Below are 46,061 nucleotides of genomic sequence, written 5' to 3'. Positions count from 1 at the left end.
CCGGACGGCCCGACGCCCGGCCCCGGAGCGGGCGGGGACGCAGGCTGCCGGTTCGCGGCCCGCTGCCCGTACCGGGTCGACGCCTGCACCCGGCAGCGCCCGCCGCTGGTGCCGACGGCCACCGGCGTGCTGAGCGCCTGCCTGCGGCACGCCGACCTGGGGTCGGCGGCGCGCACCGCACCGGCGACCCCGGCGGGCGCCTCCCCGCCACCCTGACCGCATCCCGCACCGTCCGCACCCGCAACCCCTCGACACCGGCATCCGCCGGGAAAGGATGGCCATGTTCGCGCATCGTCCGCGCCGGAGCGTCCACCAGGTACGGCTCCTGGTCGCCGCCGCGCTGCTCACGGTCGGCTCGCTGACCGCCTGTTCCGGCACCGCCGAGGAGGGGGGCGGCGGCGACGACGCCGTCCTGACCATGGCGGTGGCGGCCCCGCCGACGCTCGACCCGTACAAGGCCAACATCGACCTGAACAACATTCCGACGGTGGCGCTGGCGTACGCCCCGCTGATCCGGATGAACGCCGACCGGACGTTCACCGGCGAGCTGGCCGAGTCGTTCGGCTACGTCGACCGGCAAAACAAGGTCTTCCAGCTCAAGCTGCGGCCGGGGCTGACCTTCGCCGACGGCACCCCGCTGGACGCCCCGGCGGTCGTCAAGTCGCTGGAGTACATGCGGACGGTCAGCCCGAAGGCGAAGACCTGGGCGGCCACCATCGCCAGCATCACCGCGCCCGACGCGGCCACGGTGGTGGTCACCAACAGCAGCCCGAACCCGGTGATGCGGCAGCTGTTCAGCCAGGCGATCCTCTCCGGTTCGGTGGTCTCCCCCGCCGGGCTGACCGACCCGGGCCAGCTCGCCCAGCGGACCTTCGGCGCCGGCCCCTACCAGCTCGACCCGGCCGGCACCGTGGCCGGCGACCACTACACCTACCTGCCCAACCCCCGGTACTGGAACAAGGACGGGCAGCACTGGAAGAAGGTCGTGGTCCGGGTGCTGCCGGACGCGAACGCCACCGTGCAGGCCATCCAGGCGGGCCAGATCGACTACGCCGCGCTCAACGCCGACGCCGGGCCGGCGGTCGCCGCCGCCGGGCTCAAGCACATCACGGCCAGCGTGGCGGTGCTCGGCATGGTGCTCGCCGACCGCGACGGCACGGTCGCCGCGCCGCTGCGCGACGTGCGGGTACGCCAGGCGTTGAACCACGCCATCGACCGGGCCACCATCGCCAAGACGATCTTCGGCGAGTTCGCCCACCCGACCAGCCAGATCGCCGCCCCCGGCTTCGACGGCTACCAGGCGGCCCTGGACGACCGCTACCCGTACGACCCGGACCGGGCGAAGGCGCTGCTCACCGAGGCCGGTTACCCGAACGGCTTCACCGTCAAGGCCGAGGCGCACACCCCGGGCATCGCCGCCGTGGCGCAGGTGGTGGCCGGGCAGTGGAAGAAGATCGGGGTGACCGTGGAGCTGACCACCGACACCCAGGTGCCGCAGTGGCTGGAGCACGTGATGTCCCGCAAGTTCCCGGTCACCGCGTTCGGCTACGGCAACCTGCCGACGTACCTGTCCTCACTGGACTTCATGCGGCCGGTCGCCAACCCGTTCAACCCGTACGCCACGGACGACGCGCAGCTGCGGCAGGCGCTGGACCGGGCGATCGCCGAGCCGGACCCGGCCACCCAGGCGGGGCTGTTCCAGCAGGCGGTGGCCCGGCTGACCGACCTGGCCTGGTTCGCCCCGGTGGTCCGGATGGACGGCATCGCGGTGACCGGCTCCCGGGTCGCCCCGCTGGAGGCGGCGGCCGACAACGGCCTGCCGAGCGTGGTGACGGTCCGCCCCGCCACCTGACGGGCGGGACGGCCAGACGGCACGCACGGAGGTGTCTACCTCCCCCGCCTCTGCCACGATCTATTGGTAATAGGCAGTACCGCTATTGGTAACAGTCAGTACCGGTATCCGTCGCCGCGCAGTCCGGCGGCGCCCATAGCCGTCGGAGCCGCAGATGCGCGTGCTGATCACCAGCGCACCGATGCACGGTCATCTCTTCCCGCTCGTGCCGCTCGCCTGGGCGCTGCGGGCGGCGGGGCACGAGGTGCTGGTCGCCTGCACCGAGCACTTCGTGCCGACGGTGACCCAGGCGGGTCTGCCGGCGGTCTCCAGCGGGCCGGGGATGGACATCCGTGACCTGATGCGGCCGGACGCGCCGCACGGCATCGAGGACGACCCCTACGGACACGGCGAGGTCTTCGCGACAATGGCGTCGCGGAACCTCGCCGGCACCCTGGCCACCGTCCGCTCCTGGCGACCGGACCTGGTGCTCGCCGAGCGTTCCGAGTACGCCGGCCCGGTGGCCGCCCGCGCCGAGGGCGTCCCGTACGTCGAGCTGCACTGGGGGGTCGCGGAACTCGTCGAGTACCGGGCCGCCGCCGAGACGGTGCTCCGGGGTGACCTGCACCGGCTCGGGTTGACCCGGCTGCCCCGGGCCGACCTGGTGCTCGATCCGTGGCCGCCCAGCCTGCGGCTGCCGCACGCGCGGGCGCACCTCGGGCTGCGGCCGGTGCCGTACAACGGCGCCGCCCGGGTGCCGGAGTGGCTGCTCGACCCGTCGTCGCGGCCCCGGATCGGGCTGACCATGGGCACCGTCCTGCCGCAGCTGACCGGCGGCGGGATGGGTGGCCTGCTCGGCGGGCTGGTCGAGGAGTTGGCCGTCCTCGACGCCGAACTGGTCCTCGCCATCGACGACGAGGCCGCCCGGGAGCTGCCGCCGCTGCCGTCGGCGGTCCGCCACGCCGGCCGGATTCCGTTGTCGGAGCTGGTGGCGACCTGCCGGTTGCTGATCCACCACGGCGGGCAGGGTTCCGCCCTGACCGCGCTGGCGGCGGGCTGCCCGCAGATCGTGCTGCCGAAGTTCGACGACGCGTTGGAGAACGCGGAGGCGATCGCCGCCGCGGGCGTGGGGGTGGCCGTCCGGCTGGACGCGGCCACCCCGCGCGGGGTGGCCGACGCGGCCGGCCTGGTCCTGGGCCGGCCCCGGTTCGCGGTCGCGGCCGCGGCGGTGGCCCGGGAGGTCGCGGCGCAGCCGTCCCCGGCCGAGACCGTCGCGGCGCTGGAGCGGCTGGTCCGGCGGGACACCGCCGACGCCACCCCGGTCGGCGGGTCGTCCGCCCGGTGGCGTCGGTGAGCACCGCCCGCCACCACGGGTCCCCGGCGGTCACCGGGCCGGACCACGCCCGGTCCGGTCCCGCCACCGGTACGCACACCTGTCGCGATCATGAGGAGGAATCGGGGCATGAGTGACCGTAGAGCGCTGCTGCTCGACGAGGTCCGCAAGTTCCACCAGGACGTGCAGCCCAACCAGCCGTTCATCCCGGGGGTGACCGAGATCTGGCCCTCCGGGGCGCTGCTCGACGCCGAGGACCGGGTGGCGCTGGTGGAGGCGGCGCTGGACATGCGGATCGCGGCCGGCCCGCTGGCCCGCAAGTTCGAGTCGGAGTTCGCCCGCAAGCTGCACCGTCGCAAGGCCCACCTGACCAACTCCGGCTCGTCGGCGAACCTGCTGGCGGTCAGCGCGCTCACCTCGGACCTGCTGGAGGACCGGCAGCTGCGCCCCGGCGACGAGGTGGTCACGGTGGCCGCCGGGTTCCCCACCACGGTCAACCCGATCCTGCAGAACGGGTTGGTGCCGGTCTTCGTCGACATCGACCTGGGCACCTACAACACCTCGGTGGAGCGGGTCGCCGCGGCGATCGGCCCGAAGACCCGGGCCATCATCCTGGCCCACACGCTGGGCAACCCGTACCCGGCGCGGGAGATGGCCGAGCTGGCCGACGCGCACGACCTGTTCTTCGTGGAGGACAACTGCGACGCGGTGGGCTCCACGTACGACGGTGAGCTGACCGGCACGTTCGGCGACCTGTCCACGGTCAGCTTCTATCCCGCCCACCACCTGACCATGGGCGAGGGGGGCTGCGTGCTCACCTCGAACCTGGCGCTGGCCCGGATCGTGGAGTCGCTGCGCGACTGGGGCCGGGACTGCTGGTGCCCGCCGGGCGAGTCGAACACCTGCCTGAAGCGGTTCAAGTACCAGCTCGGCACGCTCCCCCAGGGCTACGACCACAAGTACATCTACTCGCACGTCGGCTACAACCTGAAGGCCACCGACCTGCAGGCCGCGCTGGGGCTGACCCAGCTGGCCAAGCTGGACGAGTTCACCGCGCTGCGTCGGCGCAACTGGCGTCGGCTGCGTGAGCGGCTCGACGGGGTGCCGCACCTGCTGCTGCCCGAGGCCACCCCGAACAGCGAGCCGAGCTGGTTCGGGTTCGTCATCACCGTCGACCCGGGCGCGCCGTTCAGCCGGTCCGAGCTGGTGGCGTTCCTGGAGGACCGGCGGATCGGCACCCGGCAGCTGTTCGCCGGCAACCTGACCCGGCACCCGGCGTACCTGAACCAGCGTTACCGGGTGGTCGGCGATCTCACCAACAGTGACATCGTCACCGAGCAGACGCTCTGGGTCGGCGTCTATCCGGCGCTCACCGATGAGATGATCGACTATGTCGGAGCGTCGATCTTGGAGTTCGTCGCCGACCGGGGGTGAGGGGCGGAGAAAACACCCGACGACGAGAAGACGAATTCCATTTCGTCGGCCCCGCCGGCCGTCCGACCCGATGCCACCAGCCCACCGGAGAAAACGACGCGACACCCGACCGCCGCGCCGACCTACCCGCACTGAGCTGCGGTTCTGTAATGTGTCGAAGCGGCGATGCTGGTTTCGACCTACTGGTGGGACAATCATCTCCGACCTTGGAGGTGCGGTGAAGTATCTGATCCTGATCAGCCACAACGAACAGGCTCGTGACGCGTGGCAGGGCATGTCCGACACCGAACGGCAGATGGGTGTCAAGGCCCACGCCGCCCTCGTCGACGAGTTGACCGCGACCGGTGAACTCGTCGTCTCCGAGGCGTTGGCCGACCCGTCCACCGCCCGACGGGTCCGGGTGGAGCGTGGCCGGACGACCGCCACCGACGGCCCCTTCCCCGAGGTGAAGGAGTACCTCGCCGGCTTCTACCTGGTGGAGTGCGCGAGCATCGAGCAGGCGGTGGCGCACGCGGCCCGGATTCCCGAGGCGCAACTCGGCCTGGTCGAGGTGCGCCCGGTCCTCGACGCCGCCCAGGCGGACGCGTGACCGTTACCACGGAGGTCGAGGACCTGCTGCGCGAGCACGCGCCGCAGGTGCTCTCCACCCTGGTACGCCTGCACGGCGGCTTCGACACCTGCGAGGACGCCGTCCAGGAGGCGCTGCTCGCGGCGGCCGTGCAGTGGCCCGAGGAGGGGCTGCCGGCCAACCCCCGGGGCTGGCTGACCACGGTGGCGTCCCGCCGCTGGACGGAACTGTGGCGCAACGACGCCGCCCGCCGTCGCCGGGAACGGGCGGTGGCGGCGCTGACCGGCCCGGAGCCCGGCCCGGTCTCCGCGGTCGACGACACGCTGACCCTGCTGATGCTCTGCTGTCATCCGGCGCTGACCCGGGCCTCCCAGGTGGCGCTCACCCTGCGGGCGGTCGGCGGGCTGAGCACCGCCGAGATCGCCCGGGCCTTCCTGGTGCCGGAGTCCACCGTCGCGCAGCGGATCAGCCGGGCCAAGCAACGCATCCGGGCCAGTGGCATCGAGTTCCGGATGCCCGCCCCCGAGGAACGCCCGGCGCGGGTGGCCGCCGTGATGGAGGTCCTCTACCTGATCTTCAACGAGGGGTACACGGCCAGTTCGGGGCCGGCGCTGAACCGGATCGAGCTGACCGCCGAGGCGATCCGGCTGACCCGGCAGCTGCACGAGCACCTGCCCGACGACCCGGAGGTCACCGGGCTGCTGGCGCTGATGCTGCTCACCGACGCCCGCCGGCCGGCCCGCACGGCGCCTGACGGGGCGCTGATCCCGCTGGCCGAGCAGGACCGGTCCCGGTGGGACGGGCGGGCGATCGCCGAGGGCGTCGCACTGATCACCCGTACCCTGGCCAGCGCACCGGTCGGTCCGTACCAGGTGCAGGCGGCGATCGCCGCGGTGCACGACGAGGCGACCCGGGCCGAGGACACCGACTGGCCGCAGATCCTCGGCCTCTACAACCTGCTGCGTCGCATCGCGCCCGGCCCGATGGTCGCGCTCAACCGGATCGTGGCGGTGGCCATGGTGGACGGCCCGCAGGCCGCGCTCGCCGAGCTGACCGCCGCCGAGGCCGACCCGGTGCTCGCCGGCAACCACCGGGTGCACGTGGTCCGGGCACACCTGCTCGACCTGCTCGGCGACCGGGACGAGGCCCGGCGGTACTACCTGCTGGCCGCCCGGTCCACCCTCAGCGTCCCGGAGCAACGTTTTCTGCGGCTGCGCGCCACCCAGCGGTCCTGACCCGGCGACAAATGGCCGGGCGCAATGCCTGCCGGCGCGCCGAAATCGACGTGGGACAACGACGAATCAGCCGGAAAGGCCGAAAGGCCGATGCCGGCAACCAAAAGATGAAACAATTTTGCCGCAAGTGCGGATGACCATGATTGTCTATGCTTTATAGCCTCCAGGTAGCGGTCGACGGCAACTCCCTCAGTGCCGTCCGGCCGGTCGGGCCGGAACGCGCACCACGGTGTCCGGAACGGCCGGCGCCGCCCATTCCCGACGCCCGACGAACGCGCGGAATCGGGACGGACCCGAGACCGCGGGTAGTGGAGAGCAGAGCATGGCCATCCCCTCGACCCCTGTCCCCGGCGCCGCCACGAGCGCCACCGAACGCCTGCACGCCCTCGACGCGGTACGCGCCGGAGCCCTGCTCCTCGGCGTCGTGCTGCACACGACGCTGTCCTTCCTGGAGCCCCGCACCTGGGTCGTGGGGGACGTGTCGACGAGCCCGGTGATGAACGGCACCTACTTCGTCATCCACGTGTTCCGGATGACGCTGTTCTTCCTGATCGCCGGCTTCTTCGCCCGGCTGGTGCTGCACCGGCGCGGCACCGGCGGCTTCGTCCGCAACCGGGCGGTCCGCATCCTCGCCCCGCTGGTGATCTTCTGGCCGCTGGTGATGGCCTCCACGGTGGTGGCGATCATCATCGCGGCGAACCTGGCCGGCGAGGAGGTCCCGGGGGCCACCCCGATGACCCCGAGCACGTTCCCGCTGACCCACCTGTGGTTCCTCTACTGGCTGCTGGTGCTCTACGTGCTGGCGCTGGCCGTCCGGGCGGTGGTCAACCTGCTCGACGCCGACGGCACCCGGCGCAGCCGGCTCGTCGACCCGATCGTGCGGACCGTCGTCGCCCGGGACCTCACCCCGCTGGTCGTCGGCGCCCCGCTGTGCGTGGCCTTCCTGCTCAAGCAGGACTGGCTGCTCTGGTACGGCGTGCCGCCGGCCGAGAACGGGCTGATCCCCAACCCGGTGGCGTTGGTCGCCTACGGGTGCGCGTTCGGTTTCGGTTGGCTGCTCCAGCGCCAGGTGGACGTGATCCGGGTGTGGGAGCGGCGCTACCCGCGCAACCTGGTGGCGGCGGTCGTGCTGACCGGCGTCGCGCTGGCGATGGTGGGGCTCACCCCGGACACCGAACCCGAGGCGCTGGGCTGGCACAAGGTCGTCTACGCGGTGGTCTACACGCTCGCCGTCTGGGCCTGGACGATGGGCCTGATCGGCGCGGCGATGCGCTACCTGTCCCGGCCGAACCCGTCGATCCGGTACGTGGCCGACGCGTCGTACTGGGTCTATGTCGTCCACCTCCCGCTGGTGATGGCGTTGCAGGCGGCGGTGTCGCAGGTGGCGCTGCCGTGGTTCGTGAAGTTCCCGGCCATCCTGTTGGTCACCTACCCGGTCACCCTGCTCAGCTACCGCTACCTGGTCCGGTACACGTTCATCGGCGCCCTGCTCAACGGCCGGCGACGCCGCCGGGACGAGAAGCCGGCCACCGAGGCGGCCGTGCCGCAGGCCGCCGCCCGCTGACCTGCGCCCCCGCTCGCCGGGCCGCGTGACGTGGTGGTCGCGCGGGCCGAGTCAGCCCCGCCGGAAGGGGGATCCGGCGGGGCTGACGCCTGCCGGGGGGACGGCAGGCTTCTCCGGCCCGGACCGGGGGGACGGTCCAGGTGGCGCGGCGGGGCCGGGTGCGGCCGGCCCCGGGGTGCCGGCCGGCCCGGTGGGAGGGCCGGCCGGCACGTCCCGCACGGACCCGGGGGGGTGGGTCAGGTCGGGACGGGAACGACGTCCGGGCTGCGGCAACGGCCCGGACGCCGACCGGTCAGCGTCCGGGCGGAGCGCTGGACCGGTCGTCGGTGGAGGTGCCGGCGGTGCTCGGGTCACCCGACGGGGTGTCCGCGGTGGCCGACGGGGCGTCGGCCGGCGTCTGGGCGGCCGGCTCCGCCCAGTCGCCCTGGAGACCGATCTTGTCCAGCAGCAGGAGCACGATGACGGCGACGACCACGAGCAGCACCGCCGACACCCGGTACGACAGCACGTAGCCCTCGGTGGCGGCGACCCTCGCGTTCACCCCCTCGGCGAGCCGGTCCCCGCCGAGCCGCAGGGCCAACGCCACCAGCACCGACAGGCCGAGCGCGCCACCGACCTGCTGCATCACGTTCTGCATGGCGGAGGCGAGCCCGGTGTCCTGGGTGCCCACCTTGTAGAGCGCGGTGTTGGCGGTGCCGGGCATCGCCAGGCCGAAGAACAGGCCCAGCACCAGCATGCCGGGCAGGATGCCGCTGGCGTAGTGGGTGTCCACGGAGATCCCGCTGAGCAGCAGCAGACCGGCGGTCACGCCGAGCAGACCCACGATGATCACCGGCTTGACGCCGAACTTCGGGATCATGCCGGTGGACAGCCCGACGCCGAAGGCGATGCCCAGGCCGACCGGGATGAAGGAGAGGCCGCCCTTGAGCGGCGAGTAGCCGAGCACCTGCTGCTCGAAGAGGGTGGTCAGGAAGGTGAAGCCGAAGAAGGCGCAGGAGAGGGTCAGGCCGACCAGGTAGCCCACCGCGCGGGTGCGGTTGGTGAAGAAGCGCAGCGGGATCAGCGGCGCGGCGGCCCGCGACTCGATCAGCAGCATCAGCCCGATCAGCAGCAGCCCACCGAAGAGCGGCAGCAGCACCTGCGTCGACAGCCAGGACCGCTCGGCGGCCTGGAGCAGGCCGTAGACGATGGCCACCAGACCGGCGGTGGCGGTCAGCACACCGGCGAAGTTGAACTTCTGCCCGGTGCGCTCCATCCGGGTCTCGCCGACCAGCCGGCCCACCAGGGCCAGCGCGATCACCGCGACCGGGACGTTGACGTAGAAGATCCAGCGCCAGCTGGCGTCGGCGACGATGAGCCCGCCGACGACCGGGCCGAGGGTGCCGGCCAGGCCGGACAGGCCACCCCAGATGCCGACCGCCTTGACCCGGTCGGCCGGGGCCGAGAAGAGCAGGAAGACGATGCCCAGCGCGGCCGGGGCGGCCAGCGCCTCGCCGACGCCCTGGAGGAAGCGGCTGTAGATGAGCATCTCGGGGTTCATCGCGGCGCCGGAGATGACCGAGGCGATGGCGAAGATGACCACGCCGGTGACGAAGATCCGCCGCCGGCCGAACAGGTCGGCGAGCCGGCCGCCGAACAGCAGCAGCCCGCCGGCCATCAGGACGTAGCCGTTGACGACCCAGGCCAGCCCGGTGCGGGACATGTCGAGCTCACCCTGGATGCGCGGCAGCGCGACGCTGACCACGGTCATGTCGATGACGAACATGAACTGGACGAAGCCGAGCAGCGCCAGCGCCTTCCACCGACGGGGATCCGGCCGGTCCGCGGACGCGTCCAGCGCCTCGTCCGAACTCGGTGTGGTACCGGTGCTCATGGTGCCCTCCTCGACATCGACGCACGTCGCATGTGCTTCTGCCTGGATGTCGAAGCTGGCTCGTTGGTTTCGACATACGGGTAAGCAAATAGTTCGAGCCTTCAGGAGGCACCCATGAAGTACCTGATCATGATCAGCCACAACCAGCAGACCCGGGACGCCTGGCAGAACATGTCCGACAGCGAGCGGGAGACGGGCTTCAAGGCGCACATGTCGCTGGTGGAGGATCTGGCCGAGTCGGGCGAGCTGATCGTCTCCGAGGCGCTCGCCGACCAGGGGCAGGCCAAGAAGGTCCTGGTCAGCGACGGCAAGGTCAGCACCACCGACGGCCCGTTCCCCGAGGTCAAGGAGTACGTCGCCGGGATCTACCTGATCGAGTGCGACACCATCGAGCAGGCGGTCGGGCACGCCGCCCGGATCCCCGAGGCCAACTTCGGCCTGGTCGAGGTCCGTCCGGTGCTCGGTGCCGGTGGCCCCGACATGTGACGACCCGCACACGCGGCGGACCCGCGGCACCGACCGGTGCCGCGGGTCCACTTCGTCCGGGCCGTCCACCGCGGCGGACGGGCCAACTCAGATGTACGGCGAGTTGGGCTCCAGCCCGCAGAGCACCCGGCCATAGAGTTCGAGGTTCGTCGACGGGACCATCAGCGCGTGCAGGTTGACCGCGTACATGTCCCGTACCACCCGCTGCATCGGGGCCTGACGCAGGATCGACGAGCCACCGCTGGCCATCCCGAGCAGGTCCACGGCGGCCCGGCCGAGCTGGCAGATCGCCCCGATGTCGGCCCGGGTCCGGGCCCGCTCCTCCAGCGTCCACGGCTCACCGCTGACGCCCTTGGCGTCGACCAGGCCGGTGATCCGCTGGGCGTGGAACTCGGCCTCGTCGATCTTCATGGTCGCCTCGGCGAGCTGGACGTGGGTGACCGGGGCCTCCCGCTGCGTCGCGTAGTCGGTGTAGGTGATCTTCCGGTCGAGCCGCTCCAGGAAGAACTCCCGCGCCGCCCGGGCCAGCCCGATCACCGTGCCGGCCGAGGAGGCGTTCGCCACCCCGAGCAGCGGGTTGCGGTACATCGGCAGGTCCCGGTTGAGCGCCGAGGCGCTCTGCCCCTGGAGCACGGCGGGCATCGGCACGATCCGCTCCTGCGGCACGAACACGTCCCGGGCCACCGTGGTGATGCTGCCCGACCCCTGTAGGCCGGCGGTGTACCAGTCGTCGACGATCTCCAGGTCGGACAGCGGCACCAGGGCCATCACCGGCCACTGGCTCACCCCGTCCGGGGCCGGGGCCATCGCGATGACCTCCTGCCAGTGGCTGTGCAGGGCACCGCTGATGAAACTCCAGCTGCCGTTGAGCACCATGCCACCGCCGGGCTTCGGGGTGCCGCTGGCCGACGGGCTCAACGTCCCGCAGATCCGCACGTCGGGGGTGGAGTAGACCTCGTCCTGCACCTCGTCGGGGAACATCCCGACCATCCAGCCGGGGATCGCCCACACCGACGCCGTCCAGGCCACCGAGCCGTCGCCCCGGCCCAGCTCCACCATCACCTCGTGCAGGGTGCGGGTGTCCGACTCGTACCCGCCGTAGCGGCGCGGCACCCGCATCCGGAACAGGCCGGCGTCGGCCAGCGCCTCGACCGTCTCGTCGTGCAGCCGCCGGTTCTCCTCCTGCCAGCCCGCGTGCTTGCGCAGCAGCGGCACCAGCTCACTGGCGCGGCGTACCAGTTCGTCCCTCGGGGGGGCCTCGGTCGCGCTGGTCATCTCACTCCTCCTGTGCGGTCACGGGTACGGTCGACGGACGGGACGCCGTCCACCGGGACGAACAAGGGGCGGGCGGTCACCGGGCGACCGCCTCGGCCTGCCGGGGCAGCGGCGCGACCCCGGCGATCAGGTCCGCCGCCTTCTCCGCGATGGCGATGACGGCGGCGTTCGGGTTGCCCCGGACCAGGGTGGGCATGACGCTGGCGTCGACCACCCGCAGCCCGTCCAGCCCGTTGACCCGCAACTCCTCGTCGACCACGGCGCCCATCGCGCAGGTGCCCGCCGGGTGGAAGATCGAGTGCGCGTACTGCCGGACGTAGTGCCGCAGGTCCTCGTCGGACTCCGAGGCCGGCGGGGCGAACTGCCCCTCGGTGTACGGGGCGAGCGCCTTCTGCTGTGCGATCCGGATGCCGATCCGGGTGGCCGCGACCGCGTCGTCGAGGTCACGCTCGTCCTGGAAGTAGTTGTGCACGATCTTCGGCTTGGCCGTCGGGTCGGCCGAGGCGAGCAGCACGTACCCCCGGCTGCGCGGGGCGATCATCGACGGGCCGTACGAGATCGAGTGGTGGGTGGGGGTGCCCAGCCCGCTGTCGGCGAACATCACCGGCGCGGCCAGGAACTCCGCGTCCGGGGCGGTCAGGTCGTCGCGGGTCCGCACGAAGCCGCCGGCCTCCGGCCCGTTGGCCGTCATCGGGCCGCGCCCCTCGGTCAGGAAGCGCTCCAGGTGCTCGGGCTGGTTGGCGGCGAGCAGGCTGATCGGCTGCGAGTGGGTGTAGACCAGCGGGATCAGGGCGTGGTCCTGGAGGTTCTGCCCCACCTGCGGCTGGTCCAGCAGCACCGGCACGCCGAGCGCGCCGAGCAGCGGGGCCGGGCCGACCCCGGAGAGCATCAGCAGCTGCGGCGAGTTGTACGCCCCGGCGGCGAGGATGACCTCCCGGGACGCGGTGACGGTCAGCGTGTCGTCCAGCCGGGTGCCGGTCACGCCGACCGCCCGGCCGTTCTCGATCAGCACCCGGTGCACGTGGACGTTGGTCTCCACGGTCAGGTTGGGCCGGTCGAGGGCGGGGTGCAGGAACGCGGTCGCGGTGCTCTCCCGGCGGCCGTCGCGCTGGGTGAGCTGGAAGAAGCCGAAGCCCTCCTGGGCGGCGCCGTTGAAGTCGTCGTTGACCCCGTAGCCGGCCTCGGTGGCCGCCTGGACGAACGCCGACGACATCGGGTTGTTGGCCCGTCCCTCGGAGACCGCCAGCGGCCCGCCGACCCCGTGGTACGTCGACGCGCCGCGCTCGTTGTCCTCGGAGCGCTTGAAGTACGGCAGCAGGTCGTCGAAGTCCCAGCCGGGCTGCCCCCAGCCGTCGAAGTCGCCGCGCGCGCCCCGGATGTAGACCATCGTGTTGATCGAGCTGGTGCCGCCCAGCACCCGGCCCCGGGGCAGGTAGACCCGCCGCCGGCCCAGCGCCGGCTCCTCGTGGGTGTCGTAGTCCCAGTCCAGGTGGGTGCGGAACAGGGTGCCGAAGGCCACCGGGACGTGGATGTTGTCGGCGGTGTCCCGGGGACCCGCCTCGATCAGGCACACCGTGACGTCGGGGTCCTCGGTGAGCCGGGCGGCCAGGACACACCCCGCTGATCCCGCGCCGACGATGACGTAGTCGTACACCACTGCACCCTCCAAGGTCAGGTTTCCGGTTGTCGGTCGCGGGTCACCGCGCCACCGGCGGGGACCGGGCGGTCCCCGCCGGGCGTGCCCCGAGGCCGTGGTGACCGTGATCGGCATCCCGTCGTCACCACGACCCCGGCAGTCGGGCGGTCGTCGTCGACCGCGCTTGCGTCAGCCCCTGATCGGGCTGCTCTGGTGCGAGACCAACCGGAGCTGGCCGTCGGGTTGGCGCAGCATCACCCAGGTGGCCCGGATGAAGTTCTCCGGCGCGATGTCGTCCTGGCCGGCCATGATGATGCCGCCCTCGGTCACCACCAGGGCGACGTCGTCGGTGAGGAAGGTGACCTCGACCGGCCAACCCTTCACCCGGGCGCCCCGCAGCGGCCCGGCGAAGCCCCGGGACATGTACGCCCGGATCTCCTCCCGGCTGGTGAGCTGCTCGTCGCGCATCAGCAGGCTGCCGTTGTCGGTGAACACGTCGGCGAACATGTCGGCGTCGTTGGCCGCCCAGGCCGCCTGGATGCGCATGGCCACCGTCAGCGCCGCCCGCTCGTCGGCGTCGGTGTACCCCCGGTAGTAGGACGGGTCCTCGGGGACACCCGCGGCGGCCAGCAGCGCCGAGGCGTCTCCCCAGGGTGCCATGGTCGTGGTCATCGGTCCCTCTTCTCCTCTCGTCGTCCAGGGCCGGGCCGACCCGTTCGTCGTCCCGGCCCTGGCCGGCCCGCTGGTCGCCCCCGGCTCGGGCCGGGGCCGTGTCAGCCGGTGATCGGGCTGCTCTGGTAGGAGGCGATCCGCCAGTCGCCGTCCCGCTTGACGACGACCCACATGATGCGGACGTTGTCGCCCGGGGCGAGGGCGGCGGCGTCGGCGTAGACGACCCCGCCGACGCTGACCGCCAACGCCATCGACTCCGAGACGACCTGGATCTCGCTGAACTCCAGGGTCAGCCGGGAGCCCTTGTACGGGCCGGCGAACAGCTCGCCGAGGTACGTCCGGATCTCGTCACGGCTCATCAGCTGGTTGTCGCCGACCAGCATGCTGCCGTTGTCGATGAAGAGGGAGGCGAAGCCCTCGGCGTCGTTGGCGTCCCACGCCGCCCGGCAGCGCAGCGGCGCGGTCAGCACCGCCCCTTCCACCCCGTTGGGGAAGTCGCCGTAGTACGAGGCCCACTGCTTGGCGCCGGCCACGAGCGACGCGCCCTCGGTGCTCATGCTGTCTCCTCCTGTCCGAGTGGGTGCCCGGTCACCAGCGCAGCGTCGCGCCGGCGCCGCGCGGGCTGTTCTGGTAGCCGGCGAGCTGCCACTTGCCGTCCCGCTTGACGACGACCCAGGTGGAGCGCACGGCCAACTCCTCCGCGATCTCCGTCTGGCCGGCGGCGAGGATGCCGCCGTGGGTACGGATCAGGGCGGCGTCGTCGGCGATGATCCGGACGTCGACCGGGCGGCCGGTGACCCCGGTGCCCTTGAACGGCCCGGCGTACGCGGCGGCCATGAACGCCCGGATCTCGTCGCGGCCCTTCTTGAACACGTCACCGGGCAGGATCATGACGCCGTCCTCGGTGAACGAATTCGCCACCCCGGCGGCGTCGTTGCGGGACCAGGCCTCCACCAGCCGCAACGGAACGGTGAGGACCTCCTTTTCCTGAGCGCTGGTGAACGACCCGTAATACGCGTCGAGCGCCTTTTCTCCGTCAATGGCCGGAGCCACCTGGGTACCAGTGGACATCGTGGTCGCTTCCTCTCCTGTGACTACTGCGGACAGTGGACACATTCACCCCCGAACGGTCCGTCCGTCCCCCCTATCCTCCGGCGGTGCGAGAGCGCTGACATCTCCCCGATTGCGATGTCGACGACCGTTTCCGAGAATCGGTTTTCCGGGGCCGGGACAGCGAAATGCCGTACCCCGGCCGGTGGTGCACCGGCCGGGGTACGGCGGGATCGCCGCAGGCGGGGGTCAGCCCACCCGCAGCGTGGCCGGGTCGTCGGCCGGGTCGTCGTCGGTCGGCTCCGCGGGGCGGAGACTGTCGACGATGTGGTCGGCCAGGGCGGCGATGGTCGGCTTGTTCCACAGGATGTTCGGCGGCAGCTCCAGGCCGTACCGGCCCTGTAGGCGCACCCGCAGCGCCACCGTCATCACCGAGTCGACCCCCAGCTCGACCAGCGGTCGGCGCAGCTCCAGGTCCTCGGCGGCCAGGCTCAGCTCGGCGGCGGCCTGCTCCCGCACGTCGGCGGTGACCAGCTCCCGCAGTTCCTGCTCCGGGGTGTCGGCCCAGTCGACGCTGAACGTCTGGCCGGTGCCGACCTCGGTGGTCGAGCGGGTGGCGGTCAGCTCCCGCAGCATCGGCAGCCGGGGGGCGTTGGTGGTCGGTGCCAGCACCCGCAGGATCGCGTGGTACGGGCTGTGGAACCGGTCGGCGAAGGCCCAGGCCCGGAACGCCTCGGTCACCGAGATCGCGTCCAGGCCCCGCGAGTTGGCCTCCAGCATGGTCGACGAGATCGACTCGGACATGCCCACCCCGCGCCAGGACGTCCAGCCGAGGCTGGTCGTCTCGGTGTGGCCGTCGGCGTGCCGGTGCGCAGCGAGGGTGTCCAGGAACGAGTTGGCCGCCGCGTAGGTGGTCTGCCCGGTCAGCCGGGTGAACTGCCCGCAGGACGAGAACATCACGAAGAAGTCCAGCGTGCCCGGGGGGAAGAGGCGGTGCAGCACCATCGCCCCGTTCACCTTGGGCCCGAGGACGTCGTGCAGCCCCTCACGGTCCACCTTGTCCACCATCGCGTCGCGGACCACCCCGGCGGCGTGCACGATGCCGCGTACCGCCGGCATGCCGTGCGAGGCCGGGTCGAGCGCCGCCGCGACCTCCACCGGGTCGGTGATGTCCAACGCCAGGGTCCGGACGGTCACCCCGAGCGCCTCCAGTTCGAGCACCCCGTCGATCTGCCGGCGGGTCCGCACGTCGTGGTCGTCGTCCCACCGTGCGCGCGGCGGCAGACCCCGGCGGCCGGCCAGCAGGATGCGCCGGGCCCCCCGGTCGGCCAGCCACCGGGCCACCATCAGCCCGAGCGCGCCGAGGCCACCGGTGATCAGGTACGTGTCGGTCGGCCGGCACTGCAACGCGGTGCCGTCGGCGGGCCGCTCGACCTGACCGAGCCGCTGCACCGCCACCGCACCGCCACCGTCGACGGAGACGATGTCCTCGTCGCCGGTGAGCCGGCGCAGGACCGTCGCCACCGTGGCGGCGGGGACGTCGGCGTCGTCGGCGAGGTCGACGACCCCGCCCCACAGGTCCGGGTGTTCCCCGGCGAAGATCCGGGCGATGCCCCACAGCGGGGCGTGGGCCAGCGACCGCTCCCCCACCGCCTGCCGGACACCCCTGGTCAGGCACCACAGCCGGGGCTGCGGCGCCGCCGGGTCGCCCCCGGCCGCCTGCGCCTCGATCAACGCCTGGGCGCTGCGGATCAACGTCCAGCCGCACCGCTCGGCGGCCTGCTCGGCCGACTCGTCGGCGTCGCCGACGCCCGGCGCGACCAGGACCGCGTCGCGCGGGGTGAGACCGACCGTGGCCAGCTCGTCCGGGCCGTCCACCCGCACCGTGCGCAGCCCGGTGCCGGCCAGCGCCCCGGCCAGGTCACCGGCGGCGGCGTCGTCACCGACGACGACCACCCGGAACAGGTCGGTGGCGACGCCGTCGACGTCGAGGTCCAGCGGCCGCCAGACCACCTCGTGCACCAGCTCGCGGGGGGCGGCCACCGCGCTGTCGGTGTCCGAGATGGCGGAGAACCGCAGGCCACGTACCTGGCAGACGACCTCGCCGTGCTCGTTGGCCACCTGCACGTCCACGGTGTCCTGCGGCGACCGCGGGGAGCGTACCGAGTGGACGGTGATGTGCGCCGGTGGTTCCCCCTTGAAGACCACCGACTCGATGTGCGAGGACATCCACTGGTGCCGGGCGTACTCCGGGGTGACCAGCACCGCGCTGATGGTCAGCGCGCCGTCGATGACGTGCGCCCAGCTGGTGGCGGTCTGCGCCGGCGGCGGCACGATGACGATGTCGGCGAGCTGCTCCTCGTCGTTGCGGCGCAGCTCCACCACGTCCCAGGGGAACGCGTAGCCGCCGACGCCCATCCGGCGGAACATCTCGTCGACCCGCTGCCAGGACCACTCCTGCGGGCACCGGGCCCGCACCTCGTCGGCGTCCACCCGGCCGTCGACCAGTTCGGTGCTCCAGTCGATGGTCGCCGTCGAGTGGGTGATCCACTCGTACTCCTCGTCGTCGACGACGGGGGCGCCGTCCTGCGGGGCGACCCGGGTGGCCAGCCGGGCGGTGTTCTCCGACAGCACGATCTGCACCACCCGGGGCGGTGCGACGGCCAGCGGCGTCCGCAGCACGATGTCGGCCAGCGCGGGCAGCCGGCCGTCCTCCCCGGCGGCCAGGGCGAAGCTGTTGATCAGTACGGCGGCCGGGGTGATCTCGACGTCGACCACCTCGTGGTCGAGCGGGTAGGGCCGCGAGGACATGTCCAGGTAGGTCTGCCACACCTGCCGGGGCGGCGCGCCGGAGACCGTCATCCGGCCGCCGAGCAGGCTGTGCCGCTCCGGGTCGTGACCCCCGCCGGGGCCGGACTCCGCCCGGGCCTCCGGGAAGATCCAGTACGGCCGGTGCTGCCAGGCCACCGACGGCATCGGCAGCAGCGCCCCGGTCGGGTGCAGCCGCCCCCAGTCCACCGCCGCGCCCGCGCAGTACAGCCGGGCCAGGCCGCCCAGCAGGGCGCGGACCTCGTCGGTGTCGCGGCGCAGGCTGTGCACCACGGTGGCGTCCTCGACGCCGAGGTGGGCGAGGGTCTCCCCGATGGAGTGGGTGACCACCGGGTGGGTGGAGACCTCCAGGAAGACCCGGTACCCGTCGGCGACCGCCGCCGTCACCGCGTCGGTGAACCGCACCGGCTCGCGCAGGTTCGCCACCCAGTACGCCCCGTCACGCGGGGCGGTCGACCGGGGGTCGGTCAGCGCGGTGCTGTAGAGGGTGGTCCGGGGCGTCTGCGGCCGCAGCGCGCCGGCCGCCGCGGCGACCTCGGCCACCGCCGCGTCGACGTGCGGGCTGTGGAAGGCGATGTCGCTGTCGACCCGCCACACCGCCACCCCCTCCTCCCGCCACCGGGTCACGATCTGCTCGACGGCCTCCCGGTCGCCGGAGAGCACCGTGGACGTCGGGCTGGCCGAGATGGCGGCGACCACACCGACCTGGCCGGCGAGCCGCTGCCGGGCCTCGTCGAAGCCGAGCCCGACCATAGCCATCCCGCCCTGGCCCTGGAGGCGTTCCAGGGCGCGCGCCCGCCGGCAGGCGAACCGGGCGGCGGCCAACACGTCCAGGCTGCCGGCGACGGCGGCGGCGGCGATCTCCCCCACCGAGTGCCCGATCACCGCGGCCGGGGTGAGCCCCCGGGCCCGCCAGGTCTGCGCCAGGGCGACCTGGGTGGCGAAGGTCAACGCCTGCACCTCCACCCCGCTCCACGGGCCACCGGCGGTGAGCGCCTCGCGCGGCGTCCAGCCGAGTTCCTCGCGGAACACCTCGGCCAGCGCGTCGACGGCGGCGGCGAAGACCGGCTCGTCGCGCAGCAACTGCCGGCCCATGCCCGCCCACTGCGCGCCGTGCCCGGAGAAGACCCAGACCACCGGGGCCGGGTCGGCCACCGTCCGGCCCCGGGCGGCCTGTGGGGTGGTACGGCCGTCGGCCACCTCCCGCAGCCGCTCGACGAGTTCCTCGGGCGAGGCGGCCAGCACGGCGGCCCGCTGCGGCAGGTGCGAGCGGCGGTGCGCCAGGGTGTGCCCCACCGACGGCAGGGACGCCCCCGGGTGCTCCGTCAGCCAGTCGGCCGTACGCGCGGCCAGCGCCGCCACCCCGGCCTCGGACATCGCCGAGAGCGGGTACACCGACGGCCGGGTGCCGGCGGTGGTCTCGGCCGACACCGTGCCGGCCGTCGCGTCGGCGGCCGTGGCCCCGGCCACGGCGGTCGGGGTGGGCGGCGCCTCCTGGAGGATGACGTGCGAGATGGAACCGCCGACGCCGTAGCTGGACACGCCGGCCCGACGCGGACCGTCACCGGCCGGCCAGGGCGACCGCTCACCGATCAGGCGCAGCCCGGAGCCGGCCCAGTCGAAGTCCGGGTTCGGCTCGCGGTGCAGGCTCGGCGGGATCTCCGCGTGCCGCAGCGCCAGCACCGCCTTGATCACACCGGCGATGCCCGAACCGGCCTCGACGTGCCCGATGTTGGGCTTCACCGAGCCGACCAGGCAGGGCGCGTCGGGGGCCCGGCCGGCGCCGAAGACGGCGGCCAGCGCCTTGGCCTCCTCCCGGTCGCCGACCGGGGTGCCGGTGCCGTGCGCCTCGACGTAGTGCACCGTCTCCGGGTCGATGCCGGCCCGCTCGTAGGCCACCCGGAGCATGTGCTCCTGGGCCGAGCCGTTGGGCGCCATCATGCCGTCGGAACGGCCGTCCTGGAACACCCCGCTGCCGGGGATCAGCGCGAGCACCTCGTCGCCGTCACGGCGGGCGTCGGCCAGCCGCTTGAGCACCACCACGCCGGCGCCCTCACCCCGGCCGTAGCCGTCGGCGTCGGCGGCGAACGCCTTGCTGCGGCCGTCCGGGGCGGTCGCCCCGGCCGCGTCCAGGGCGACGAACAGCGTCGGGCTGGCCATGATGTTGACCCCACCGACGACGGCCAGCGGGATCTCCCCCTCGCGCAGGCTCTGGCAGGCCAGGTGCAGCGCGGTGAGCGAACCGGCGCAGGCGGTGTCCACCGCCATGCTGGGCCCGCGCAGGTCCAGGAAGTACGAGATGCGGTTGGCGATGCCGTAGTAGGTGGTGCCGTTGACCGCCCAGGCGCCGGTCCGCGGAATGTCCTCCAACAGTCGACGGCCGTAGTCGTTGGAATTGGCGGCCACGAAGACACCGGCGTCCGAACCGCGCAGCGACAACGGCGGCACGCCCGCGTTGCCGAGCGCCTCCCAGGCCAACTCCAACACGATCCGCTGTTGCGGGTCGAGGAAGTCCGCCTCCCGGGGAGAGATGCCGAAGAAGTCCGCGTCGAATCCCTCGATGTCGTCGAGGAATGAGCCCAGCCGGGTCGTCTTCCGCAGGATCGCGGTGGCCTGGGGGCTGGTCGAGGCGTACGGTTCCCACCGCTTGTCGGGCATGGCGCTCACGGCATGTCTACCACCGATGAGAAATGCCCAGAACTTCTCCAACGAGTCAAGGTCAGGGGCGAACCGGCAGCTCATACCGACAATGGCCACGGCGTCAGAAAATTCCCCATCCTGGCTCACGTCCAGGCTCCTCTCCACATCGCCGACCGCATCCGGAACACAGCCGGATGCGGTGGTCGCTGTCCTTCGGAAATGTCGCGGTGACGGTCAGGTCCGGACGCTGACCTCAACTGCGAAACATCCTGTTCCTTGGCCGATCGGAGGGGCACCTTCCTGAGTGCGATCGTCCCCGGCGGTGGACGGCCGGCAGGACCGGCGGTGACCTCCGCTAATGCCGGGGCGGGCAATAGCGCAATGCGGGAGAAGGAACTCGGCGGCACGCCTCCGTACGGTTTCCCCGCGAGTTCGACACACGATTTCGCGTCGCGCCGCCCGGGCTCCGACGCCGGTGCGCCGTGTCGACCGATCGGATCGGGAGGGCCCGACATGTCCGCAGAAGCGACCCGACCTACCCTCGACGGGACCGTGCCGTGGCCGCCGGAGCTGGTGGCGCGGTACACCGACCGGGGCTACTGGACCCACCGGCCGCTCGGGGCGTACCTGTACGCCGCCGCCGACGCCGACCCCGCCAGGACGTGCCTGGTCGACGGCCCGGTACGCCTCACCTTCGCCGAGCTGACCGCCCGCGCCGACGGCGCCGCCGAGCGCCTGCGGGAGCTGGGGATACGTCCCGACGACCGGGTGGTGGTGCAGCTGCCCAACTGCTGGGAGTTCGTCGTGCTGACGGTGGCCTGCTTCCGGCTGGGCGCGGTCCCGGTGATGGCGCTGCCGGCGCACCGGCGGCAGGAGATCGCCGCGATCGTGGCGTTGACCGGGGCACGGGCGCTGGTCGTACCGGACGTGTTGAAGGACTTCGACCACCAGGCGCTGGCCCACGAGGTGGCCGCCGACGCGCCGACCCTGCGGCACGTGCTGGTCGCCGGGGCGGACGTCCGCGCGGACAGTGTCGACCTGCGGCGGCTGTGCCGGCCGGCGGACGTCCCGGCGGCGGCCCGCTCGGCGCTCGACGCCGCCGCGCCCGCCGGTTCGGCGGTAGCCCTGTTCCTGCTCTCCGGCGGCACCACCGGGGTGCCGAAGCTGATCGCCCGGACCCACGACGACTACGGCTACATGATGCGCCGCGCCGCCGAACTGTCCGAGGTGGACGCGTCGACGGTCTACCTGGCGGTGCTGCCGCTGGCGCACGGCTACCCGATGGCCGGGCCGGGCATCCTGGGCACGCTGCTGGCCGGCGGTCGGGTGGTGATCCTGCCGTCGCCCGCGCCGGAGCGGGCGTTCGAGGCGGTGCAGCGGGAACGGGCCACCTTCACCTCGCTGGTGCCCGCCGCGGTGCAACGCTGGCTGGAGTACCGGGAGAAGGACCCGGACCGGGACCTCAGCTCGCTGCGCCGGGTCCAGGTCGCCGGCTCCCGGCTGGCCGACCAGGTGGCCCAGCGGGTGACGCCGGTGCTCGGCTGCGAGCTGCAGCAGGTGTACGGCATGGCGGAGGGGCTGCTCTGCCTCACCCGCCCGGACGACCCGCAGGACGTGGTGTGCCACAGCCAGGGCCGGCCGATCTGCCCCGACGACGAGCTGCGGCTGGTCGACGAGGACGGGCGGCCGGTGCCGCCGGGCGAGCCGGGGGTGCTGCTGACCCGGGGGCCGTACACGCCGCGCGGCTACTACCGGTCGCCGGAGCTGACCGCGCGGGCGTTCACCGACGGCTGGTACAACACCGGGGACATCGTCCGGCTCCGGCCCGACGGGAACCTGGTCATCGAGGGTCGGGACAAGGATCTGATCAACCGGGGCGGCGAGAAGATCTCCGCCGAGGAGGTGGAGAACTTCGCCTACCAGCTCGACGCGGTGAGCCTGGCCGCCGCGGTCGCCATGCCGGACGCCGAGCTGGGCGAGCGGGTCTGCCTCTACGTGGTGCCGCAGCCCGGCCGGACGGTGGCCCTGCAGGACGTGCGGGCGGTGATGCAGCAGGCCGGGGTCGCCGCGTTCAAGCTGCCGGAGCTGCTGGTGACCGTCGACGAGCTGCCGTTCACGGCGGTCGGCAAGGTGAACAAGAAGCAGCTCCGCGCGGACGTCGGCCGCCGGCTCGCCGGCTGACCCACCGGGCGGGCCGGTGGGGCGGCCCGGCCACCCGCCGGCCGTCGACGGGGGCGGGACGGGGGTGACACGAGGGCGGGGGCGCACCGGGTGCGCCCCCGCCCTCGTGTCCGGTCAGGGTTTCGGGATGTCGAACAGGGTGGGGATGCGCATGGCCAGCCCCCGGTCGCCCTTGGCCTTCATCCGGCCCAGCACGAACATGGTGACCGGGTTGGCGTTGCTGCTGACCAGTTTCAGGAAGTCGATGTCGCTGAGGGTGAGGGTGAGCCGGGGCGACCGGTCCGGCCGCTCCGACAACACGCACTCGCCCCCGGCGATGACCATCTCGTAGGTGTCCACCGTGCCCTCGCGCCGGTCGCCGACGCTCCAGTGCAGGACGGCCTCGGTGTCGCCGGCCCGGTCGGCGCGGAACAGGGTCGGCATCCGGACGAAGATGCCGTCGAGGATGGTGCGGCGGTGCGGGCCGCCCATCACCCGGCGCAGCTCGTCGACCGGGGTGGCGGTGACCAGTCGGGCGAAGTCTCGGGGTTCCATCAGGGCGGGGTCGGCGTCGGCGAACATGGGTGTCCCTTTCGTCGTGCGGGCAGGGAGGGGCCGGGCGGGGGTGGCGGCCGGGCGGCGGGGCGCGGCGCGACCGTGACGGCGGGCCGGCGACACCGGCGTGTCGGGCATCCGACCGGTGGGCGGCCGGCGCGTCGGACGGGCCGCCTGTCCGTCGAGTATGGAGAGGTCAGCGGGGGCTGCCTACTTCGACGATGCCCGGTCGCCGCCGGCGAAAGGGCATGTATGGAGATGTCCCGGGACGGCCGGGGCCGAGATCATGGTGGGGAGGAGGTCGACGGGGGGCGCAGCACCGTGCCCGCGTGACGGTCGGCCTCCGGCCGCCGCCCGCCGGGCCGGGACACCGAGCTGAGGAGACCGGATGAGAGTGCTCTTCGTGCCGCACGCCAACAAGGCGCACCTGCACATCATGACGCCGTTGGCGTGGGCGCTGCGCACGGCCGGACACGACGTCCGCGTCGCCAGCCAGCCCGAGATCGCCGACGCCATCATCGCGGCCGGGTTCGTGCCGGTCGAGGTGGGTCGGACGCGCACGGAGATGCCGGCCTTCTACCCGGGGGTACGCCCCGGCGAGGCGCCGCCGGTGGTGATGGCCCCCGGTGAACGCCAGGAGATGCCGTTGCAGCAGGACTTCCCGCGCGACAACCCGTTGGAGAAGCTGTCCCGCGCCTCCTGGGGCTTCGCGCTGTTCTCCACCGACGAGATGATCGCCGACCTGGTCGCGCTGATCGCCTCCTGGCGGCCCGACCTGGTGGTCTGGGACTCCATGGTGTACGCCGCGCCGGCCGCCGCCACCGTCTGCGGGGTGCCGCACGCCCGGATGATGATGGGCCCGGACGGGATCACCCAGCTGCGCCGCGCCGCCCGGGACCAGGGCGACCCGCTGCGCGACTGGCTGGACCGGGTGCTGGGCGGCTACGGCACCCGGTTCGACGAGGACGTGGCCGTCGGGCACTTCACCATCGACCCGATGCCGCCGTGGCAGTACCAGCCCGACGGGCTGCACCTGGTGCCGGTGCGGCACATCGCGGTGAACCCGCCGGCCCGGATTCCGGACTGGTTGCGCGAGGAGCAGCAGCGGCCCCGGATCTGCCTCACCCTCGGCGAGTCGCACCGCAACGGGCGCGGCACCGAGGCCCCCGCCGCCGACCTGCTGGACGCGGTGAGCGGGCTCGACGCCGAGGTGATCGCGACCTTCAACGCCAAGCAGCTCGCCACCATCCCGAAGCTGCCGGACAACGTCCGGGTGGTCGACTTCGTGCCGCTGGCGATGCTGCTGCCGAGCTGCGCGGCGATCGTGCACCACGGCGGGGCGGGCACCTTCGCCACCGCCATCGAGCAGGCCGTACCGCAGCTGATCATTCCGGGGACGCACTGGGGCTTCCAGTGGTGGGGGCCGCTGGCGCACGCCAACGGCCTGCAACAGCAGGGCGCCGGCCGGTTCGTCGCCGACGCCGACCACCTCACCTCCGAGGCGCTCGCCGAGGATCTGGGCCGGGTGCTCAAGGACCCGTCGTTCAAGGCGAACGCCGAGCGGCTGCGGACCCAGGTGGCCGGCCTGCCCACCCCGAACGACCTGGTCCCGGCGCTGCACCGGCTGGTCGACCAGTACCGGGACGTGGCCGCCGCACGGGCCGGGCGGCCGACATGACCGGGTCGCTGCGGTTGACCACCGACGCCGGCACCTTCGACGCGTTGAGCGCCGGCCCCACCGATGGCCGGGGCGTGCTGCTGCTGCACGGTTTCCCGCAGGGGGCCGTCGAGTGGGAGCACCAGCTCGCGGCGCTGGGCGCGGCCGGCTACCACGCCGTCGCGCCCGACCAGCGCGGCTACTCCCCCGGGGTACGGCCCGACGACGTCGACGAGTACCGGATGGACGCGCTGGTCGGCGACGTCGTCACGGTCGCCGGACAGCTCGGCTGGTCGCGGTTCGACCTGGTCGGGCACGACTGGGGGGCGGCGATCGGCTGGGCGGTGGCCGACCGGCGTCCGGAGCTGCTGCGGACCTTCACCGCCGTGTCGGTGCCGCACCCCCGGCCGTTCGCCGACGCGCTGGCCACCGACGCCGACCAGCAGCGCCGCTCGGCGTACCTGGCGATGTTCCGGCAGCCGGGGCAGGCCGAGGGGATGCTGCTGGCCGACGACGCCGCGTTCCTGCGCCGGATGCTGGGCGCGGCGGGGCCGGCGAAGCTGGCCACGTACCTGGACCGGTTGACCGCGCCCGGCGCGTTGACCGCCGCGTTGAACTGGTACCGGGCGACCCGGCCGGAGGACGTCGAGGCGGGGCCGGTCGAGGTGCCGACGCTGTACGTCTGGGGCAGCGACGACATCGGTGTCGGCCCGGTCGCGGCGCACGGGACGGGCGCCTGGGTGAAGGCCCCGTACGAGTTCCTCACCTTCGACGGGGTGTCGCACTGGGTGCCCGAGGAGGTGCCGGACCGGCTCTCCGCGGCACTGCTCGCCCATCTCGCCCGGCACCCGGGATGAGCCGGCCCGCGCCGCCCTGGCGCGTCCCGGGTCGACGCCGGGTTCCGTGTCGGCTCCGGGGGCCGGGCCGCCGCCCGGGGCCACCGACCCACACACCGAGAGGATCAAGATGACCGTTAACAGCACATTCGCCGCCAACGCGGCGTCCACCGGGGAGACACCCGACTTCCCGATGCCCCGTACCTGTCCGTTCGCCCCCGCCCCCGAGTACGTCGGGTTGCGCGCCGAGGCGCCGGTCAGCCGGGTCCGGGTACCGGACGGGCAGCTCGCCTGGCTGGTCACCCGCTACGCCGACGTCCGGCGGCTGCTCACCGATCCCCGGGTGAGCGCCGACCGGTTCCACCCGAACCTGCCGCTGACCGAGCCGGTGACCCCGCAGACCCGCCGCAACATCGCCGCCGTGGGCCGCTCGCTGATCGGGCTCGACCAGCCGGAGCACGGCCCGCAGCGGCGGATGCTGATCGGCGACTTCACGCTGCGCCGGGCGCAGGAGATGCGCCCGCACATCCAGCGCACCGTCGACGAGTGCATCGACACGATCCTGGCCGGGCCGAAACCGGTGGACCTGGTCGCCGCGTTGGCGCTGCCGGTCCCCGCCTCGATGATCACCAAGCTGCTCGGCATGCCGTACGAGGACCGCGACCTGATCGTCCGCAGCGCCGACGCCCAGTTGCGCCGGACGGTCTCCGCAGAGCAGCGGCAGCAGACCAGCAGCGAGCTGCGGGCCTACGTGGACCGGCTGGTCACCGCGAAGGAGGCGGAACCGACCGACGACCTGCTCGGCCGGCTGGTGGTGCAGAACCGGGAGACCCCGCTGTTCGACCACGACATGCTCGTCGGGTTGGCGATGCTGCTGCTGGTGGCCGGCTTCGAGACCACCGCCAGCATGATCTCCCTCGGGGTGGCCGGGCTGTTGGAGAACCCCGACCAGCTCGCCGTGGTCACCGGTGACCCGACGGCGATGGGCCTGGCGGTGGAGGAGCTGCTGCGCTACTTCACGGTCGTGGACGCGCTGCCCCGGGTGGCCACCGCCGACATCGAGGTCGGCGGGGTGACGGTCCGGGCCGGCGACGGGCTGCTGCTGTCGTTCGCCTCCGCCAACTGGGACACCGACGTCTTCACCGACGCCGAGGTGTTGGACGTCCGCCGGGGCGCGCGGCACCACATGGCCTTCGGCTACGGCATCCACCAGTGCATCGGGCAGAACCTGGCGCGCGCCGAGCTGGAGATCGTGTTCCGTACCCTGTTCGCCCGCATCCCCGGGCTGCGGCTGGCCGAGGAGCTGGACGGCCTGCCGTTCCGCAAGGAGTCCAACATCTACGGCCTGGACCGGCTGCCGGTGACCTGGTGAGGGAGGTTGCGGTGAGTGTGGGCGACCCGGTGGGCGCGGAGGAACCGACGACGACGCTGGTGGTGAGCCGGGGCCTGTGCATCGGCGCCGGGCAGTGCGTGCTGTCCACCCCGGAGCTGTTCGACCAGAGCGAGGACGGCCGGGTGCTGCTGCGCCGGCAACCGGACGACGCCGAGCAGGCGCGGGTCGCGGTCGACCTCTGCCCGTCGGGTGCGCTGCGGCTGACCACCGGGCGGCGGTCCCGCGACGGCGGCGACCCGGGCGCGCCGGCGAAGGGGTGGGGCTGATGGCGACCGGCACCGGTACCCGGATCGCCGTGGTGACCGGCGGGGGGCGGGGCATCGGGCAGGCGATCTGTCAGGGGCTGGCCCGCCGGGGCATGGACGTGGTGGCGGTGGACCTGGTCGACCCGATCGAGACGGTGGCGCTGGTGGAGGGCGAGGGGCGCAAGGCCCTCGGTGTCACCGGGGACGTCTCGGACCCCGACGACGTCGCCCGGATCGGCGCGGAGATCACCGCCGGGATGGGCGGCTGCCACGTGCTGGTCAACAACGCCGGCATCTACCCGGCCAAGAACATCTTCAAGCTGGAGTACGAGGCGTGGCGGCGGGTGCTGGCGGTCAACCTCGACTCGCAGTTCCTGATGACCAAGGCGGTGCTGCACCACATGTGCGAGGCGCGGTGGGGGCGGATCGTCAACCTCACCTCCAACTCGGTCGGGCTGGCCCTGCCCGGGTTCACCCACTACATGGCCAGCAAGATGGGGGTGATCGGGTTCACCCGGGCGCTCGCCAGCGACGTCGCCTCGTACGGCATCACGGTCAACGCGGTCGGGCCGACCCTGTCGCGTACCCCCGGGCTGGCGGAGAGTCCGATGGCCGGCGCGGCGCAGGAGCACGTGGCGGCGATGCAGGCCATCAAGCGGCCCGGCGAGGCGCAGGACGTGGTCGGCACGGTGGCCTTCCTGGCCAGCGACGACGCCGCGTTCGTCACCGGGCAGACGATCATGGCGGACGGCGGTCTGGTCCGGTTGTGACCCGTCCCCGACCATCCGGGGGGTCTGGTCGCTTCCGCGACGTCGATCCGATTCGAGCGGTGCCCGCGGGCGCGGGCGTGCGGGGGTCGCTGATTCCCGCACGCCGGCCCGGTGCGGCGTGATCCCCTGGTGAGGGCGGGTGCCGGGCGTCACCCTCCCGGCAAAGCTATTGTCATTAGCTTTTCGGCTAGCTAAGCTAGCTTCATGACCGACGCCCGGAGCAGCACCCACCCACCGACCCGCTACCTGCACCGCCCCCAGGGCCGCGTCGCCTACGACCTGCAGGGCGACGGCCCGCTGGTGGTGCTCGTCCCCGGCATGGCGGAGCTGCGCTCGTCCTACCGGTTCCTCGCCCCCGCCCTGGTCGCCGCCGGTTACACGGTGGCCACCACCGACCTGCGCGGCCACGGCGACAGCGACACCACCTTCACCTCCTACGGCGACCCCGAAACCGCCTCCGACATCAGCGCCCTGATCGACGAACTCGGCCGACCGGCCGTCATCGTGGGCAACTCGCTGGCCGCCGGCGCCGGCGTCATCGTCGCCGCCGAGCACCCCGGGAAGGTCCGCGGACTCGTCCTCGTCGGGCCCTTCGTCCGCAACCCCCGGCAGCCCCCCGGCATGCGGAGCCTCTTCCGCCTGCTGACGTCCCCGCTCTGGGTGGCCGCCGTCTGGAAGGCCTACCTGCCCACCCTCTACGCCGGCACCAAACCGGCCGACTTCGCCGAGTACCGGGCGGCCGTCGTCGCCAAGCTCCGCCAGCCCGGCTACGGCACGGCGTTCTCCCGCACCGCACGGCAGACCGACCACCGGCCCGCCGAGGCACGACTGGCCGACGTGGACACCCCGGTGCTGGTCGTCATGGGGGAACGCGACCCCGACTTCACGGACCCGGCGGCCGAGGCGGCCTGGATCGGCGAGACCCTGCGCGGCGAGGTGGTCATGGTGCCCGACGCCGGCCACTACCCGCAGTCCCAGCAGCCCGAACGGACCACCGGCGCGGTGCTCGACTTCCTCACCCGGATCAGCACCCGTGCCTAGGGCCGGCCTCACTACCGACGCGGTCGTCGCACGCGGCGCGTACCTGCTCGAAGCGCACCCGCACGACGAACTCACCCTCGCCGCGCTCGCCGAGAGCCTCGGCGTCCGCGTCCCGTCGCTCTACAAGCACATCGACGGCCTCCCGGGACTCCGCCGGGGCATCATGCTCCGCGCCAAGGCGAACCTGTCGACGACGCTCGCCGAGGCGTGCGTCGGCCGGGCCCGCGACGACGCGGTCCGCAGCCTCGCCACCGCCTACCGCAGGTGGGCGCAGCAGAACCCGGCGCAGTACCCGATGACCGTCCGGGCGCCCGCCCCCGACGACGCCGAGGACCGGCGGGTGAGCGACGCCGCCGTCCAGGTGGTCTACCGCGTGCTCGCCGGCTACCGGCTGCTCGGCGACGACGCGGTCGACGCCACCCGGCTGCTGCGCACGGTCATCCACGGCTTCGTCAGCCTGGAGACCGCCGGCGCGTTCGCGCTCGCCGCCGACCTGGAACGCAGCTACGACCGGGCCGTCGACAGCGTCGTGTCCGCCCTCGAGAACTGGAAGGGCCGGTGACCGCCGCGCCCGCCCGCACCGCACCACCGGCCACCCCGGTGCCCGTCCTCTACCGCGTCGAGGGCGCGGCCGTCGCCGCCGCGGCCGTCGTCCTCGTCGTGCTGACGGGCTTCGCCTGGTGGTGGCTGTTCGCCCTGTTCCTCGTCTTCGACCTGTCGATGCTCGGCTACGCCGTCGACCACCGCGTCGGCGCGATCGTCTACAACCTGGGGCACACCTACGTCGCCCCGTTCGTCCTGCTCGCCGGGTACGGCCTCGCGCACGCCCTCGACGCGACCGGGTGGACGCCGCTGGCGCTCGTGGCCGCCTGCTGGTTCTTCCACATCGGCGTGGACCGGGCACTCGACTTCGGGCCGCGCCCGCTGCGCTGACCCCCGCCACCCGCACCGCACCCACGCCCACCCAGGGTCACCCCACCGACGACACGCTGCGTCGACCTGCGCGACGGTGTCCCCGTCGTCCGCGAGGATGGCCGACGGGAGGCGGGCGTCCCCGCCGACGCCCGCCGACCGGGCAGGCCCGCACACACGGGCGTCGCGGGTGCGGCGTCCCGCCGAGGGGAGCAAGGGTGACACTGTCGGACAGGCTCGCGCCGGAGGCCGGGCGGCTCCGGCTCGGCGACGAGCTGAGCGTCAACCGGCTGGGCTTCGGCACCATGCAACTGCCCGGCCCCGGCTCCTTCGGCCCCCCGGACGACCACGCGGGCGCGCTGGCGGTGCTGCGCCGGGCGGTCGAGCTGGGGGTCAACTACCTCGACACCAGCGACTTCTACGGCCCGCACGTGGCCAACGACCTGATCCGCGAGGCCCTGCACCCGTACCCCGACGACCTGGTCATCGGCACCAAGATCGGGGTGGAGCGCGACAGGTGGGGCGACTTCGTGCCCGCCGGGGCGCCCGACCAGCTGCGCCGGCAGGTGCAGGAGAACCTGCGCCGGTTGGGCCGGGACCGGCTGGAGCTGGTCTACCTGCGCGTCGGCGGGGACGGGCTGCTGCGGCCGGGCGACGTCCGGTTCTCCGAGTCGTTCGCGATGATGGTGCGGCTACGCGACGAGGGCCTGATCGGCGGCGTCGGGCTCAGCGGCGTCACCGTCAAGCAGCTCGACCAGGCGCGGTCGACGATCCCGATCGCGGCCGTGCAGAACCGCTTCCACCTGCTCGACCGGGAGTGCCACGACGTGCTGCGGCGGTGCGCCGAGGAGGACATCGCCTTCGTGCCGTACTTCCCGCTGGGGGCGGGGCTGCTCGGTGCCCGGCACGGGCGGCCGCCGCTGCCGTTCGGGCCCGACTTCAGCGCCGCGCAACGGCGTACCGTCGACGGGGTCGCCGACCGGCACGGCGCGACCCGAGCGCAGGTCGCGATCGCCTGGCTGCTGGCCTACTCGCCGACGGTGCTGGTCATTCCCGGCACCAGCTCGGTGCGGCACCTGGAGGAGAACATGGCCGCCACCCGGCTGCGGCTGACCCCGGCGGACCGGGCCGCGCTCGACGCGCTGGCCTGACCCGGACGATCCACCGCCGGGTGCCCCGCAGGGGGGTACGGGGCACCCGGCGGTGGCTCAGGCGGCGCAGCCCGCGAGCGCCGGGGTGGGGGCGGGCGCACCGGGCAGGCCGAGGAACAGCCGGGTGCAGTCGATGAGGAACTGCGGGTTCTCCTCCGGAACCCAGTGGCCCGAGTCCGGTACGACGACCTGCCGCACGTCGGTGCCGACCTGCCGGTAGGAGGCGGCGACGCCGGGGCCGAAGGAGAACGCCGCGCCCATCGCCACCACCGGCAGGGTCACCGGCTTGACCGGGGCCTGCGCCCGGTTGTCGGCGATGTCGGTGTTGAAGGCGCGGTAGTACTCGTAGCCGGCCGTCCGGTCGGCCGGGTCCCGGTAGGCGCGGTAGTAGACCGGCCGGTCGATCGTGTCGTGCTGGGACGAGAAGTCGAAGATCCGGTCCAGGTAGACCGGGACGTCGTCGTTGTCGATGAGCAGCTCGGGCGTCGGCGCCGGGGTGGCGTTGAACAGGAAGTGCCAGCTGCGGCTGTACAGGTCCTCCAGGCCGAAGCCCGACAACGCGGTCTCGATCACGATGACCCGGGACACGTCGGCCGGGTAGTCCCGCGCCCACGGGTAGGCCACCAGCGCCCCGACGTCGTGGCCGATCAGGTCGACCCGGCCGAGGCCAAGCTGCTGGGTCGCCGCGTGCAGCCGACGGGCCGTGGTGGCCTTGTCGTACCCGCCGGCCGGCGCGGCGGAGTCACCCAGGCCGGGCAGGTCGAACGCGACGACCGTCCGGCCGGCGCGCAGCGGGGGCAGCACCGGTCGCCACGCCTGCCAGGTCTGCGGCCAGCCGTGCAGCAACACCAGCGCCGGCCCGCTCCCGCCCCGGACGTAGTGCAGCCTGGTCCCCTCGACCTCGACGAAGCCGTGCCGGAAGCCGGCGGGCAGGGCCCGGTCGGCGGTCCCGGCCGGGCCGGGCGGACCGGCGACCGCGTTGGGGGCGGCCACCAGCAGGAGCACGAGTCCGGCCACGGCGGCGACGACCCGACGCCACGGGTGGCGGCGCGGCACCGGGGCACCGGGAGAGACGGACGTTCGCGGGAAGCGGCGCACGAGGAGTCCTTTCGTCCGGGTCAGCACTGTCAGGTGACGCGGGGGGCGGCGGCCGGGGCGGAAGCCGACCCGCCCGTACCGGGACGCCGGTGGCCCGGCGGGGTCGCCGACGGCCGCCCCGCAACGCGTCGTGCGACGACCGATGGGATTCGCGCCGTCGCACCATGTCACCATTCCCCGGCGCGTAGACCACGTCAATGGTCGATGTTGCGCACGTTACGAGACGACAGGCTGACACCCGTACACCTAAAGTCAGAACATGGCGACCGACAGTGCGGTGGTGGTCGGCGCGAGCATCGGCGGGTTGCTGGCCGCCCGCGCCCTCAGCGAGACCTACGGCCGGGTCACCCTGGTCGACCGCGATCCCCTGCCCGAGCAGGCCGCCAGCCGCCGCGGGGTGCCGCAGGGCCGGCAACTGCACGTGCTGCTGGACCGGGGACGGCAGGTGCTGGAGGACCTACTGCCCGGGATCACCGGGGAGCTGACCGCGCTCGGCGCGCCCCTGGTGGACCTGCACGGTCAGGTGCGCTGGTACAACGACGGCTACCGGATGCGGCCGACGACGTCCGGGCTACGGGCGATCGGGGTGAGCCGTCCCCTGCTGGAACAGGTCGTCCGCAACCGGGTGACCGCGCTGCCGGGGGTGACCGCACTGCCCGGACACGAGGTGACCGACCTGGTCGGCACGCCCGACCGGCGACGGGTGACCGGCGTACGGGTGCACCGCCGGGCCGACGGCCCCTCGGCCACCCGCGAACTCTCCGCCGATCTGGTGGTCGACGCCGGCGGGCGGGGCACCCGGAGTCCGGTGTGGCTGGCCGGGCTCGGCTACCGGCCCGCGCCGCAGGAACAGGTGGACGTCGGACTCACCTACGTGACCCGGCTCTACCAGCGGGAACCGCAGCAGCTCGACGGGCTGCTCGGCGTGCTCACCAACGCGGTGCCCGGCTTTACCCGGGGCGGCATCGTGGCGGTGCAGGAGCAGGGCCGGTTCGCGGTGGCCCTCAGCGGGATGTTCGGCGAGGAACCACCGCTCGACGACGCCGGCCTGCTCGCCTATGCCGCGAGCCTGCCGGCGCCGGAGATCGGCGCGCTGCTGCGGCAGGCCCGCCCGCTCGGCGCGCCGGCCCGGATGCGCTTCCCGGCCAGCGTCCGCCGCCGCTACGAGCGGCTGCGCCGGTTCCCCGCCGGATACCTGGTCTTCGGTGACGCGTTGTGCAGCTTCAACCCGATCTACGGGCAGGGCATCACCGCCGCCGCGTTGCAGGCGGTGGAGCTGGCCCGGCTGCTGCCCGCCGGGCCGCACGGGTTGGCCCGGCGGTTCTTCCGGCGCGCCGCCCGGGTGATCGACATGCCGTGGTCCATCGCGGTCGGCACCGACCTGCGGTTCCCCGAGGTCCCCGGCCCCCGGTCGTTGCGGGTCCGGCTGACCAACGCCTACGTGCACCGGCTGCACGCCGCCGCCACCGCCGACCCGGCGCTCGGTGCGGCGTTCCTGCGGGTGCTCAACCTGGTCGACCCGCCGCGCCGGTTGCTCGTCCCACCGGTCGTGGCGCGGGTGCTGACCGGGTCGCGGGCGGCACCCCGGCCGGCTGACCGGCCCGCCGAAGTCAGCACGCAAGGATAAGACCGCACCGGTACGCCTCGGCATGCTGTGAGCGGGCAGCGGTCGCTGCCCGGCGGGTGCAACGGCGTACGGCGTCACCCGTCAGGGCCCGGGGCCCGAGGGCCGGGCGCCCTGCCGGGTCGGGTCGCCGTCCGGTCGGCCGTGGGCCCGCCCGGACCGGCAGAGACGAGGCACGATGGCCCTGCGAGAAAGCCCCGAGTCCCCCACCCCCCGCCGGCCGGTGTCGCCGGCGCCGGTGGAGCTGGCCTCACCGGCACCCACCCGGCACGGCACCGCCGCGCTGGTCAGCGCCGCCGCCGGCGTGCTGCTGGCGGTGCTCTGGTCGTTCGAGTTCGTCGACTCGGTCATCGGTGACACGGTGGCCAACAACCTGCTCGGCCACGACGCGAAGGCGACGGCGATCGGCGGCACCGGGGCGGGCCTGCTGTTCGCCTTCGTCTCCGGGTTCGCCGGCACCTTCACCGCCTGCAACATCGCGATGGTCGCCTCGGTCGGGCCGTTGAGCCAGGCGGGGGCGTCGAACCGGCTGCGTCACCACCTGCGGTCGCTGCTGCGGCCGGTGGGCTGGTTGGCGCTGGGGATGGTCGCGGTCTCCGCGACGTACGGCGCGGTGGGGGTGCTGATCGGCGACGGCCTGCCGCAGCTGTCCACCGACACCGTCGGCGGCATGCCGGTCCGGCTGATCCAGTCGTCGGTGGTCTTCGGGGTGATCGGCCTGGTGCTGGCCCTGCTCGGGCTCAGCGCCCTCGGCTTGGTGCCCGACGTGTTCGCCCGCCGGCCGGTGGCCCGGGTGGTGCTGATCGGGGCGCTGATCGGCGGTTTCCTGATCGGGCGGCCGTACCCGCTGTTCAACAAGCTGTTCCACTGGGCGGTGGAGACCGGCAACCCGGTGTACGGGGCTGCGGCGTTCACCCTCCAGTCGCTGGGCAACATCGTCATCGTGACGCTGCTCTTCGTCGTCGTCGTGCTGGTCACCCGGGGTGGTTTCCTGCGCTGGATGACCGACCCGGCCCGCTCGGCGCTGGTCACCGGCACCCTGTTGGTCGCCCTCGGCGTGTTCACCGTCGTCTACTGGGACCTGCGGGTGCCGTCGATCTTCGGCGTCGGCTGGTTCCCCACCATGCCCTACAACTGACCCGCCCCCGCCCTTCCCCTCCCCCCGCGCCGACCCGCGCCCGCCGCAGACCCCGTTGATCAAGAGGTTTGCGTCACCGATGATCTTCCGGTTGACGCAAACCTCTTGATCGACCCCCTCGGACGGGGGTGGGGAGGGTGGGGGTGGGGTGGGGCGGGGGTTAGGCGGGTGGGGCGGCGACGCTGGCGCGGTGGACCAGGGTCGGGGCGATGGTGTGCCGCTCCACCACCCCCGGGCCGGCCTCGATCTGCCGCAGCAGCATCGCCAGGCCGGCACGGGCCACCGCGTCGAAGTCGGGCCGTACGGTGGTCAACGGCGGGATGAAGTACGCCGCCTCCGGCACGTCGTCGAAGCCGACCACGCTGATCTCCTCCGGCACCCGACGCCCGCGCTCGCTCAACGCCCGCAGCACCCCCAGCGCCAGGTGGTCGTTGGCCGCGAAGATCGCCGTCACCTCCGGCATCCGGGCCAGCATCTGCCCGCAGCGGTAGCCGGACGCCGCGCTCCAGTCGGCGGACAGCACCGGCGGCACCTCCGCGCCGGCCGCCCGCAGCGCCGCCCGCCAGCCCTCGACCCGGCCGGCGCTGTCGAACCAGTCCGCCGGGCCGGAGACGTGCCACACCGTGCGGTGCCCGGCGTCCAGCAGGTGTCGGGTGGCCAGCCCGGCCCCGGCCGCCTGGTCGACGGTGACCAGCGCCGCCTCCCGGGCCGGGTCGCCGTCGACGGTGACCAGCGGCACGCCGTGCGGCAGGTGGTCGAGCGCCTCGTCGGCGGAGGCCACCGGGGCGATCACCACGATGCCGGCGACCCGGTGGTCGAGGTGCCGCTCCACGGCTGCGGAGATGGACCGCCGGTCGAGGGTGCTGACGCTGCCCACGCTGACCGCGAACCCGGCCGACGCGGCGGCCTGTTCCAGGGCGGCCAGCAGCGACGCCGGCCCGTAGAGGGTGCTGTTCTGGGCGACCACCCCGATCAGCTGGGAGCGGCCGGTGACCAGTGCCCGCGCGGCGCGGTTCGGTCGGTAGCCCAGCTCGGCGATCGCCGCGCGCACCCGGACCCGGGTCTGTTCCCGTACGTTCGGGTGGTCGTTGAGCACCCGGGAGACCGTCTGGTGGGAGACTCCCGCGAGGCGGGCTACGTCCGTCATCGCAGGACCACGCATGGGGCCATTATCCACCGGGGCGGCCCCGCCGGACGCCGGTGTCCACGCCGCCCGGGGACCGGAAGTTCCGGTGCGACGGGCCGCCTTGCCAAGCCGGGGACGGGCTAACGATACTCATGGATGTTCCTGAGCCGGACACGATCGAGCGCCGGGCAGCCTCGATCGGCAGAGCTGTGTGTCCGCGATCCTCCGGAGGAACCCGTCCCATGAGACCCAGGATCAAACTGTTCGGCACCGCCCTGGTCGCCGCCGCGCTCACCGCGCTGGCCGCGATCGCCGCCCCCACCCCCGCCTCGGCGGCGACGCTGACCCAGGTGACCAACTTCGGGGCCAACCCGAGCAACCTCCAGATGTACCTGTACGTGCCGAACACCGTGGCGGCCCGGCCGGGCCTGCTGGTGGCGGTGCACTACTGCACCGGCAGCGGCCCGGCGTTCTATTCCGGCACCCAGTACGCGGCCCTGGCAGACCGGTACGGCTACATCGTCATCTACCCGTCGGTGACCCGCAGCAGCAAGTGCTTCGACGTCTCCTCCCCGCAGGCGCTGCGCCGCGACGGGGGCAGCGACCCGGTGGGCATCAAGTCGATGGTCGACTACGTCCGCTCCCGGTACGCCGTCGACCCGAACCGGATCTTCGCCACCGGCACCTCGTCCGGGGCGATGATGACCAACGTGCTGCTCGGCGACTACCCGGACGTGTTCGCCGCGGGCGCGGCCTTCGCCGGGGTGCCGTTCGGCTGCTTCGCCACCACCGACGGCTCGGAGTGGAACAGCCAGTGCGCCAACGGGCAGGTCACCAAGACCGCGCAGCAGTGGGGCGACCTGGTCCGCAACGCCTACCCGGGGTACACCGGCAAGCGGCCCCGGATGCAGCTGTGGCACGGCACCAACGACGAGACGCTGCGCTACCCGAACTTCGGCGAGGAGGTCAAGCAGTGGACGAACGTCCAGGGGCTGGGCCAGACGCCGACGTTCACCGACACCCCGCAGGCCGGCTACACCCGCACCCGGTACGGCGGTAGCGGCGGCACCGCGCCGGTCGAGGCGATCAGCATGCAGGGCGTCACGCACAACCTGCCGGTCGACGCCGCCCAGGCGATCCGCTTCTTCGGCCTGGACGCCCCGCCGACCACCACCCCGCCCCCCACCACGACGCCGCCGCCCACCACCACTCCGCCGCCCACCACCACTCCGCCGCCGACCACCCCGCCGCCCACGACGACGCCGCCGGTGCCGACCACCACGCCGCCGACGCCGTTCCCGCCCACGCCCACCACGCCGGGTCCGGGGGCCGAGTGCCGGATCGCCTACACCGTGAACGCCTGGAACACCGGCCTGACCACCGCGATCACGATCACCACCCTCAGGGACACCGGGGTCAACGGCTGGAGCCTGGCGTTCACCCTCCCCGCCGGGCAGACCATCACCAGCGGTTGGAACGCGACCTACTCGCCGACCAGTGGAGCGGTCACCGCCAGCAACGTCTCCTACAACGGCTCGATCCCGCCGGGCGGCTCAGTCAGCATCGGATTCCAGGCCAACCACACCGGCAACACCGCGAAACCGGCCTCCTTCACCCTCAACGGCTCGCCCTGCGCGGTCGTCTGACGGCACCCACAGGCGGTGATCAAGAGCTTTGCGTCATCCCGATCGGCTCTCATGACGCAAACCTCTTGATCACCGCCGCTCCCCCGATCCGTCCGACCGGGCGGTCCGGTTGCCGCGCGGACGGGTGGGGGTGGGGTGGTTCGGTGGATGTGGGGGTGCGGGCGGATCGATAGGGTGACGGTGACGGGGGGTCGCCTGGGGTCGCGGGCCGGGGTCGCCGGCCGCGCCGCAACGGGCGGGGTGTGCAGCCCGGTGGACCAGCCGCAAGCCGACCGCGCCGTCGTCACCACCGGTCGTCCACAAGGGAGCGTCTATGCGTCTGACTCTATCGATGAAACTGGTGCGCCGCCGGTTGCCCGCGTTCGCTCTCGGCCTGGGCGCGGTCACGCTCGTCGCCACCCCGGCCGCCGCCGTGCCGGCGGCCGGCCACCCGGCGACCTCCGCCACGGGCGTCGCCGCCACGGCCGCCCGGCCCTCGGCCGCCCGCGCGACGGGCTGGACGCCGGTGCCGGGCACGGCGCAGGCCCGGTCCGCGCCGGCCACCGCCACCTACGGCGGCGACCTGCACGTCTTCGTGCAGGGTCCGGACGGGCAGGTGCGGGTCGACCGGTACGACACCAACACCGACGCCTGGTCCGGCTGGTCCACCGTCCCCGGTGACGCCATGGCGACCTCGGCACCGGCGGCGGCCGTCTACGGCGGGGAACTGCACCTGTTCGTGCAGTCCGACCAGAAGGTCCGCACCAACCGGTACGCCCTGGACACCGGCGCCTGGTCCGGCTGGAGCACGGTCCCCGGCACCACGTCCGCGTCGTCGGCCCCGTCCGCCACCGTCTACGGCGGTGACCTGCACCTGTTCGTCCGGGGCGCGAACGGCAAGGTCCGTACCAACCGGTACACGCTGGGCACCGCCGCCTGGTCCGGCTGGGCCACCCTCGCCGGCCCGACCGGCGCCAACTCGGCCCCGTCCGCCGCCATCTACGGCGGTGACCTGCACGTCTTCGTCCGGGGCACGAACGGCAACGTGCGCACCAACCGGTACTCGCTGGCCACCGGGGCCTGGTCGGGGTGGAGCGACGTGCCCGGCGCCGCACGCGCGGCGTCCGCGCCGGCCGCCCTGGTCTACGGCGGCGGGCTGCACGTCTTCGTCCGCACCGGCGGCGACGACCTGCGCACCGCCTGGTACCTCCAGGACTCCGGCGCGTGGACGGGTTGGAGCACGATCGACGGCCCCGGCCCGACGATCTCCGCCCCGGCGGGAAGCGTCTACGGCGGTCTGGTCCGGTTGTTCGTCCGGGGCGCCGACGACGAGGTCTACCAGGGCCAGCCCTGACGGTTGCCGCTGCGACGCCGCCCCGTCCACCGACCCGGTGGGCGGGGCGGCGTCGCGTCGCGGCCGGACGGTGGCGGCTAGAGTCCGGGGCGTGGATGCGCAGGGGCGACGGGCGGTCGTGGTGGGCAACAGCGACGGTGTCGGGCTGGCCCTCACCCGGCGACTGGTGGCGGCCGGCTGGACCGTCGCCGGACTGTCCCGCAGCGGCAGCGACCTGACCGCCCCCGGCTACTCCCACCACGTCGCCGACGTCACCGGCGACACCTACCGCGAGGTGCTGGCCGGGGCGGTCGACCGGCTCGGCGGGGTGGACGTGTGCGTCTACGCGGCGGGGGTCGGTGAGTTCTTCGACCTCGGCGACCTGGCGGCGCAGACCAGGGCGCTGGAGGTCAACCTGATCGGTGCGGCGCGCACCGTGGAGGTGGTCGTGCCGGCGATGGTGGCCGGGGGCGGCGGTCACCTCGTGGGCCTGTCCAGCCTCGCCGACGTCGCCCCGTCGGCCCAGGCCCCCGGGTACGCCGCCGCCAAGGCGGGATTGACGTCGTACCTGGTCGGGCTGCGGGGCGCGCTGCGCCCGCACGGGGTGCGGGTGACCGTCGTCCGGTTCGGGTTCGTCGACACCAAGATGGCGAAGTCGCCGGTCAAGCCCATGCTGCTCAGCGTGGAGCGGGCCGCCGACGTGGTGCACGACTGCCTGCGTACCCGGCCGGCGGTCGTCTCCCGGCCCCGCCGGATGGCCGCGGTGGTGCGGGCGGCCGGGGTCGCGGCGAGGGTGGCCGCCCGGCGGTGAGCCGTACCGGCCGGCGGGGTGGTCCGTGGGGCCGCCTTGAATTCGTCACGATCGTCGTGGGATTCTGATGCGTCGATGACTTGCCGCGCGTGGGGCTGACAGTCGTCCAGGGCAACCGGGAACCGCTGGGTTTCCGGGGGACGGCGACAAGCACGACGGAACGACGCCAGCACTCCCGTCCATCAGTCCCGCCCGCCGTCTCGACGCCCTCGTGGGCGACGCAACCCCGACCGGCCGGGCGATGTGCTGTGGTGACCCCCGAAGGAACCCCGTATGAACAGAGATTCCGCCCCACCGTCGCGCCCGTCGCGTCGCGGCCCGGGGCGCTGGACGGCGCTCGCCGCGAGCCTGCTGCTCGCCACCGGTGGGCTCGCCGTGGCCGGCTCGTCGCCCGCCGACGCGGCGGCGGACCCGGTGGCGGTGACCGTCAACGCCAACGCCGGGCTGGCCACCGTGCCGGACACCGCGCTGGGCGTCAACCATGCCATCTGGGACTCCCAGCTCGGCACGGCCGAGACGTCGGACCTGCTCAAGGCCGCCGGTGTGCGGATGATGCGCTACCCGGGCGGCTCGTACGCCGACATCTACCACTGGCGCGACCACACCGCACCCGGCGGGTACGTCGCCCCGAACACCGACTTCGACACCTTCATGGCCGCCGCCCGGCGGGTCGGCGCCCAGCCGATGATCATCGCGAACTACGGCACCGGCACCCCCGCCGAGGCCGCCGACTGGGTGCGCTACGCCAACGTCACCAAGGGGTACGGCGCGAAGTGGTGGACGGTCGGCAACGAGAACTACGGCAACGGCCACTACGGCTCGGCCTGGGAGGCCGACGACCACCCCGACAAGAGCGCCAGCCAGTACGCCCGGCTGGTGGTCGACTACGCCGACGCGATGAAGGCGGTCGACCCCACGATCAAGGTCGGCGCGGTGCTGACCATGCCGGGCAACTGGCCGGACGGGATCACCGCCGGCAGTGACCCGGGCCCGTGGAACCGGACCGTGCTCTCCATCGCCGGCCCGAAGATCGACTTCGTGGACGTGCACTGGTACCCGGGTGGCACCGCCGCCGAGTCGCTGGCCCGGACCGCCCACATCGACGAGGCGGCCCACCTGCTGCGCGACCAGCTCACCCGGTACGCCGGCCCGAACGCCGCCCGGATCGGCATCAGCTTCACCGAGCTGAACGTCGGCACCGGGCAGAACACCCAGCCGGGCGCGCTGTTCCTCGCCGACGCCTACAGCGACCTGCTGGAGAACGGCGTCTTCACGGTCCAGTGGTGGAACGTGCACAACGGCATCGGCACCGTCACCGAGGTGGCCGGGCAGACCGACTACGGCGACTTCGGGCTGCTGTCCAGCGGCGGGTGCACCGCCGACAACACGGTCTGCGAGCCGCCGCTGAACACCCCGTTCGCCCCGTACCACGGGCTGTCGATGATGAACCTGTTCGCCCGGCCGGGTGACCAGTTCGTCCGGGCGGCCACCGACCAGCCGCTGGTCACCGCGCACGCCGTGCGGCGGGCCGACGGGGATCTCGCGGTGCTGCTGGTCAACAAGGACCCGGACAACGCCCACCCGGTGACCATCGACTACGCCGGTTTCACCCCGTCGGGTGCCGCCCCGACGACGTACTCGCTGACCAACGGGGCGTCCGGCGTGGTCACCGGCCAGTCCGGCAGCGCCGGCAGCCGGACGCTGCCGGCGTACTCGCTGACCACGCTGGTGCTGCGGCCCGCGTCCCCGGTCACCGCGCACCCCGCCCCGCCGGGGCAGCCCACCGCGAGCGGGGTGACCGACCGGTCGGCGACGATCTCCTGGTCGCCGGCCCCGCCGAAGGGCGCCCCGATCGCCAAGTACGAGGTGTACCGGCAGAACGGCACGGTCAGCGAGCAGCTCGGCGAGACGGCGGGCACCTCGTTCACCGTGGACAACCTCGTCCCCGGCACCCGGTACACGCTCAACGTGCTGACCCGGGACACGGCCGGGAAGGTCTCCTGGTCGTCGTCGCCGGTCACCTTCACCACCGCCGGCCCGGCCGGGAGCAGCTGCACCGTCCGGCTCACCACCGCCAGTGACTGGGGCAACGGCTGGGTCGGCAACGTCGAGATCGTCAACAACGGGGCGAACCCCGTCGACGGCTGGACGCTGACCTGGAGCTGGCCGACCGGTTGGCAGCAGGTGAGCAGCGGTTGGAACGCCACCTGGACCCAGACCGGGCGTACCGTGACGGTCGCCAGCACCGACGACAACCGGCGGATCGCCGCCGGTGGCAGCACCACCGCCGGTTTCGTCGGTTCCTACGGCGGCCCGAACGTCCCGCCCACCGGTTTCGTGCTCAACGGCACCCCCTGCACCGTGGGGTGACCGGGGCCGGGTGGCCGTCGGCGCAGCGGTGCTGCGGCGGCGGCCACCCGGGGGTCGGTCAGAGACCGGCCGCGTGGGCGGCGGGGGTGCCACCGACCACCGGAAGAACGATCTTGCTGCTCTTCAGGGCGACCTTGATGTTCGCGGCGGTGGTGTCCGCCTGGCTGGAGTACTGCGGGTAGCTGGCCACGATGATCACGCCGATCCGGTGGCCCGGCTTGAACACGTAGTCCTCCGGCAGCAGCGGGAAGGTGAAGTTGTACGACTCCCCCACCACCAGCGGCACGGCCGTGCGGATCGACTGCCGGTTCTGGGCGTCCATGATGCCCTTGGTGACCAGCTCGTAGTCGGCCGTGGCGACCCGCTTGGCGGTCTGCTTGTAGCAGCCGTCGTCGGTCGGGCTGTTCAGCCCCCAGCAGTCCTCGGTGGCCAGGGTGATGATGCCCTCGCCGGAGGCCCGGTGCGCCACCCGCTCGTCGGTGCCGTAGTCGACCAGGATCGCCCCGAAGTTGGTGTCGGTCTGGTCGGCCGAGGCCCGCAGCTGCACCGTCGGCGTGCCCGAGATGTGCAGGGGCGCGGTCAGCGGCGCGGACAGGAACGCCAGCCGGTTCGGCTGCACCGTGTCCGGGTTGAGGATCATGGTGTTCTGGGTCTGGGTACGGCTGTCCTGGAACGCGCCGGTCGCCGGCTTGGCCGTCGGCACCAGCTTCAGGCCGCCCGCGCCGGTGGTGCCGGGCTGGAGGAACACCTCGGTGTCGGCCTTGCCGGGAATCGGCCAGTCGGCGTGGGTCTCCCACACGTCGGCGGCCCGCTCCAGGTCGACCCGGGGTTCGTCCATGATGCCGTTGGCGATCCCGTGCAGCCAGAAGTCGAACCACCGGTGCAGGGTGGACACCCACACCGCGCGCCGCGAGTCGAACGGGTCGACGTGCCCCTCCTGGGAGAGCCACAGCTTGCGCTGGATGTTGTTCTCCGCCAGGGCGTACCAGAACTTGCTGAAGTGGTCCGCGCGGACGTTGTCGTCGTTGAGACCGTGGTAAAGCAGCACGCTGGCGGTCATGTTGGGGACCTTCTTGACGTAGCTGCGCTCGTTCCAGAAGGCGGTGTAGTCGCCGGTCTCGTCGCCGTCGGCGGCGGCCATCGCGTCCCGCACCGGCTTGCAGTACTCCCGCCGCTCCGGGTTGGTGACCGTGTTGGCCAGCGACGCCACGTAGCTGTTGCCCCGGGTGACCACCCCGTTGCTGCGCACGTAGTCGTAGTACTCGGTGGGGCCGCTGATCGGCACCACCGTGGTCAGGCCCTTGACGCCGGTCACCGCCGTCGCCATCGCCAGCGAGCCGTCGTACGACTTGCCGATCATGCCCGACTTGCCGTTGTGCCAGTCGGCGGTGACCACCTGGCCCGCCGCGTTACGCGCGGTGGCCCGGCCGTTGAGCCAGTTGATCGCCTGCTTGGCGCTGAGATTGTCCTGGTTGGCGTTGGTGGTGGGGCAGCCGGTGGAGTTGTTGGTGCCCACCATGTCCAGCAGGATCACCGCGTAGCCGCGCGGCACGAAGTAGTTGTCGTAGAACAGCGGCCACTTGTCGAGCAGGCCGTCGCCGTCCAGGTCGGCCTTGCATTCGGACTCGTTGCCCCGGCAGACCGTCGAGTAGTAGGGGCTGGCGTCCATGATGACCGGCACCTTGAGCCCGTTCGCGGTGGCCGCCGGTCGCATCAGGTCGAACGCGATGATGTCGCGCAGGCCGTCGTTGTCGCTGTCGAAGGTGGAGTCGATGAACAGGCGTTCCCGGATGGCGTCGGCGTAGCCGAACACCGGCTGGGTGACCCCGTCCTGGACCACGATCGCCGGTCCGTCCGCCGCCGCCACCGCCCGTGGCGCCGCGCCCAGGGCGGCGAGCAGCACCGCGGACAGTACGGCCGCCCCGGCGCGAAGGGGCGTTCCCATTGCAGCCATGCAGTCTCCTTGAGTGTCCCGAGACCCGGCACGCTATGGGCCGACCGACCGGCACCACCACCTGCACCTGTAGGAACTTTGCCCACCCCGCCCCGACGACGTCGCCCCGGCGACACCGCCCCGGCGACGCCCGACGGGCGGCGGCGGTGGGCCCGCCGGTCAGTCCCGGTAGCCCCACTGCCGCAGCGGCTTGTCCAGCACCCGTTCCACGGCGGCGAGCTGCGCGTGGCCCAACTCCTCGTGGTAGGCGGCCTGCCGCCCGGCGTGGAACCGGTAGCGCCCGAAACCCCTCTCGAACGCCGGTGACCAGTCCAGGCCGAGGAAGTCGAGCATCCGGGCCACCTCGGCACGCGGGTCGGCGAGCAGGTCCTCGTAGCGCACGTCGAGCCACTGCCCCTCGGGGTGCGCGGCGCGGGCCTCGGCGAAGGAGTCCATCAGCAGCTTCCAGCCCAGCGCGGCGAGCACCGGGAACGACCTGTCGTACTCCTCCCACTCCCGGTGCAGGTCGGTCGGCAGCGGCCCGAGGAACCAGTTCTCCGGCCCCCGCCAGCCGTCCCACCAGCCCATCTGGAGCCAGGAGTTGGTCACCGCCCGGCCGTCGCGCACCACGTTGACCACCCGCAGCTCCGGGTAACCGGCCCGCAGGAACCCCGTCCTCGGCCAGCCCGTCACGTGGTGCAGCAGCAGCCGACAGCCCTGCCGGGCGACCCGGGCGTCGAAGAAGGCCCGCAGCCGCCGCCGCAGGTACGGGGTGAGATCGTCGGCGGTCAGGTCCCGGCACGGCCGGGAGAAACCGGCCACCACGTGCCGGTCCAGCAGGTGGTACGCCTCCGACGGGGCGACCCGCAGCCGGCCCTTCTCCAGCAGCCGGCGGCTGTGCCGCAGCGACGTCATGCCCGCCGGGCGGGGCGCCGAGCGCCGGTACAGCGGGCCGTTGAGCCGGCCGGCCAGGTTGAGCCGGGACAGCTTGTCGTCGACCCCCGAGACGAACCCGACCCCCGGATGCCGGGACAACAGCTCCTGCACCAGGGTCGACCCGCACCGCCCGGTGCCCACCACCACCGCCAACATCGCTCAGCCCTCCTCGTGCCGGGCCGGCCCCGACCGCCCGACGCCCACCGACCGTCCACCGGCCGCCGCCGGCCCACCCCGCGCGGGCCGCCCCGCCCCGGCCGGTGCCGGGCCACCACGCCGCCACAGGTAGCCGAACCGCCGCAGCCCCGGCGCGGTCAGCGCGGTGACCAGCGCGTACGACCAGCGGGACAGGTCCCGCCGCCACTGCACGTCGGCGGTGATCGGCACCGGGCCGGTCCGGTGCCGCGACGGGTTGCCGGCCACCGAGTGCGTCGGCGTCAGCCGGACCGTCGCCGGGCCGGTGAACGGGCCGCCGTCGGGGTCCACCCCGGCGAACGCGGCGATCCGGCGCAGCGTCGCCTCCGGGTCGGCGGTCAGGTCCTCGTAGCGCACCCGCAGGTAACCCGTCGGGGCGCGGCCGGCCCACAGCCGGACGGTGACGGTGTTCCAGACCAGCCAGAGCAGGGCGGCCTTCCACACCGGTGGCCGGCTCATCAGCTCGGGGTCGGCGTCGCCGTCGAGGCCCCGGCGGCGACGCCAGGAGAACGCGGTGGCCCGGGGGTCGCGGACCAGGTGCAGCACCCGCAGCTCGATGCCGGGCAGCGCGTCGACCAGCGCGCCGTACGGGGGCAGCTTCGACGAGTCGACCACCACCCGGGCCCCGGTGTGCCGGGCCACGGCCGCGTACAGGTCGGCCAGCGCCGGGTCGTCCGGGTGCGCGGACACCGGCCGGACGCCGCGCCGGTGCCGGCGCAGCAACGC

Annotated in this window: 36 protein-coding genes and 1 pseudogene; 24 read left to right on the top strand and 13 right to left on the bottom strand. The window is 73.2% G+C overall.

What is annotated here, in order from left to right:
- The 7 genes and pseudogenes from H1A17_RS17530 to H1A17_RS17500 form a co-directional block, all read left to right on the top strand.
- Positions 1–216: pseudogene (locus H1A17_RS17530) on the top strand (ABC transporter ATP-binding protein); the annotation flags it as partial.
- A gap of 64 nt (positions 217–280) precedes the next feature.
- Positions 281–1,852: an ABC transporter substrate-binding protein gene (locus H1A17_RS17525; protein WP_168222481.1), complete on the top strand. Its 1,572-nt coding sequence runs from the start codon at positions 281–283 to the stop codon at positions 1,850–1,852.
- Positions 1,853–2,006: 154 nt separating this feature from the next.
- Entirely contained in the window at positions 2,007–3,185 is a 1,179-nt protein-coding gene (locus H1A17_RS17520) for a nucleotide disphospho-sugar-binding domain-containing protein (RefSeq protein WP_145919663.1), read from the top strand.
- Positions 3,186–3,293: 108 nt separating this feature from the next.
- On the top strand, positions 3,294–4,598 hold the full coding sequence (gene rfbH / locus H1A17_RS17515) for a lipopolysaccharide biosynthesis protein RfbH (RefSeq protein WP_145919662.1): 1,305 nt from the start codon (positions 3,294–3,296) through the stop codon (positions 4,596–4,598).
- Between the two features lie 217 nt (positions 4,599–4,815).
- On the top strand, positions 4,816–5,187 hold the full coding sequence (locus H1A17_RS17510) for a YciI family protein (RefSeq protein ID WP_194822353.1): 372 nt from the start codon (positions 4,816–4,818) through the stop codon (positions 5,185–5,187).
- Complete coding sequence (locus H1A17_RS17505) at positions 5,184–6,401, top strand: RNA polymerase sigma factor (protein WP_145919660.1); 1,218 nt, start codon at positions 5,184–5,186, stop codon at positions 6,399–6,401. Before H1A17_RS17510 ends, H1A17_RS17505 begins: the two co-directional genes overlap by 4 nt.
- A 322-nt stretch (positions 6,402–6,723) precedes the next feature.
- Complete coding sequence (locus H1A17_RS17500) at positions 6,724–7,965, top strand: acyltransferase family protein (protein ID WP_145919659.1); 1,242 nt, start codon at positions 6,724–6,726, stop codon at positions 7,963–7,965.
- Positions 7,966–8,257: 292 nt separating this feature from the next.
- On the opposite strand, the gene H1A17_RS17495 is transcribed toward H1A17_RS17500, so the two are convergent.
- Complete coding sequence (locus tag H1A17_RS17495) at positions 8,258–9,838, bottom strand: MFS transporter (protein WP_145919658.1); 1,581 nt, start codon at positions 9,836–9,838, stop codon at positions 8,258–8,260.
- Positions 9,839–9,952: 114 nt separating this feature from the next.
- On the opposite strand from H1A17_RS17495, the gene H1A17_RS17490 reads away from it, so the two are divergent.
- On the top strand, positions 9,953–10,324 hold the full coding sequence (locus tag H1A17_RS17490; RefSeq protein WP_145919657.1) for a YciI family protein: 372 nt from the start codon (positions 9,953–9,955) through the stop codon (positions 10,322–10,324).
- Between the two features lie 87 nt (positions 10,325–10,411).
- Here the strand turns inward: H1A17_RS17490 and H1A17_RS17485 are convergent, their stop codons facing one another.
- The 6 genes from H1A17_RS17485 to H1A17_RS17460 all read right to left on the bottom strand — a co-directional run bounded on the left by H1A17_RS17485 (position 10,412) and on the right by H1A17_RS17460 (position 20,543).
- Entirely contained in the window at positions 10,412–11,599 is a 1,188-nt protein-coding gene (locus tag H1A17_RS17485) for an acyl-CoA dehydrogenase family protein (protein ID WP_194822352.1), read from the bottom strand.
- A 76-nt stretch (positions 11,600–11,675) separates the two neighbouring features.
- Positions 11,676–13,253 (bottom strand): GMC family oxidoreductase, encoded by a 1,578-nt coding sequence (locus H1A17_RS17480; RefSeq protein WP_145919655.1) that lies wholly within the window; start codon positions 13,251–13,253, stop codon positions 11,676–11,678.
- 171 nt (positions 13,254–13,424) lie between these two features.
- Positions 13,425–13,907 (bottom strand): SgcJ/EcaC family oxidoreductase, encoded by a 483-nt coding sequence (locus H1A17_RS17475; protein WP_145919654.1) that lies wholly within the window; start codon positions 13,905–13,907, stop codon positions 13,425–13,427.
- A 101-nt stretch (positions 13,908–14,008) separates the two neighbouring features.
- Positions 14,009–14,464 (bottom strand): SgcJ/EcaC family oxidoreductase, encoded by a 456-nt coding sequence (locus H1A17_RS17470; protein ID WP_145919653.1) that lies wholly within the window; start codon positions 14,462–14,464, stop codon positions 14,009–14,011.
- 31 nt (positions 14,465–14,495) lie between these two features.
- A complete protein-coding gene (locus H1A17_RS17465; protein ID WP_145919652.1) occupies positions 14,496–14,978 on the bottom strand; it encodes an SgcJ/EcaC family oxidoreductase in 483 nt (160 codons plus the stop codon).
- A 228-nt stretch (positions 14,979–15,206) separates the two neighbouring features.
- Positions 15,207–20,543, bottom strand: coding sequence for a beta-ketoacyl synthase N-terminal-like domain-containing protein (locus tag H1A17_RS17460; RefSeq protein WP_375372820.1), 5,337 nt, complete (start codon positions 20,541–20,543; stop codon positions 15,207–15,209).
- A 396-nt stretch (positions 20,544–20,939) separates the two neighbouring features.
- Between H1A17_RS17460 and H1A17_RS17455 the strand changes: the two genes are divergently transcribed.
- The gene (locus H1A17_RS17455; protein ID WP_145919650.1) at positions 20,940–22,607 is read left to right on the top strand and encodes a (2,3-dihydroxybenzoyl)adenylate synthase; all 1,668 of its coding nucleotides are present in this window, start codon (positions 20,940–20,942) and stop codon (positions 22,605–22,607) included.
- 114 nt (positions 22,608–22,721) lie between these two features.
- Here H1A17_RS17455 and H1A17_RS17450 read toward each other — a convergent pair whose 3' ends face one another.
- Positions 22,722–23,168, bottom strand: coding sequence for an SCP2 sterol-binding domain-containing protein (locus H1A17_RS17450; RefSeq protein ID WP_145919649.1), 447 nt, complete (start codon positions 23,166–23,168; stop codon positions 22,722–22,724).
- Between the two features lie 361 nt (positions 23,169–23,529).
- On the opposite strand from H1A17_RS17450, the gene H1A17_RS17445 reads away from it, so the two are divergent.
- The 9 genes from H1A17_RS17445 to H1A17_RS17405 all read left to right on the top strand — a co-directional run bounded on the left by H1A17_RS17445 (position 23,530) and on the right by H1A17_RS17405 (position 31,146).
- Entirely contained in the window at positions 23,530–24,819 is a 1,290-nt protein-coding gene (locus tag H1A17_RS17445; protein WP_145919648.1) for a nucleotide disphospho-sugar-binding domain-containing protein, read from the top strand.
- 8 nt (positions 24,820–24,827) lie between these two features.
- Positions 24,828–25,655: an alpha/beta fold hydrolase gene (locus H1A17_RS17440; protein ID WP_375372821.1), complete on the top strand. Its 828-nt coding sequence runs from the start codon at positions 24,828–24,830 to the stop codon at positions 25,653–25,655.
- Positions 25,656–25,764: 109 nt separating this feature from the next.
- Positions 25,765–27,006, top strand: a complete 1,242-nt coding sequence (locus tag H1A17_RS17435) for a cytochrome P450 (RefSeq protein ID WP_145919646.1) — start codon at positions 25,765–25,767, stop codon at positions 27,004–27,006.
- A 56-nt stretch (positions 27,007–27,062) separates the two neighbouring features.
- Entirely contained in the window at positions 27,063–27,293 is a 231-nt protein-coding gene (locus tag H1A17_RS17430) for a ferredoxin (RefSeq protein WP_168222625.1), read from the top strand.
- A complete protein-coding gene (locus H1A17_RS17425) occupies positions 27,293–28,042 on the top strand; it encodes an SDR family NAD(P)-dependent oxidoreductase (RefSeq protein WP_145919644.1) in 750 nt (249 codons plus the stop codon). The genes H1A17_RS17430 and H1A17_RS17425 overlap by 1 nt, the downstream gene beginning before the upstream one ends.
- A 204-nt stretch (positions 28,043–28,246) precedes the next feature.
- Complete coding sequence (locus tag H1A17_RS17420) at positions 28,247–29,083, top strand: alpha/beta fold hydrolase (protein ID WP_194822349.1); 837 nt, start codon at positions 28,247–28,249, stop codon at positions 29,081–29,083.
- A complete protein-coding gene (locus H1A17_RS17415) occupies positions 29,076–29,645 on the top strand; it encodes a TetR/AcrR family transcriptional regulator (RefSeq protein WP_194822348.1) in 570 nt (189 codons plus the stop codon). The genes H1A17_RS17420 and H1A17_RS17415 overlap by 8 nt, the downstream gene beginning before the upstream one ends.
- A complete protein-coding gene (locus tag H1A17_RS17410; RefSeq protein WP_145919641.1) occupies positions 29,642–30,016 on the top strand; it encodes a DUF4260 family protein in 375 nt (124 codons plus the stop codon). Before H1A17_RS17415 ends, H1A17_RS17410 begins: the two co-directional genes overlap by 4 nt.
- Positions 30,017–30,213: 197 nt before the next feature.
- On the top strand, positions 30,214–31,146 hold the full coding sequence (locus tag H1A17_RS17405; RefSeq protein ID WP_309236791.1) for an aldo/keto reductase: 933 nt from the start codon (positions 30,214–30,216) through the stop codon (positions 31,144–31,146).
- Between the two features lie 57 nt (positions 31,147–31,203).
- Here the strand turns inward: H1A17_RS17405 and H1A17_RS17400 are convergent, their stop codons facing one another.
- Positions 31,204–32,202 carry an alpha/beta hydrolase gene (locus H1A17_RS17400; RefSeq protein WP_309236790.1) on the bottom strand — a complete coding sequence of 333 codons (999 nt, stop codon included), beginning with the start codon at positions 32,200–32,202 and terminating at the stop codon, positions 31,204–31,206.
- 301 nt (positions 32,203–32,503) lie between these two features.
- Between H1A17_RS17400 and H1A17_RS17395 the strand changes: the two genes are divergently transcribed.
- Entirely contained in the window at positions 32,504–33,871 is a 1,368-nt protein-coding gene (locus tag H1A17_RS17395; protein WP_194822347.1) for an NAD(P)/FAD-dependent oxidoreductase, read from the top strand.
- 175 nt (positions 33,872–34,046) lie between these two features.
- Complete coding sequence (locus H1A17_RS17390; RefSeq protein WP_145919639.1) at positions 34,047–35,006, top strand: hypothetical protein; 960 nt, start codon at positions 34,047–34,049, stop codon at positions 35,004–35,006.
- 160 nt (positions 35,007–35,166) lie between these two features.
- On the opposite strand, the gene H1A17_RS17385 is transcribed toward H1A17_RS17390, so the two are convergent.
- Complete coding sequence (locus H1A17_RS17385; protein WP_205789462.1) at positions 35,167–36,153, bottom strand: LacI family DNA-binding transcriptional regulator; 987 nt, start codon at positions 36,151–36,153, stop codon at positions 35,167–35,169.
- 221 nt (positions 36,154–36,374) lie between these two features.
- Here H1A17_RS17385 and H1A17_RS17380 point away from each other — a divergent pair, with 221 nt between their 5' ends.
- The 4 genes from H1A17_RS17380 (at position 36,375) to H1A17_RS17365 (ending at position 42,271) form a co-directional block, all read left to right on the top strand.
- Positions 36,375–37,778, top strand: a complete 1,404-nt coding sequence (locus H1A17_RS17380; RefSeq protein ID WP_194822346.1) for a PHB depolymerase family esterase — start codon at positions 36,375–36,377, stop codon at positions 37,776–37,778.
- 313 nt (positions 37,779–38,091) lie between these two features.
- Complete coding sequence (locus tag H1A17_RS17375) at positions 38,092–39,111, top strand: hypothetical protein (RefSeq protein ID WP_194822345.1); 1,020 nt, start codon at positions 38,092–38,094, stop codon at positions 39,109–39,111.
- A 91-nt stretch (positions 39,112–39,202) separates the two neighbouring features.
- Positions 39,203–39,901 (top strand): SDR family oxidoreductase, encoded by a 699-nt coding sequence (locus H1A17_RS17370; RefSeq protein ID WP_145919635.1) that lies wholly within the window; start codon positions 39,203–39,205, stop codon positions 39,899–39,901.
- A gap of 273 nt (positions 39,902–40,174) precedes the next feature.
- The gene (locus H1A17_RS17365; RefSeq protein WP_194822344.1) at positions 40,175–42,271 is read left to right on the top strand and encodes a cellulose binding domain-containing protein; all 2,097 of its coding nucleotides are present in this window, start codon (positions 40,175–40,177) and stop codon (positions 42,269–42,271) included.
- Positions 42,272–42,329: 58 nt separating this feature from the next.
- Here H1A17_RS17365 and H1A17_RS17360 read toward each other — a convergent pair whose 3' ends face one another.
- From H1A17_RS17360 to H1A17_RS35310, 3 genes are all read right to left on the bottom strand, one after another.
- On the bottom strand, positions 42,330–44,225 hold the full coding sequence (locus H1A17_RS17360) for a CocE/NonD family hydrolase (RefSeq protein WP_228543724.1): 1,896 nt from the start codon (positions 44,223–44,225) through the stop codon (positions 42,330–42,332).
- A 159-nt stretch (positions 44,226–44,384) separates the two neighbouring features.
- The gene (locus H1A17_RS17355; protein ID WP_194822343.1) at positions 44,385–45,296 is read right to left on the bottom strand and encodes a sulfotransferase; all 912 of its coding nucleotides are present in this window, start codon (positions 45,294–45,296) and stop codon (positions 44,385–44,387) included.
- A gap of 3 nt (positions 45,297–45,299) precedes the next feature.
- Positions 45,300–46,061, bottom strand: a 762-nt coding sequence (locus H1A17_RS35310; RefSeq protein WP_194822342.1) for a sulfotransferase, incomplete at its 5' end; no start/stop codon positions are given.

It is taken from the genome of Micromonospora sp. S-DT3-3-22 (assembly GCF_015354745.1).
In the GTDB taxonomy this organism is placed as follows: Bacteria; Actinomycetota; Actinomycetes; order Mycobacteriales; family Micromonosporaceae; genus Micromonospora; species Micromonospora wenchangensis.
Note: the sequence above shows the minus strand (reverse complement) of the source record. Positions and strands in the feature narration are given on the sequence as shown.

Coding starts and splice junctions, on each gene's coding strand:
- H1A17_RS17525 (WP_168222481.1), top strand. CDS start 281: ATGTTCGCGCATCGTCCGCGCCGGAGCGTCCACCAGGTACGGCTCCTG.
- H1A17_RS17520 (WP_145919663.1), top strand. CDS start 2,007: ATGCGCGTGCTGATCACCAGCGCACCGATGCACGGTCATCTCTTCCCG.
- rfbH (WP_145919662.1), top strand. CDS start 3,294: ATGAGTGACCGTAGAGCGCTGCTGCTCGACGAGGTCCGCAAGTTCCAC.
- H1A17_RS17500 (WP_145919659.1), top strand. CDS start 6,724: ATGGCCATCCCCTCGACCCCTGTCCCCGGCGCCGCCACGAGCGCCACC.
- H1A17_RS17495 (WP_145919658.1), bottom strand. CDS start 9,838: ATGAGCACCGGTACCACACCGAGTTCGGACGAGGCGCTGGACGCGTCC.
- H1A17_RS17490 (WP_145919657.1), top strand. CDS start 9,953: ATGAAGTACCTGATCATGATCAGCCACAACCAGCAGACCCGGGACGCC.
- H1A17_RS17485 (WP_194822352.1), bottom strand. CDS start 11,599: ATGACCAGCGCGACCGAGGCCCCCCCGAGGGACGAACTGGTACGCCGC.
- H1A17_RS17475 (WP_145919654.1), bottom strand. CDS start 13,907: ATGACCACGACCATGGCACCCTGGGGAGACGCCTCGGCGCTGCTGGCC.
- H1A17_RS17470 (WP_145919653.1), bottom strand. CDS start 14,464: ATGAGCACCGAGGGCGCGTCGCTCGTGGCCGGCGCCAAGCAGTGGGCC.
- H1A17_RS17465 (WP_145919652.1), bottom strand. CDS start 14,978: ATGTCCACTGGTACCCAGGTGGCTCCGGCCATTGACGGAGAAAAGGCG.
- H1A17_RS17455 (WP_145919650.1), top strand. CDS start 20,940: ATGTCCGCAGAAGCGACCCGACCTACCCTCGACGGGACCGTGCCGTGG.
- H1A17_RS17450 (WP_145919649.1), bottom strand. CDS start 23,168: ATGTTCGCCGACGCCGACCCCGCCCTGATGGAACCCCGAGACTTCGCC.
- H1A17_RS17445 (WP_145919648.1), top strand. CDS start 23,530: ATGAGAGTGCTCTTCGTGCCGCACGCCAACAAGGCGCACCTGCACATC.
- H1A17_RS17435 (WP_145919646.1), top strand. CDS start 25,765: ATGACCGTTAACAGCACATTCGCCGCCAACGCGGCGTCCACCGGGGAG.
- H1A17_RS17425 (WP_145919644.1), top strand. CDS start 27,293: ATGGCGACCGGCACCGGTACCCGGATCGCCGTGGTGACCGGCGGGGGG.
- H1A17_RS17420 (WP_194822349.1), top strand. CDS start 28,247: ATGACCGACGCCCGGAGCAGCACCCACCCACCGACCCGCTACCTGCAC.
- H1A17_RS17395 (WP_194822347.1), top strand. CDS start 32,504: ATGGCGACCGACAGTGCGGTGGTGGTCGGCGCGAGCATCGGCGGGTTG.
- H1A17_RS17390 (WP_145919639.1), top strand. CDS start 34,047: ATGGCCCTGCGAGAAAGCCCCGAGTCCCCCACCCCCCGCCGGCCGGTG.
- H1A17_RS17385 (WP_205789462.1), bottom strand. CDS start 36,153: ATGACGGACGTAGCCCGCCTCGCGGGAGTCTCCCACCAGACGGTCTCC.
- H1A17_RS17380 (WP_194822346.1), top strand. CDS start 36,375: ATGAGACCCAGGATCAAACTGTTCGGCACCGCCCTGGTCGCCGCCGCG.
- H1A17_RS17375 (WP_194822345.1), top strand. CDS start 38,092: ATGCGTCTGACTCTATCGATGAAACTGGTGCGCCGCCGGTTGCCCGCG.
- H1A17_RS17365 (WP_194822344.1), top strand. CDS start 40,175: ATGAACAGAGATTCCGCCCCACCGTCGCGCCCGTCGCGTCGCGGCCCG.
- H1A17_RS17360 (WP_228543724.1), bottom strand. CDS start 44,225: ATGGCTGCAATGGGAACGCCCCTTCGCGCCGGGGCGGCCGTACTGTCC.
- H1A17_RS17355 (WP_194822343.1), bottom strand. CDS start 45,296: ATGTTGGCGGTGGTGGTGGGCACCGGGCGGTGCGGGTCGACCCTGGTG.